The organism is Bacillus sp. SRB3LM, assembly GCF_015712745.1.
GTDB classification, from domain to species: domain Bacteria; phylum Bacillota; class Bacilli; order Bacillales; family Bacillaceae_G; genus Bacillus_A; species Bacillus_A thuringiensis_K.
In genome coordinates this window covers 1-57671 of the sequence record NZ_VWVQ01000078.1, presented here as the reverse complement: position 1 = coordinate 57671, position 57671 = coordinate 1, and the positions used below count along the sequence as shown (strand labels likewise).

Genomic DNA, 57671 nt, shown 5'->3' with positions numbered 1-57671 from the left:
CTGCCATCGTTTTAGATTTAGATGAAACTGTCGTGGATAATAGTCCGTATCAAGCCATGACAGTAAAAGAGAAGAAAGGATTTCCTTATAAATGGGAGGATTGGATTCAACAAGCGAAAGCAGAAGATCTTCCTGGTGCCGTTTCCTTTTTACAATATGCAAATAAAAAAGGTGTGGCGATCTACTACATTTCAAATCGCAAACAAAGTCAATTAGATGCTACCTTACAAAATTTACAGAATCTGAATATCCCGCAAGCTGATAAGGAGCATGTCTTATTGCAGGGAAAAGAAGAAAAAGGGAAGGAAGAACGCAGAAAGAAAGTTGCGACAGAACATGATATTATTCTATTCTTTGGAGATAATTTATCTGATTTTACAGGATTTGATGAGAAATCTGTACAAGATAGAAATCAATCAGTTGAAGCGATACACGAAGCATTTGGAGAAAAATTTATTGTGTTCCCGAATCCGATGTATGGGGATTGGGAATCCGCTTTATATCAATACGATTTCAAAAGGTCAGATACTGAAAAAGATAAGCTCCGTAAAGATGCATTGCATGTATTTGAAGATGCGAAATAATAAACGTATTGAGACAAATGGATATATGTTTGCTATTATATTCTATAAGCTGTGGTAAGCTGTCATTTGGAAGATTGGGCGCATTCGCTCAATCTTTTTTCCTATTTTTTATGATCCCATGATTAAATTGCAACATATGGCGAATACATACTACCTATCAAGGGGATTTCCTTGACGATAAAATGTTGATGCATCAACGATATAGGGCTTTTATCCCAATCTTTATGTTTTAAACAAACGTTTAATTCGACATCTTTCGTACAAATCCCACACGGATTCGCTACAATTCGTCAATATTTGTATGCATTTTTTGAGAAAGGAATTCTCTTATGTATAAATCTAATTTCGTTGCTTTCTTACTATTCGTAATCTCTTTTTCTTGTTACATCATCTATGTAACCAAAAACCCACTCTATTTGAAGTGAACCCGAATAGTGGTACATGAAAAAAACACCTCCTGAATTCGCATACTAAGTATGCAAATTCATTGGAGGTGTTTTTCGTTTGAAGACAAGAGTTCATTACCCAGAAGAAACAAAGTGGAAAGTGATTGAAATGAAGAAAGACGGCTACTCAAATCGTACAATTATGGAGAAACTCGGAATTAAAAATGTTTCCCAAATTAAGACATGGATGAAATGGTATCGTACAGATCAAACGTATCGTTTTCAACAACCTGTAGGAAAACAATATTCTTATGGAAAAGGACCAAAAGAGCTCAGTGAATTAGAACAGATACGTTTAGAAAATAAACATCTAAAAACAAAATTACTTGTATGGGGAAAGTATCTGGAAATCGAAAGGGGCTGAAACCAGAAACTGTAGTTGCTTTATGGGAAAATGTAAAAACAAAAATAACGGTAAAAGAATTGTGTAACGTATTAGAATTACCCCGTTCCACATTTTATCGTTGGTTACAACGAACGGAAGATTTGAAAGATGGTATAGAAGAGAAAGTAAAGGACGTTTGTCTTAGGCATAAATTCCGGTATGGATATCGAAGAGTGACCGCTACTCTTCGAAAAATGGGACTGTGTGTCAATCATAAAAAAGTATTACGAATCATGAGACAAAATCACATTCTTTCAAAAGTACGTCGAAAGAAAAAGAAATATATCAATGGTACGGAGCCAATGGTATCCCCTCATCGATTGGAGCGCCAATTCGATGCATCCAGACCAAATGAAAAGTGGTTTACGGATGTGACGTATCTCTTATTTGGAGAGCGTACCTTGTATTTATCAACGATTATGGATGCCTTTAATCGTGAAATTATTAGTTGTGTCATCAGCGAATCACAAACACTGACATTAGCGATGAAGACATTAAAACAAGCAATGAGAGGGCGAAAAGTAAAAGATGTCCTTCTTCACTCAGATCAAGGAAGTATTTATACAGCAAAAGAATTTCAAGCGTATGCCAAAGAAAACGGCATGATCACCAGCATGTCCCGGAGAGGAAATTGCCATGATAATGCCGTCATGGAAAGCTTCTTTGGTCATTTAAAAAGTGAAGCCTTCTATTCACAAGAGATAACAAAAGTATCCAACACAACTGTGCAAAAGATTGTGCTAGAATACATTCATTACTACAATTGTGTGCGAATTCAAGAAAAATTAAACCACCTATCCCCTAAAGAATTTAGGGAACAAGTGGTTTAGGTGTTTTGATTGGTGTCCCCTTTTCGGGGGTCACTTCAATTTGCATCCAGTCGTTTTATTATCTATTATGTTGATTACAATTGTAAGTGTCATTTTTTTTAGTGATTTCTATGATACAACTTATATGAAATATATACTTCTCATGGGATTGTTTCTGTATCTTATTCTTATATGTAGTACCATGCTAAACGTGATATAAGTGTGGGTACAACAACATAGTAACAAGTATATTTTATTTTAATTCCTTTCTATTAGCTCCCACAAGATAGATAAAAAATAAAAGCGATTCGGAAACTCATTTTTGTAAGCTTCCTTCTTTGTCTATTGTATGTTTTTCTTTTCATTCTCAAAATTTATAATAAGACAAAAAAGAAAAAACGCAATCTTTATGAAAGCGTCTCTTCTTTATATATAAACTTACAAACAACGGAAAGGAATTTACATCCACTTGTATCTTAGCACACATCCTCATCGACGAATATTGAGAAATTTCTACATGGTCATCTCCCTGTCAAGTAGACAGTAATAAAAAGAGTATTATGCCACGGCCTTTTCCCGATATTCTATCGGGGAAAGGCCGTGAAGTTTTTCTTGGAATCTTTCTGTATTATAAAACTGAATATATTCTTGAATTGCTCGGTAGGCCATTTCATATGTTTTTGGGCGCACTAAATACAACTTCTCTGTTTTTAAATGTGAGAAGAATGATTCGATACACGCATTATCAAAACAGTTTCCACGTCTAGAATGACTACCGACAAATCCTAATTTCTCTAACTGTTTTGCGTAGGATTTAGATGTATATTGAAACCCTTGATCTGAATGGAAAAGGGGCTTAGTAGTTAATGACTTCCCTTCTAATTGACGTAATGTAGTTAAAACCAAATCTAAATCATTTCTTGAAGATAGCTTCCAGGCAACAATTTCATTGTTGTATAGATCTAACACAGCTGACAAATAGGCAAATTGTTCTCCGATTCGTACATAAGTAATATCTGTTACGAATTTTTGGTTTTGCTTTTCAGCTTGAAACTCTCGATTCAAATGATTTTTAAATACCACAGATGTTTTTCTTCCATAAAACGGACGTTTTTTTCGAATGATAGATTGAATACCCAGCTCTCTCATAAGACGACGAACACGTTTATGATTCATTACCATTCCTTCTCGAGCCAAAGCACGAGTCATACGTTTATACCCATAGTAAGGGTGCTGACGATGAATAGATAAAATATGTTCTTTATGCCACCTATCCCTTTTCTGACGTAAACGCTGCACGTTATGATATTTCCGCCATTTATAGTAGCCAGCCTTAGAAACTTCCGCGATTTGAAGCAACCATCGGAGTGGATAGGCTTGGCGTAATGAATCGATAAGAGAAAATCGTTCTTTCTTTAGGACCATTCCTTCCCATGTAGATTTGGATTGCGCTTTTTTAAATACTCAACCTGTGCCTTCAAATAAGCATTTTCTTCTTCTAGACTATTAAAATTCTTTCGATTCCAGACACCACGTTGATCATCAAAGGACTCCCCCTGTTGCGCACGTTTTACCCACTCAATAATCTGGGCATCGCTCTTCACACCGAGTTGTTCACGAATTTCTCGCAATGATTTTCTCTCTTCTAATCGAAGACGAACTGCTTCTCGCTTTAGTTCTTCTGTATATTTTTGAAATGATTGTCCTTTTCTTGCCATAAAAAAATCCCCTCCAGATAAAACAGTATTGAGTCCATCATATCAGATGGACTCTTTTTTTACTGTCTACCTATAGGGGATAATACCAAATACCCTCTTTTTTATACGTCATAATTCACTACATAATGCTGCATTTCTGTATTGTAGTAGCCTTCGCTATATTCAATTACTTCGCCAACTTCATCGTAAGAATAACGCATACGTTTTAATAGCGCTGTCCCCTCTTTTTCACCTAACGCTTCTGCAACGAAACTAGACGCAAGTCCAACAGCGAATTCATCTCTGAAGTTTTCTAAATGAATGCCTCGGTCCTCGACTAAATCGTAAAGCGATTGTAAATCAAAATCCGATAAATCTGTACTTGCCATTTTCGCTGAGAAATAGTGCGTATAATGAATATACGGTGCATCATTTAACGCATATAAACGTTCAATACGAAAACTCTCTTTACCGAATAATTGAAATGGCACTGTTCCTTCTTCATTCTGAACGATTTCTGCTTTTAGCAATTTCTTCTGTACTTTATAGCCTTCTTCCACTAACACTTCAGTAAATTTCTTTCCCTTTGACAACTTTGTCGCAGAAGTGTTACGGATGACTTTCGTTCCTTTACCGCTTTTCTTTTCCAAATATCCTTCTTGAGCGAGTTCTTTAATCGCATTTCGCACTGTAATTTTGCTCACTTTGAACTCTTCTTCTAACTGTGGTTCGGAAGGAATATTTGTATGAATCGCATATACACCATGCAATATTCGATCACGAATAATATTTTTTATTTGTAAATATAATGGTCCTTTTTTTCTCGTTACGTTCACCGTTACACCCACTACCTTTCTACATCACCTACTGATGTCGTCATTGCCCGAAGTATATCCTTCTCTGATGACATTGGCGTATCACCGACGATTGTATGTGCAAGCATTCCAGCTGCTGAAGCAAATGAAACAGCTTTCTCTGGTGCAAACTCTTCTATCTCGCCATGAATAATCCCGCTCGTATAAGCATCTCCAGCACCTATTCTATCATATACAGAAAACGTAAGTGTTTTTGCAAAAGTGAACGCACCATCTTTACATATAAATCCGCGAAGCGAGTGTGTATTATCGCTATTAATAGAGCGATGTGTACCAGCGATTGTAGCGATATGATATGTTTCAGCTGCCTTTGGAATAAGATCAACAAGTTGCGCCTCTCGCTCCGTCTTTTCTGTTTTCATTCCAAGAACAAACATCGCATCTTTTTCGTTCATCATAACGATATCAGCAAGAGCCAGCATTTCTTCATAATGTGGTTTCGCCTGCTCATACCCGTCTTCTCCCCAAAGAGATGGACGATAGTTGCAATCAAAGACGACAGTTCCTCCGTTTTCTTTCACTGCTTTCGCCAAAGATTTCATATGATGGCGCACCGTATCATTCATCGCAAGTGTAATGCCGCAAAAATGAACGATATCAATTTCCTTTGCGATTTCTTCAAATTGATACATTTCTTCACATGCCGTATTGAAGCTACTTTCTAATCGATTTGAATATGTAACGCGGCTTGCACGTGTACCAAATCCATTTTCTAAAAAGTACATACCGACATATTTGCCGCCTCTTGAAACAAGCGAGGTTTGCACACCTAACTTTTGAATGTAAGATAATGCCGCATCCCCAACCGAATTTTCCGGTAAAGTTGAAATAAGAAGCCCTTCATGCCCTAGATGAGAAAGTGCTGCTGCCACGTTCACACCTGTACCAGAAAATGAGTAATTTAATGTGTTTGCTTGCGACAACAATTCATATCCTGGTACTTGCAGGCGCATCATTACTTCGCCGAACGCTGCAATTTTCTTACGCATATTGATCAACTAACTTCTTCACGACTGCTAATAATTCACGAACATCTTCTGTTTTCGTATTGCCAGTTTCTTTATCAATAATAGAAGAGTACACGTGCGGGATAACTTGCTCTACGTTTGCTTCAAGCGCAATACGTACAATTGTTTCAAAGTTTTCCTTATCAATTCCGCCTGTTGGCTCTAATGCAAATCCTTCTTCCGCACAAGCTTTCGCAACTGCGCGATATTCTTCTTCATGAGCTAAACCTTTCATTGGGAAGTATTTCAATGAATTTCCGCCCATATCACGTACAAGTGCGATCGCTGTTTTAATTGGAACGATTGCTTTTTCTTCCCCTGCTGCACTAATTGGACCAGTAGAAATATTTACGTACCCTACTTTTCCTGTTGGTGATACTAAACTATTAATCCAGCTATCTTTTCCGCCAAGATTTGCACGTGTCGCTCCAACTGAAGGGAACACTTGGTTAATATGACTACCAGGATAATGCTTCGCAATTTCAGCTACAACTGCTGCTTGGCGATTATCTCCAGCTCCGAGTCCAATTGATACAGCGTCATCAATTTCTTTTCCGTATGCTTTCATCGCTGTAACAGCTTCTTCTACTGTTGGATAATCTTTTGATAATACGCCTACTACTACATAACCTTCTGCTGCTTCAAAAATATCTTTCGCATTTTCTATATTGTTTGCTAATACATTTAATGCTACGCGGCCTTTATAAAAACGTTTTTGAATGTTTGTCATTTTAATTTCCCCCTACAATTTCTCTCAATTTTTCTTCAATCACATGTATGTCATCACCTTGAAGTGGACGTGGATCGATATCAAAGAATCCTTGTCTTACTCCGTAATCACGTGTGTAGATTGCAATTTCTCCTTCGCGTAATGCTGTCACAACGTCTTTTGCCGATTTATTTAACTCTTTTTCGTTAATATGAATACGTGCTCTAAAGATTGCTCTTCCCGCTTCATCTTGAACGATTGTTACATTTACACCGTTTAATTCTTTTAGCGGCATAAGTACTTGTAATAACTCTTTTTCTTGCTCACTCTTATCTTCTTTTACTCCGTACTCATCAAGTGCTTGAAGTAAACCAAAAGTTGTTTCTTTCCCAACTTTCATGCTTCTTCCAATGCAATGTAATTGCACTTTCAGCCACTCAATATATTTTCGTTTCCCGCCAACAATACCAGAAGTAGGCCCTTCAATTGCCTTTGAACCACTATAAATGGCAAGGTCTGCATACTTCACATATTTTTGAATATCTTCTTCAGCTGCCGCATCCACGATAAGTGGTACGTTATTTCTTTGCGCGACTTCCCATGCTTCTTCAACAGAAATCATATTTTTTTGCACGGCATGATGCGATTTCACATATAGAATCGCTGCTGTATTTTCACCAATTGCATCTTCAATATGCTCTGCTTTCCCTTCATTTGCGTAGCCAACTTCTACAAGTTTTCCTCCGCCTAAATAAATCATCGTTTCAACTGGAGCACCGTATTGAACGTTATGACCTTTTAACATGATCACTTCGTTTTTCGCGATTACCTCTTGATGAAGTCTTTCACTTTTACGGCGATTTCCTTCAGTAACGATACCAGCGATAGAAAGCGCAATTCCGCTCGATGCTGAATTCACAACGACCGCTGCCTCTGAATCTAGAATTCTTGCAATATGGTCTCCTGCTTTATCTACTAAATCAGCAATTTCCACATAATTTTGTCCCCCATGTTTCATCGCATCCATAACTGTATCTGTCGGAGCAGATACACCTAAAATACTCATTCTACCACTCGCATTAATCACTCTTTTTAATCCGTACTTAGCATTCAATGAATGACCCATTAATTACAACCCCTTTCGTATCAATTCTTCTTTCAGCAATGCGCTGATCCCCTTCTGAATCTATTAACGTAACCTTCTCATCTTTCACCGTAAATAAAGTTAAGTTTGCAATATCTCCTTCTTGAATGCGGCCAAACTCTGGTTTTTTCAGCCACTCTGCTGCATTTTTCGTAACCGCGTCAATTACTTCTTCTAGCGGATAACCTAAGTAAAGGAATTTCGAAAGAACGTGAGCCATACTATACACGGGACCGTGCACGCGATTCTTCCGGTAAATATCTGTACTAATTGTATTAAAAGCAATATCGTGACGCTTTGCGGCCTCTGCTACTTTAAATGAAAAACTAGCATTACCATGTCCAACATCTAAATGCACACCGCGATTCACTGCATCTAGTAATACAGGTAACGGTTTACCTTCTTCATCAAATAAATTATTTTCTTTCCCGTTTAAGTAATGTGTAATGACATCATCTTTTTCTAAAAGAGGTACAACTTCCTCAATGTGAGGAGGCGCTGAACCGATATGTACCATAATCGGTAATGATGTTTCGCGAGATAAAGAGCGCGCTATATGAAGCGGTTCAATTCCACTATCACAAACGACACTTTTACTCATTCTCGCTTTTAACCCAACGATTACATCTTTATAATTTTCTACTGCTTCTATTACTTTCTCTTTATCGATCCATTCCATATTGGATAATTCATCAATTCGTTTCAAACCGATGCGAGAAATATTTAAAAAGGCAAATAAATTCGTTTTTGCCTGCTCTCTACTTTTTACTAAATCTGCAATGCGATCAGCACCGCAACTACCCGCATCAACAATTGTCGTTACCCCTTGCTTAACGCCAATTTCATCAACCTCATCGCCATACGGATCAAACTCTGGAAAAGCGTGAACATGCAAATCAATCCAACCACTCGATACGTAAGTACCAGAGTAATCAAGAACCTTTCCACCCTCACCAACACCAGCTTTCGTCACCTGTGCGATTTTATTATTTTCAATTACAATGTCAATCTCTTCCCCGTTCACACGTTTCACATTACGTAGTACGAATCGTTCTGTCATTGTACTTCCACCCTTTTCTATAAGAAGCCATAAGAATGCGCTTACATTAAAGTTTCATTTTATGTCTCTTTCACACGTTTAGCGTAACATAAAAAAAGGAAGAAGTAAATATAACGTTATAATGTTTAAAAGTAAATCAAAAGATGCTCCTTCAAAATGCTAATAGTATAGGAATTTATATCAACGATTCGACAAGGAATATCGATTTACAGACAAGAAACGTCAATTCCTTTCTTATATAAGAAAAGGCTGTCCCAAATGGCACAGCCTTTTTCTCTATTCCTGAACCGTCACAATAACCCCATCCATATTGTTCCCGGAAATTGCATACTGCTTATTTGCTGGAACATTCACTTTCATATTCCCAGAAACTTTATAATAAGAAACAGTATATTTCTTACCTTCTACTTCAGTTGAAATCTCTTTTTCCTCTTTTAAGAACTCTAAATATTCCTCTAGTGTGAAATTCTTTTTTTGCATAATTGCGCTATGAGGTAGGCCGACATAACGGATATGCCATGGCTCATATTGAATTCCAGTAATGTTACTTTTATTTTTCGGATAACGTAATATAAAGCCATGCTTCCATACGTTCTCTTCAATCCATTTTCCTTCAGGCGCTTTCTCCATTTTCTTTTGAGTAGACCCAATGTCCAGTGATAATCCTAAATTATGTTCACTGTATCCTGCTGGAAGTGCATAATCAGATCCCATTTTTTCATATAACTGTTTTTGCTCTTGGAAATCTCTATAGCCACTACTAATCAAAAAATGGTTAACACTTTCTTTTCCAGCCGCATCGACAACGTTCAAAAACTTTTTCACAACATCCTTTGATAAACGAAGATTTCTATCAAATATTACATAGCCTCTCACTAATTCACTATTATGATTTACATTTATAATATCAGACCTAATACTATCTTTTTTTACTGGATAATCCCTGTTAACTAATAATAAATCGCCCTTATAAATTTGTTCCTTCGTAATCTCTTTCCTCTCGTTGTTTGCCGCCTTTACTAGCTCATCTTTTCCGACAATTTTAACATCGATTTCCTTTTGAAATAACGGTGATATATAAACGCCTACACATACTGTGCATGCTATAAAAAAAGAAATAAATACCCACTTTTTCATTTCTATTTCCTCCTTAACGTAACTTACGTATAGAATAGAAAAAACTATTAAAATAAAAAGTGGGGTAAAGTTTAAATTTTTATTAAATTGTTACATTCTCGTCTTTTGGCAATCGTACTTCAAATATCGTTCTAACTACATTGCTTTCAGCAGAAATCGTACCGTTATGCTGCTCGACAATATTTTTAGCAATGAATAATCCAAGTCCCGTCCCGCCACGGTTCTCTGACCTTGCTTTATCACCTGTATAAAACATATCAAAAAGATACGGTAAATCTTCTTCCGGAATGCTATCTCCGTAATTTATAATTTGTACGACAACTTCTCCATTATCAACATACCCATTCATATCAACAAATTGCCCATCATATCCGTAACGTACGGCATTTGTTAACAAGTTTTCAAATACTCTAGCTAGCAATTTTCCATCACCGTGCATCGGTAAATGAGGATCCACATTCAATCTTGCTTCTAAATGATGTTTTTCTAATAACGGATACAATTCCTCCTCTAGCTGTATAAGCAACTCACTTATATCAATCGGCTTTTTATCCAGCTTTAGCATGCCATAATTCATACGTGTAATTTCGAATAGCTCATCAATTAAACTTTCCAGTCTTTGCGATTTTGTATATGCAATTGTGGAGAAATGTTTAATTTGTTCTTTTGTTAAATTTTCATCTTTAAGAATTAAATCTAAATATCCTAACACGGATGTTAACGGTGTTCTTAAATCATGAGCTAAATTCACAACGAGCTGATCTTTACTACTTTCAGCAAAATCTCCTCTTTCCACCGCTTCTTTTAACTTTTCACTCGCAACATTTATTTCATGTGCGATATCTCCAAACTCATCGTTTGATGAAATACGCACTTCATTTGAAAAATCTCCGTTCGCCAAATGATGAATCCCGCTTGAAATCTCATCAAAGTATTTTAAGTATGGTTTAGTAAGGAAGAAGAAAAACATAATGGATAGCGGGATGAAAAGAATTAAAAAGAAATTAACATCCCCAATTTGTTTTATCATGAACCGCACTTGCGCTAACGGATCCTCATAACGAACGACTAATTTGTAATAAATCCGTAACCCTTGATAAATGATATACGTTACGCCACCAGCAAATATCATACTTAACGCAAATAGCATAACCATCTTCGAACGAAAACTTCTCATCTTTTTAGCCATTGAAAGTATAACCTACTCCCCACACTGTTTTTATTAACTTGTCCTTTCTTTTATCTTCTCCAAGTTTTTTCCTCAATGTACGAATATGTACCATAACTGTATTTCCGCCTTCATAATAATCATCCGCCCATACTTGCTGAAAAATATTTTCCACATTGTACACTTTCTTCGGATGGCTCGCTAATAAATATAAAATATCAAACTCTTTCGGTGTTAATTCAACTTGTTCTCCGTACACATTTACCGTTCTTCGCTCCGGATCAATAACGACTCCGCCTACCTCTAAAGCTGATTTATTCTCCGCTACTTTCGGCTGATTTAACGTAAGAAATCGGCGTAATTGTGCATTTACACGTGCAACTAATTCAATCGGTGTAAAAGGCTTCGTCATATAATCATCTGCGCCTAATACTAAACCTGTCACCTTATCAAAATCAGACGTTTTCGCACTTAAGAAAATGATTGGCATATGATGCTTCGCACGAATTTGGCGCGTCACTTCATACCCATCCATTTTCGGCATCATAATATCTAAAACCACTAAGTCGATTGGCTGCGTTTCAATAACATGAATTGCCTCTTCTCCATCAGCTACTTTCACGACGTGGTACCCTTCTTTTTCTAAATGTATCTCAATTAAATCAGCAATTTCTGCCTCATCATCCGCTATTAAAATTGAAATGCGCTTCATTTTACTCCCCCTTTACCCCGCTATTTGCGGGCAGTAAGACTCCCACCTCAAAATTCGGGTGAATCAAAGAAGTTAGGTGGAAGATCAACTGCCCATAAAAGCCCGATTGGTTCAACTAATAATCAGTGGGGATGCCCCCACTGATTAAAGTTTCACTTTATACGCTCGATTGTAAACTAGTCTATCCAATTTGTACAATAAGAAAAGGCTACTCACGGGAGTAACCTTAGTAAATAAAATTATATCGACCGTAACTCAAATTATATTAGCGATTATTGAAATATATCGACTTACCGACAATTAACGACGAAATTCGCCCGCTATTTTAAAGACTCAATTTACCGCTCCAAAGCAAGCCGCTGCTTCGTAATCTCCGCCAGCCTTCCGCGATCTACTTCATACTCAGCTTCAACACTTTGCGGCACCATCACTTTCCCGCTCTCAAGCATCACTTCCGGCGAAATAATATCCCTCTCCCAGTGCCTACTAGAAGCAGATATATCACCTGGAATCGTAAAGTTCGGCAGTGAAGCAAGGGCAACATTTTGCGCTCGTGAAATCCCCATCTCTACCATACCGCCGCACCAAACTGATATGTTATGCTCCATGCAATAATTATGGATTTGAACCGATTCTGTTAATCCGCCCACTCGCCCTGGTTTAATGTTCACAATTTGGCAGCTACCAAGGGTAATCGCAACGCGTGCATCTTCTAAACTATGAATACTTTCATCTAAACAAATGGGCGTTTCAATTTCCTTTTGCAACTGTGCATGATCGAGAAAATCGTAGTCCGCTAGTGGTTGTTCAATCATCATTAATTGAAATTCATCTAATCGTTTCAATTTCTCTGTACCCGCTAATGTATAGGCTGAATTTGCATCTGCCATTAGCGGGATATGCGGAAACTCTTTACGAATCTCTTTCAATAACTCGTAGTCATGCTCTGGTTTTATTTTCACTTTAAAACGCTCGTATCCTTCTTCTGCATACTTCTCGATTTGTTTTAACATAACCGGTATTGTATTGATACCAATCACAACACCAACTTCAATTTCAGTCCTAGTTCCGCCAAGCAACGTCGCTAATGACTTCTTTTGTCGCTTCGCATATAAATCCCAAACAGCCCCCTCTATTCCGGCCTTTGCCATTCGGTTTCTCTTTATATGTTGGAACAAACCAGGTACTTCATTCGGATGAGAAATCTCCGCCTTTAATAAATCCGGTAATAAAAAATCTTGAAGTACATGTAGCGCTGTCTTCACTGTTTCTTCCGTGTACCACGGTTCAGAAAACGCAACGACTTCGCCAAATCCAATGTATCCGTCCGTATCTTCTAATTCAATGACGATACTTTCACGCTTTTCATACGTCCCGTAGCTTGCAGCAAACGGGATTACGAGTGGCATTTCCGTTATATGTAGCGTCGCTTTTTTTATTTCCACCTACATCTCCTCCACTAATTGTCTTAACTCTCGTCTTAACAATTTTTTCGAAGCGTTTCGTGGTAATTCCTCTAAGAAACATGCTTTTTTCGGCACTTTATATTTCGCTAATTTCTCCTCGCAAAAATGAAGAATTTCTTCTTCTGTTACTTCTCCATTTTTTACAACAAAAGCAGCCGGTACTTGTCCCCATTTATCGTCAGTCATCCCGACCACACCTGCTTCCGCAACCATCGGATGAGAAAGCAACACTTCTTCAATTTGAGCCGGATATATATTCTCTCCGCCAGAAATAATTAAATCACTGCGTCGATCTAATACGTATAAAAATCCTTCTTCGTCTAAATAACCGAGGTCACCAGTATGAAGCCATCCGTTTTGAATTGTTTCGCGCGTCGCATCTTCGCGGTTAAAATAACCGCCTGTTACGTTTGGTCCTTTTACTACGATCTCACCTTCCGCAAATGGCGACACTACTACGCCATCTTTTTCAATACGGAGTTGGCACTGAAATAGTGGTTTTCCGGCTGATCCTACTTTCGTTAACATGTAATCAGCTGATAACGTACAAATTTGTGAAGACGTTTCTGTCATACCGTACGTTTGATATACAGGAATTCCTTTATCTACACACGTTTCTAATAGTGGTTTCGGCGCTGGTCCTCCACCAAGTAACATGCATCTTAAAGAAGATGGGTATGTCCCTTCTCCAAGTCTCTCTAATAAATCAGTCAACATTTTAGAAACGACAGAAATAATCGTAACGCCTCTCGTTTGAAGTGCTTTATGAATAAAATCAGCATCATATTTCGGAACGAGTAAAATGCGCATGCCATACATAATATTTTTCATTAAAAGAGATAGCCCGCCAACGTGGAACATCGGCATACAAGCTAACCAGCAATCGTCATCACGAAGGCCTAAGTTAAGCGCAGAGCCAACCGCGCTTGACCAGTGATTCCCGTACGTTAAAATAACGCCTTTCGGTTTCCCTGTCGTCCCAGACGTATAAATAATTGTCATCGCTTCTTCTAAAGAAAACTCTTCTTGTATAGAGGCTTCCTCTTTTGGTCCATTCATCACTTCGGCGAATGAATATACAGGAATATCTTTAGCCTCAAAATCTTGATCCGTCACTAAACAAATAACTTCAGCATCATCCATTTGCCAAAGTAGCTCTTCTCTTGAAAGACGCGTATTTAAAAGCACAGCTACTGCACCTACGTAAGATAGGGCGTGAATAACTGTAATCATCTCCATACCATTTTTCATCAGAACAGCCACCTTTTGCCCACGCTTCACTCCAACATGCGTGAGGTGTTCACAAACAGATACTACTTTTTCATGCAGCTGCATAAAAGTAACTTTCTCTTCCTCTATTTCAATTGCAGTGCGATCTGGTGTTAAAAATGCACGTTGCATTAACCAATTTGGCATCGTCTCCATCATTCATTCTCCTTTCATGAAAGAAAGAGACTTGATATGACATCAAGTCTCTTAGTTGTTTTGTTTCCGGTTAATCTCATCTAGTTACAGCGGCTAGAACAGTCGGTCGTTTCACGCCTTCCTACGAGGCAAAAAGCGCCTCCTCGTCAGGAGTTCCAACGCCCTCTTGTTCTAAGCAAGCTGCTTCCGCTTTTGGTTTCATCTAGCTACAGCAGCTAGAATGTTCGGTGGCTTCACTTCTTCCTAGGAGGCAAAAAGCGCCTCTACGTCAGAAGCTCCATCCCCCTCACATTCTGAACGAGCTACTTTCGCTTTTGGTTACATCTAGCTGCGCCTCCTAGCCCCTTCCGTCTAAGAACCTTCCGCACGAGAAAGTAAAAAACACTTTCTGTGCGAAAGAACCTTAACCAGCGGGGCTAAGCAGTCGGCTCCGCTTTTGGTTTGATCACGGGAAACGAGGGAATTGACCGAAGTCCGGACTGCGTTTTTCTTTGAATGCGTCGCGACCTTCTTTTGCTTCGTCAGTTGTGTAGTACAATAACGTTGCATCTCCAGCTAGTTGTTGAATACCAGCTAGACCGTCTGTGTCTGCGTTGAATGCAGCTTTTAGGAAGCGAAGTGCCATTGGGCTGTTTGCTAAAATTTCTTCTGCCCATTGTACTGTTTCTGCTTCAAGTTGTTCTAATGGTACTACTGTGTTTACTAAGCCCATATCAAGCGCTTCTTGTGCGTTATATTGGCGGCATAGGTACCAAATTTCGCGAGCTTTCTTGTGTCCTACCATACGAGCTAAGTAACCAGCTCCGTATCCACCGTCAAAGCTTCCTACTTTAGGACCTGTTTGTCCAAATACAGCATTGTCTGCAGCGATTGTTAAATCACATACGATATGAAGTACGTGTCCTCCACCGATTGCATAACCTGCTACCATTGCGATAACTGGTTTAGGAATTGCGCGAATTAGACGTTGTAAATCTAATACATTTAAACGAGGGATTTGGTCGTCACCTACATATCCACCATGACCGCGAACTTTTTGGTCGCCGCCAGAACAGAATGCACGTCCACCTTCACCTGTTAAAATGATAACGCCAACATTTGCATCATCACGAGCATGTGCAAAAGCGTCGATTAACTCCATTACCGTTTTAGGACGGAATGCGTTATGTACTTCAGGGCGGTTAATCGAAATCTTTGCGATACCATTGTATGTTGAATAAATAATATCTTCGTAATTGCCTTCTTTTACCCATTCAATAGCCATTACAACTACCTCCTTGTATATTTCTGATCTCCTCTATAAGTGTAACTTCATTCTTAACTGAAAAAAGCATCACTGCATAGTTTTTAGAAATCCCTTTACTATTGTATCAAACTTTTCCGGTTGTTCCACATGAATTGCATGGCCAGCACCATCAATTTTGACAAATTTCGCGTCAGAGACGCATTTTTCGATGTTTTTTAATATGCGAAAGAACTTTTCATCATGCTCCCCGTTCATTAAAAGAACAGGCATTTTTAAGTTTTGCAGCTCATTCCACCAAGAAGGCTGAGCCCCTGTTCCCATGCCGCGCAAGCTATTTGCGAGCCCTTTTGGATTGTTAGCAAGTCTTTCTTTTCGCACTGCTTCTTGTACGTTTTGTTCTAAACTTTTTTGCCTTTCAAATAGCGGAATATTTTCCCACATTGTTACAAAACTTTCGATGCCTTCTCGCTCAATTTTGTGAGCAAGTCGCTCATCTTTTTCACAGCGTTCTTCCCGCTCATCTTCCCTTTCAAGCCCAGCTGTACAATTTTCTAATAAAAGAGAATGTACATATTCTGGATATAGACATGCCATCGTAATTGCCAGTCTACCGCCCATTGAATAGCCGAGTATGTGCGCTTTTTCAATATGAAGATAATCTAGTAGTTCTTTCATTTGCAATGCTACATTTCGAATATCATAATGCGTCACATCTTCAGGGCTTTCTGTTTTTCCGTGCCCAACAATGTCTACTAAAATGACTTGAAATTGCTCGCTCCAAGAAGGAACGAAAGAACGCCACGTTTCCATGCTTCCCGTAAAACCATGAAGAAGTAGAAGTGGTTCCCCGCTTCCGACTACTTCATATTCATACGATACACCTTGCAGTGTTACGTTCATTTTGATTCACCTTGCAACGATGCAGTAATTACGTCCTGCGTTTTTGCCCATAATTTACGATGCAATGTTAAGTTTTCATCACGGTTCGTACAAATTTCTACAACGTGTAAACCTTCCGCCCTTGTTCCTTTTTGTACCTCTTCTCGGAATTGCTCCCAACCATTTACACGACTAAATGAACCGCCATACATTTTGACAACATGTTCATAATCAAGCCCAATCGGTGTTCCAAATAACGATTCGAAGTGTTCCTTTTTCTCATATTGTGGTAAGAATGAGAAAATACCGCCACCATCATTATTTACAACGACAATCGTTATATTTAATTCGTGTAATTTTGCTGCTAACAGTCCATTTAAATCGTGATAAAATGATAAATCACCAATCACTAATACAAGTGGGTCACAAATAACGCTCGCTCCTAGAGCTGTCGAAATGATTCCATCAATACCATTTACACCGCGGTTTGCCATCACATGGATGTTTTTATCCGATGTGAAGAAGAATGAGTCTGTATCACGAATTGGCATACTATTGCTCGCAAATAATGTTGCGTCTTCTGGTAATACGCGCACAATATCTGTAATAACCTTTCCTTCAAATGCAGTTTCATATGTTTCCATTTCACGAAGCGTTTCCTTCGTTTTTTCGTTTATATGTTGCCACATTCGGAACCAATCATTCTTTTTCATAACTGGCATTTTTTCTATTAATGCCTTGCAGAATTCAATGTCACTTGCTTGCACAACTTCTGTCGCAACAAGAGCTGGGTCTCTCCATTGTCCTGATTCATCGACAACGATATGAACTGCTTTCGTTTGTTTTTTTATGAACTGCGTTAACGATTTAGAAACAGGCATACCACCAAAGCGAATTAAAACATCCGGTTTCCATGTTTCTTTTAACTGTTCATTTCGTAAAAATGTATCATAACAGTCAATTACCATCGTTTTATCGTGGTGTCCGCTACGAATATTAGAAAGTGGGTCTGCTAATATAGGATAGCCAGTTTTTTCAGCTAATTCTACCGCAAACATTGCGATTTCTGCATGACTATCATCTCCACAAATAATAAGCCCCTTTTCCATATGTGAAAGGCGCCCTACAAGAGAATCTACATATTCACTCGGCATCACCGCGTTTCCTTGTTGAACTACTCCTGTATATTCACTACGTCCTTTATCCCATAAGCTTTCTAGTGAGAAATCAGGTATAAGTGGCTCGCGAACTGGAAAATTAAGATGAACAGGACCCTGCGGCGCTAAACAAGCATTTGCTATCGTGCGCTGCGTCGTCATACGAGCATAATGATACATCGTTTCACTTGCTTCTGGCAGTGCCATCTCTGTAAATTGTTTCACAAAAGTACCGTATAAATTAAATTGATTCATCGCTTGTGGTGCACCGACATCTCTTAATTCATGCGGCCTATCTGCCGTTAAGACGATAAGCGGCACTCGTGAATGGAAAGCTTCACATACAGCTGGATAGTAGTTCGCTGCTGCCGTTCCTGACGTACATAATAATGCAACCGGACGTTTTTTCGCTTTTGCGATACCGAGCGCAAAAAATCCTGCAGATCTTTCATCTACATGTAAATATGTGTTCATTCCTTCGTGTTGTTCCATTAGTAGAGCAATCGGCGTTGACCGTGAGCCTGGACTAATGACAACATCACATACATTTAGACGCGTCAGTTCATCCACGAACGCGCCTAAATAATATGATAATGCTTCTATATGATTGTTCATTTCATTAATTCCTCCAAAGCACCAAGCATCGGTCTAAACTTCAAACTTGTTTCTTCATATTCAAGTTGCGGTACTGAATCAATTACAATCCCGCAACCGGCAAATAAGGATGCCTTCTCGCCATTTAATAATCCGCAGCGAAGTGCAACCGCAAATTCACCATTTCCTTCATCATCTATCCAGCCAATCGGTGCACCATATAATCCTCTATCTAGCAATTCAACATCACGAATTAATTTCATCGCTTCTAAACGAGGTGTCCCGCCAAGAGCTGGTGTTGGATGTAATTCTTCTACCATCGTTAAAAGACTCGCATCGCCTTTTGCCTCTACAGGCGTATATAAATGAATTAAATTTTTCGTTGTTAATAAACCTGGACTTTCTGGAATATTAACGTATTCGCAGTGCTCATTTAATACCGACCTGATCATGTTCACAACATAACCGTGTTCAGCTAAATTCTTTTCATCATGAAGAAGCGCATCACTATTTCGCTTACTTTCTTCTATAGATTGACCATGACCAGTTGAACCAGCAAGACACATTGAAGTAAACTTCTCATCTTCTTTGCGAATTAATCTCTCTGGCGTCGCTCCTAAGAAGCATGCTCCTTTATAATCAAAAGAAAATACGTAACAATCCGGTTGCCCAATGCGAAGTGCTTCTAAAACAAGCGCAGAATCAATATGATGATCCATCTCTACTTTTAGCTCCCTCGCTAATACAACCTTCTGCACGTTCCCCTGCTTCATCTCATCTTGCACTTTCTCAATAGCCTTCATCCAGCCTTTCGGATCCACTTCTACTTTAGAAGTAACTGTTAATTTCGATCCTTGTAGTGCACATTTACTCTTCTCAAAAATTTTCTCTTCTAAAGAAACAATTTCGTTATAAAGAGTTTCTGCACAATCTGTTGCTGAAACGAATGTATTCATTGTTAACCATGCTTTTTCATTTTTTACAGTTAATAAAAATGCTGGTAGTGAAAATGTCGTATCATCAAATTCTTTCCATAAATCTGTTTTCTCTTTTTCTTGGTCAAATGAAAACCCGCCAAATAAAAGAGGACCTGTTCCAAATTCGTATTTTTCCCTTTGTACAAATGCTTTCTCTTTTACTTTATCCCACTCGTCACGAGCAGTTTGAAAGCGTTTGTGAGAAGCAGTTGCTATAGTGAAAACAGAACCAATTCCAGCAAATATTACATGCTGAGCTGGGTCTGCAAAATAACATCTATTTTCGAATGCAATCCTTTTTCCTGCTGCATAAAACAGAAGCGGATCCATCCAGTCTATTTGTTTTACGAAGCTCACCAATATTTTTTCATCAGTTGCACGCTTAATGGCCGCACTTAGAACTTCTTGCAAGCCTATTTGTTTCGTTTGAATCACAATTGTCTCCCCCCTATGGGCGAAAAATAGTCATAATTACGCTTGATTTTAAGATACACCTCAAACGAAAGGCCTGTCAACGTTTAGCATTTCTGAGAAATTCACCTTCTCTTCCTAGAAAATAAACGTTGACACTAAATGATGCTTTTTCTACACTTAGTTGTGTACAATATGTGACCAAAGGAGGATTCAACATGGAAATGAACGTCAAAACGAATTCCTCTCCTACGGCGCCAAAGCCAAGTAAGCAAACAGGCTGGCGCATTTGGTGGAGTTTACTACGTCCCCATACATTAACAGCAGCTTTCGTTCCTGTTTTCATCGGAACAGCCTATGCAATGCAGGTCGGAGGTATAAATCAAATACATCTCCCTCTTTTCCTTATAATGCTTCTTGCTTGTCTTCTCATTCAGGCAGCAACAAACATGTTTAATGAATACTTTGATTATAAAAGAGGGCTCGATCACGAAGGTTCAGTCGGTATCGGCGGCGCTATCGTTCGCGATGGCATTCAGCCAAAAACAGTGCTTAACTTAGCATTTGGATTTTTCGGCATCGCAATACTATTAGGTGTTTATATTTGTATGAATTCTAGCTGGTGGCTTGCTGCAATCGGTCTTGTTTGTATGGCCGTTGCTTACCTTTATACAGGCGGCCCACTTCCCATTGCGTATACACCATTTGGAGAGTTAACAGCCGGATTGTTTATGGGTGTCATTATTATCGGGATTTCATTCTTTATTCAAACTGGGGCTGTAACATCGGAAGTCATTTTACTATCTATTCCAAGCTCCATTTTAATTGGTGCCATTTTACTAGCGAATAACATCCGTGACTTAGATGGCGATAAAGAAAACGGTCGTAAAACGTTAGCCATTCTCGTTGGACGTGAAAGAGCCGTTGGTGTACTCGCTTCTATGTTCATCGTTTCCTATATTTGGACAATTGCTTTAATTATCGTGGGCATCGTATCACCATGGATGCTTATCGTATTTTTAAGTGCACCGAAAGCATTTAAAGCGACGAAAGGCTTTATCGGCAAAAGCATTCCAATGGAAATGGTACCTGCGATGATAGCAACAGCAAAAACAAACACAATCTTCGGTCTCCTCATGGGAATCGGATTATTACTTGGATATTTCCTTTAAAAGGAGCTGCTAATGCGGCTCCTTTTTCATATACCAATTTCAGCTCATAATTCCTCCTCGCAACGCTCATACTATGTAAAGAAACTGAATTGTAGGAAGGTGGACGACTATGTTAACTCCACAACAAATAAATCAATTTAAATCCGTTTTAGAAAAGCAAAAACAAGAACTAGAGCAAACGATACAAACACATGAAAATGAAGATCGTGCATCTGAACGTGATTCCGTTGGGGAATTATCTAGCTACGATAATCATCCAGCTGATATGGCAACAGAGCTATATGAACGTGAAAAAGACTTCGGGCTTATTGAACTTTGGCATAAACAACTAGCGGATACGAAACATGCCCTGCAAAAAATAGAAGCAGGTACGTACGGCATTTGCGAAGTGTCTGGCGAAGAAATTCCATTTGAAAGATTGGAAGCAATGCCGACTGCTACAACATGCATCCAGCACGCGACAAATAAGTTAAATATGAATACACGACCAGTTGAAGAAGAAGTGTTATCCCCTTCTTTTCACAAGCATGATGAGGATCATTCTGTTGAGTACGATGCGGAAGATGCGTGGCAAGATGTCGCAAATTACGGAACGTCTGAAACACCGTCCGATTTAGAAAGACAAGATTCAAAAAACTATAATGGCATGTACGTGAATAGTGAAGAAAACGTAGGCTACGTGGAGGATTTTGAAAACTTTATCGGTACGGATATGTACGGGAAAAACCCACAAGTTTTCGCTACAGAAGAGCATGAAGAATATGAACAAATGCTTGATGATTTTGAAGAACGTACCTTCAAAGGTGAATTATCTTCAAATGAGTCGAGCTCCAAAGAATAAAAAAAAGCATTCCGAAAATCGGAATGCTTTTTATCGCTAGCTAATTAGTTTTTTGTAACGTTAGCAGCTTGTGGTCCACGGTTACCTTCAACGATTTCGAAAGAAACTTCTTGACCTTCTTCTAAAGTTTTGAATCCGTCACCTTGGATAGCTGAGAAGTGAACGAATACATCGTCTCCACCTTCAACTTCGATGAAACCGAAACCTTTTTCGCTGTTAAACCATTTAACTTTACCTGTTTGCATGTCATGTACCTCCTAAATAAAAATGAAACTATGAATCCACATGAAAAGGTGGATATAAAGGACATGAATGTATAACAAGCTTACAGCCTTTAATTCAACGTGCTTTATTTCCGTACCACATTATGTAGCTCAATAGTGATTTCACTATATCACGCTATATCCAAAACGTCAAATGAGAACACTTTCATTCCACCATTTTTTTATAATTTTAATATAATGTTGAATTTCCATATTCATATTTTATCCCGCCATTTGCGGACAGCTCAATTGGTGGGAGCTGATAATCAGTTTCGATACTCCCACTTTATTTAAAAATTAACAAAACTAAAGTATTCTAATCCTGTTAAATTCTGTACAATATAAGTATCTATTACATACGAGGTGAAAAAAAATGAGAGCACACGAAATCGAGTATAAGTTATACGGCGATGATATGCAGTTTGTTGAAATTGAGTTAGATCCAGAAGAAAGCGTGATCGCAGAAGCTGGCGCAATGATGATGATGGAAGATTACATAGAAATGGAAACAATCTTCGGTGATGGTTCTGGCCCATCTGGAGGTTTATTCGGAAAATTAATGGGCGCTGGTAAGCGTCTCGTTACAGGTGAAAGCATGTTTATGACTGTATTTACAAATACAGGTCACGGCAAGCGCCACGTATCATTTGCTGCCCCTTATCCAGGTAAAATTATTCCTGTAGATTTAACAGAATATCAAGGAAAAGTAGTTTGTCAAAAAGATGCATTTCTTTGTGCAGCAAAAGGCGTTTCTATCGGAATCGAGTTTACGAAAAAAATCGGAACTGGTTTCTTCGGCGGTGAAGGTTTCATCATGCAAAAACTCGAAGGTGATGGACTTGCTTTCATGCATGCAGGCGGAACTGTATATAAGCGTGAACTAAAACCTGGTGAAAAACTTCGCATCGATACAGGCTGTCTCGTTGCCATGACAAAAGACGTTAACTACGACGTCGAGTTCGTTGGAAAAGTAAAAACAGCTCTATTTGGCGGTGAGGGTTTATTCTTCGCAACGTTAGAAGGACCTGGAACAGTTTGGATTCAGTCCTTAACACTTAGCCGCTTAGCAGCACGCCTGACAAGCCCAGCAGCGCAAGGCAGCGGTGAAGGTAGTGTATTAGGTGGACTTGGTCGTTTATTAGATGGGAAAGAGTAAACTGTGCCCTTATGTGGGCATGGCAATCAACTAATAAAATAATAAAATTAAAACACCCTTGCTTGCAGTAATTGAAGTGAAAGGGTGTTTTAATTTACGTCTACAAACGAGAAAAAGCAGTTAAAATAAAGTAATAAGGTTTACTTCAGGAAAATAAGGTATATTATATTTGTTGAATAGATTCTCTTTAGAGACAAGAAAAGTAGGTGAACAAAGTGGGAAAATATCAATTGGATTCCAAAAGTCAGGTAGCTGTGGCAAAGTTTCATGAAAAACAGAAGCCTGCCAAATTTGATAAAAAGCAGCAACTTGAAAGATTGCGTACGGAGTATTTGAAAAAGAAGCAAAAACAAACAGATAAATAATATGTTTTATTTTCCGAATTTTTTCTGTATGTAACGCAAACAAACACAAGAAAATAGGTAAGTTATTCATCATTCAAATATATACAGGCTATTTTTTCAAACCTCTTACTTATGCAACTAACGCATGCGTCAGTTCATTAAGAATAACTAAAAAAGTCGATTCCTTGAGATGAAAAAGAGTAAACAGTGCCCTTATCAGGCACTGTTTTATTTTGACATTATAATTTCCTCCACTGATTTAGGTAAGCGATACAAGCTATTCCCCACCTCCAAAAGAATGAATCAAGTTCCTCACCGCATATATTAAACTATACCTTTTCTTAAGGAGGGCTACCTTAATGCGTACTCCTTTATCCTTTGATAAAGAAACTGCCATACTGTTAGCTTCTTGTTGTGAGTTAACGTATGAACAATATAAACAAAATGGTATTTTCGAAATACCAGATGGTTTTCAATATGTACAAGGTTTTCAAGGAAAGGCCATTCAAACAACAGAATGGTTCGGATTTATATTAGAATCTGAGGATACAATTATCGTTGCCTTCAGAGGCACTCAAACAGATCCAGATTGGATTATTGATTCTCTCGTCAATCAAAAACCTTATCCTTATGCTTTAAATGGCGGAAATGTCCATAACGGTTTTCTCTCTATTTATGAGTCTTGTCGTGATTCTATTATGGATATGCTCGTATCATTGCCAGCACATAAAAAACTGCTAGCTACTGGGCATAGTCTAGGTGGCGCGCTTGCCACATTACACATATTAGATGCACGTATAAATACTGCCTTCGCACAGTATGGACTTTATACATTCGCTTCTCCAAAAGTAGGAGATATCGCTTTTCGAAATTATTATAAACTACAAGTAGCTAGTAGCTTTCGTTTCGTCAACTTATTCGATGTCGTTCCACTTCTCCCTCCCCGAAATATAAATTTTAATGATCATGATTGGGAGTATGCACACGTCCATCACAACATGACATTTACAAAAAACACAAAATCCATTACAAATAATCATTCCATTACAACATACAAAACATGTCTGACTTCTCATTTTTAACCAGTAAACAATTGGAAATAAAATATTCGTATACTATAATAATGTATGAAGTTATTTTTGGATGAGGGGACCTTACATGTTAAAATTTATCTTAGCATTTTTTCTTATTGTAATTTTTACGGTTACAGGTTTCTTTACATTTTCATACTTTGCGACAGGAGAGTATGATGGGGCAGGTATCATATATACCACTGTTCCATTTCTTTCTTAAGCAAAATAAATAAAACGAGCTTAATTTTATTAAGCCCGTTTTATTTATTAATATCCATTTTTGTTGGTAAATCGATAATATATCTCCCAATATAGCAACCTCTTTAAAACTGTTTAACTGCATTACCGATATCCCAAATTTCATTACTATACTGCAAAATCGTTCGATCGCTCGCAAAATGACCAGACTGTGCAATATTTAAAATCGACATTTCTAGCCACTTCGTTCGGTTCTCATAAGCTCTACCGACAGCTTCTTGCCTTTCCGCATATGGACCAAAATCTCGCAGAACGAAATATTCATCATTTTGAATAACGAGAGAATCGTAAATCGCCTCAAATTCAGCACCCGATTGTGCAAAGAAACCATTCGTTAATTGATCAACTACTTTTTTAATGTGCCTATTGTGGTGATAATAATCACTTGCACGATATCCACCATTTTGATAGTAATGAAGAACCTCTTCCGCTGTTAAACCGAAAATGAAACAGTTATCATCACCGACCCGGTCTTTTATTTCAATGTTAGCACCGTCTAGCGTTCCGAGTGTAATCGCGCCATTCATCATAAATTTCATATTACCTGTTCCCGATGCTTCTTTACTCGCCGTTGAAATTTGTTCACTTACATCCGCCGCTGGGAATATATCTTCCGCTAAAGAAACTCGATAGTTTTCTAGAAAGATAACTTTCATATATTGACTGACATACGGGTCATTATTTACTTTTCTTGCGAGTTCATTTATTAATTTAATAATTTTTTTCGCGTAATAATAGCCAGGTGATGCTTTCGCTCCAAAAATAAAAGTACGCGGATAAAATGTAAAACTAGCATCCTCTTTCAAACGGTTATACAAATATAAAATATGAAGAACATTTAATAATTGTCGCTTGTAAGCATGTAGTCTTTTTACTTGTACATCAAAAATAGAATTAGGATCAATTGTAATCCCCATTTTATTATGAATGCGCGCCGCTAAAATCTCTTTACGCTCTTGTTTTACCTCTGCAAATTTCTCTTGGAAACTCGCATCGTATTGAACTAATTGTAGCTCTTGAAGCTTAATCGGTTCTTTCTTCCACTCTGTTCCAATCGCCTCTGAAATAAGATTTGTTAACTGTGGATTTGCTTTCATAAGCCAGCGCCTATGAGCAATTCCATTCGTCTTATTATTAAACTTATCTGGATAAAATTCATAAAACAATCGCATTTCCCGCTGCTTTAATATTTCCGTATGAATTTTCGCTACACCATTTACGCTATGGCTACCGACAATCGCTAAATGAGCCATTTTCACAAGGTCATGTGCAATAATCGCCATTGCTTCAATACGATCCCACTCATACGGATACTGTTCCCAAAGTTCATGACAGAAACGTTCATTAATCTCTTCAATAATCATATAAATTCTCGGTAATAACGGTTTAAAAATGTGAATTGGCCACTTTTCGAGCGCTTCTGATAACGTTGTATGATTCGTATAAGAAATCGTCTGCGTCGTTATGTGCCAAGCTTCTTCCCATGCTAACTTTTCTTCGTCTAGTAAAATACGCATCAGTTCCGGAATTGCTAAAACTGGATGTGTATCGTTAATGTGGATCGCAATTTTTTCATGTAGTTGACGAAGATCACCATATCTTTCTCTATGCATTCGAACGATATTTTGCAAACTTGCTGATACGAGGAAATACTGTTGTTTTAAACGAAGTATTTTTCCCTCATCATGCGTATCATCTGGATATAAAAACTCCGATACAGCCTCTGTTTCGCGCTTATATTTCAAAATATCTTTGCAGTTTTGCGGGAAAGGAACTGGTTCAGCATTCCAAAGTCTAAGTGTATTTACAGTACTCGTCTCATAGCCAACTACCGGCACATCATATGGCACGGCCATAATGACTTCTGCATTTGTATGCCTAAACTCTAAACGCCCGTCAATTTCTAGCGGTTCAACACTGCCGAAATAACTTACTTCTACAGCTTGATCATGCCTTCTTACTTCCCATACGTTTTCATGAAGAAGCCACTGTTCTGGAAATTCAACTTGATAACCATCAACAATTTTCTGATCAAACAAACCATGTTTATAACGAATTCCACAGCCGTGTCCTGGCAAGTTTAAAGAGGCAAGTGAATCGAGAAAACAGGCTGCTAAGCGTCCAAGCCCACCATTACCAAGGCCTGCATCTGCTTCCACTTCTTCTAACTCTTGTAACGAAATCCCTAGTTCAGATAACCCCTGCTCGCATACATCTCGAATACCTAAATTCAAGATGTTACTTCCAAGCAAACGTCCAAGCAAAAACTCAATAGACAAGTAATACATTTGCTTTTGCTCTCCGGATCGATAACTCTCGTTCGTTGCAATCCATTGACTATTCATATACTCACGTACCATATGGCCGAGCGTATTATATTGATCACGAGTTGTAGAATCTTTAAAACTTTTACCATACATCGTCTCTAACTTTTCTAGAAAAGTTGATTTAAAACTTTCAACATGAGTAAACATTTTTTCACCACCTACATGTTATTCCATGAGACTTTTATACAATTCCTTATAAGCAAGAGCCGATTGCTCCCAGCTATAATCTTCAGTCATCGCTTGTTTTACAAGCTGCTCCCACACTGGTTTATCGTGATAGAATTCAATCGCACGCTGAATCGTATGCAGCATGTCATGTGCATTAAAGTTCATGAAACTGAAACCATTTCCTTCGCCTGTTTCTTCATCATAAGAATGTACCGTATCGTTTAATCCACCTGTTTCTCTTACAATTGGAATCGTACCGTACGCTAATGCGATAAGTTGTCCAAGTCCACACGGTTCAAACAGTGATGGCATTAAAAACAAATCGCTTCCCGCATACACTTGGTGAGCTAATTCTTCATTAAATCCGATATAAACTTTTACCTTCTCCGGATACTCATATGCCATCCACTCAAAGAATTGCTCATATTCCGAATCACCTGAACCTAAAATAATACATTGTACATCTTCTTCCATTATTTCGTGGAATACAGTACGTACTAAATCAAGACCTTTTTGCTTCGTTAATCTCGTTACCATTGAAATAATTGGTGTATCCTCTTTTTCTGGCAAACCAAAATAACGCTGCAAAGCGCGTTTATTTTCACTCTTTTCATATAATGAATCTGCATCATACTGCGCCTTAATATACGAATCCGTTTCTGAATTATATACGCTGGTATCAATGCCATTTACAATGCCGCTAAGCTTATCATTATATTTTCGCAGTAATCCATCTAACTTCTCACCAAAAAATTCATATTGAATTTCTTCCTTATACGTCGGGCTCACCGCTGTAATTTGATCCGAAGCGATAATACCGCCTTTCATAAAGTTCACATTCCCATAAAACTCTAGCTGCTCACTATGAAAATATTCATCACCAAGCTCTAACAAGTCGTACATCACTTCAGGAGGAAATACTCCTTGGAACTGCAAGTTGTGAATTGTATATACCGTTTTAATACGCTCATATAACGGGTTATCTTGATACTTTTCACGAAGTAAGAAATTAACCATAGCCGTATGCCAATCGTGGCTATGAAGAACATCCACTTCAAAATCAAGGTGCGGAATACACTCTAACACCGCTTTTGAGAAATAAGAAAAACGCTCTCCGTCATCATAATGACCATACAGAGAATCTCTCTTAAAATAATATTCATTATCTATTAAGTAATACGTAATTCCGTCTTGCTCACCTTTTAAAATTCCACAATATTGATTTCTCCACCCGAGCGGGACATTAATTACTTTATGTAACGTACATCCATCCCTTAACTTTGGCGGAATAAGACTATAATTCGGGAGTATAATGCGAACGTCCACCCCTAATTTTTTTAGCTCTTTTGGGAGCGCACCTGCTACATCAGCTAAGCCTCCCGATTTAACAAATGGTACACATTCTGATACTGCAAATAAAATATTCACTTGTTGTCCCACTGCACGAAAAGCTTATACTACTTCCCTTGCAGCTTCCTCCCTTCGAGTTTTCATTTGAATTAAAACTTTAATCAGTGGAGGAAGACCCCCACTGATTCTTTTAAGAATAACTATTAATCGTACTGTTTTGAACGCTTCCTTTTTCTACAACGTATGGCTCATCAGCGTTTCCTTTTAGTACAACACCGTCACCAATTTTCACGTCTTTATCAATAATAACACCGTCTATTATACAGTTATCTCCAATTTGGCTCTTTTGCATAATAATACTGTTACGAACAATGGAACCTTTTCCAATTTTAACAGAACGGGAGATAACACTATTTTCTACTTCGCCTTCAATAATACTGCCGTTTGCAATCATTGTATTTTTCACGGCTGCACCTTTTAAGTAACGAGTTGGTGGTTCATCTTTTACTTTCGTAAAGATCGGTGCTTCTTTCTTAAATACTTGCTTCCAAATAGCAGGTTGCAAAATTTCTAAGCTATGTTTATAGTAACTTTCAATCGAATCAATAATCGCTACATATCCTGTATGCTCATAAGTAGCAATATGCAGTGATTTTCCGCGCTTTTCTCTCACCACATCGAATAAGCTATATTGCTCCAAATCTTTATATGACTCAAATAAATCTAACAATAATTTTTTCTTTAACACGTATGTTTGAAGCGAAACCCCTTCATGGCAAACTTCCGTAATATCAGCTGCCGTATGTATATGTCGCTCTAACACCGCCTGGAAATTCAATGCTGTTACGAGATGGCTATTCGTAATAACGACGTATTCTTCCCTAGCTCTTAGAAAATAATCAATATGTCTTCTAAAATGTGCAAAAGATCCAAATTCATCTTGGTCACATTGGCAATTTGGCGGGAATAAAAACAGTCCGTCTCTTTTTCTATCTAAATCCCACTGCTTTCCTGAACCAACATGGTCCATTAACGAGCGGTTTTTATGACTTGTAAAAACTGCCACACTATGAATATTAGAATTCACCATATTTGAAAGCATGAAATCAATGAGTCGATAACGGCCCCCAAACGGTAACGCCGCTAGTGAACGATGCCCTGTTACTTTCTTTAAGGAAGGAAAACTTCCCGTTGCATTAATAATTCCTAACATTTTTTCTCCCATTCATTTCATCCCCCTTTTCTATTTCCCTTCAGCAATGAGTACTACATCGTCAACATTTTTTTCCGGACGAATAATTGTTCCATCTTCAATAACCATTTCCGATCCAACAATTGCTCTTTCAATCACAACATTTTTTCCAATCTTTGCTCCTGGCATAACGACAGAATCAATAACCATACTACCTTCTTCTACCGTCACCCCTTGGAATAATACAGAATGCTTCACGTCCCCTTCAATGACGCATCCTTCGTTAATAAGTGATTCTTCTACTTTTGCCTGCTCTGCAATATATTGAGGTGGCTCATTTGGATTTACAGAATAAATACGCCAATTACGATCGTTTAAATTCAGTGATGTTTCATCGCGCAGTAAATCCATATTCGCTTCCCATAAGCTCTTAACCGTTCCAACATCTTTCCAATATCCTTCAAACGGATACGCCATCAACTTCTTCCCTTCATCTAATAAAAGCGGAAGTACATCTTTTCCGAAATCATTACTAGATTCAGGATTTCTTGCATCCATCTCTAAATACTCTTTCAAAATTGACCAATTAAAAATATAGATTCCCATTGATGCAAGATTACTTCTTGGAAATTGCGGTTTCTCTTCAAACTCAACAATCTCCATTTCTTCATTTGTATTCATAATGCCAAAGCGACTCGCTTCATCCCAAGGTACTTCAATAACAGAAATGGAAACATCCGCTTCCTTCTCAATATGATAATCTAGCATTTTACTGTAATCCATTTTATAAATATGGTCGCCCGATAAAATAAGAACGTACTCTGGTTCGTACTGACTTAAATAGTTTAAGTTTTGATAAATGGCACTTGCCGTACCTGTGTACCACTTCACACCTGAAGACTCCGCATAAGGAGGTAACACTGTGACTCCACCGCTTACTCGGTCTAAATCCCACGCATTGCCGATTCCGATATAATTATGAAGTTCAAGTGGTTGATATTGCGTTAAAATCCCAACCGTTTCAATACCAGAATTCGCACAGTTACTTAGCGTAAAATCGATAATGCGATATTTACCACCAAATGGAACAGCTGGCTTGGCTAAATTTTTTGTTAATGCACTTAATCGACTACCTTTTCCCCCTGCTAGTAACATTGCTACGCACTTTTGTTTTTGAGCCATCTTGTTTTTTGCTCCCCTTTCTCGTCTTCACTGGTCGTAATATGGATACGCCAAATGGTGGAATTGTAATTTCTACATGTGCTGCTTGATTATGATACGGTTCTTGAATTGCTTTCAGACGTTTCTTATTTACTTGCCCTGACCCGCCATATTGCTCAGCATCACTATTTAAAATCTCGTTATAATACTCGAAATCTGGTACACCTACTTTATAGTTTTCATATGTAGCTTTCGTAAAATTACATACGATAACTAACGCATCTTCTTGTTTATCTCCTTGGCGGATAAACGAGAAAATACTTTGCTCGTTATTATTAGCATCAATCCACTGAAAACCTTCAGGCGAATGATCAAGCTGCCAAAGTGGTTTTGAGCGCTTATACAATGCTATGAGCTCTTTAAAGTAATCATGCATATAACGATGCATTTCAAAATCATGTAAATTCCAATCTAAATCTTCAAGGTCTTTCCACTCATCAAACTGCCCGAATTCTCCTCCCATGAAAAGTAATTTCTTTCCTGGGTGAGTAAAGAAATATCCATATAATAAACGAAGCTGAGCAAACTTATCCCAGTAATCACCTGGCATTTTATTTAATAACGACTTTTTCCCATGAACAACTTCATCATGAGAAAGGGGTAATATGAAGTTTTCAGAGTAAGCATATAGTAAAGAGAACGTCATTTTCTCATGAATATATTTTCTGTACTCTGGCGCACACTCCATATATTTCAGCACGTCATTCATCCAGCCCATATTCCATTTGTAATTGAATCCAAGCCCACCTTCATACGTTGGTGCTGTTACAAGTGGCCAAGCTGTTGAATCCTCTGCCGTCATAAGAAAATCTTCATCCTCTGCAAACACTGCTTCATTTAACTCCCGTAAAAATGACACAGCGTACTCATTACTTTGCTCTTGTCCTTCTTTATTCCAGTACAACATGTTCGCAACTGCATCTACTCTGAAACCATCAATATGGAAATATCTCATCCAAAATAACGCATTTGAAATTAAGAAATTACGTACCTCTCTCTTTCCTAAATCAAAATTGACAGTTCCCCATACTAGATTTTCTTGTACATCTTTATCTTTATATTCATAGGTCGGTGTGCCATCAAACAAATATAAACCGTGAGCATCTTTACAAAAATGCCCCGGTACCCAATCTAAAATGACACCGATTCCATATTTATGACATTCGTCGACAAAATACATTAAATCATGCGGTGTACCAAATCTACTCGTCGCTGCATAATATCCCGTTCCTTGATATCCCCAAGAACGATCATATGGATGCTCAACAAGCGGCATAATTTCAATATGTGTAAATTGATGTTCCACCACATACGGAATGAGTTCTTCTGCCATTTCCCTGTAAGAATATAGTGTTCCATCTTCTTTCTTTTTCCAAGAACCAAAATGTAATTCATAAACTGTCATCGCTTCTTTATAAATCGGTTTTTTCTTTTTCTTACGATTCCAGTTTTTATCATTCCATTCATATCCTTTTATATCAAAAACTACAGATGCCGTATTCGGTCTTACTTCTGCATATATAGCATACGGATCTGCCTTTAAAATGACGTCACCAGCCAACGTTTCAATCGCATATTTATATATTTCTCCTTCTTCAATATGCGGTATAAATAAGGACCAAATGCCTTCTTCTGTCACTTGTAGCATCTTATGTTGCTCATAATCCCACTTATTAAAATCTCCAACAACACTCATTGCTTTCGCATGAGGAGCCCACACTGTAAATCGTACCCCTTGAATCTCATCTTCCGTCACAACATGTGCGCCAAAGATGTTATAACTTTCATAGTACTTTTCTGTATGAAACTCATCTCGTTTCACTTCTTCACAATTTATTACACTCAATATGCTCACCTCACTTAGATGACAGAATTTTTTATACTTTAACTATTTCTGTGAAAAACTGCAATATCCTTGTTAATTTATAAAAAACATTCGTTTTTTTCTTAAAAATGTTAGTTTTTCTTCACATTTCCGTGTAAAATATCGAATTTTGACGAATATTCATTGAAAACGCTTTATTATTCTTCTATATTTTTACCAATTATTTTTTCTCAATCTTTATTTTATTATGTTTATCCTATTTTTCATGCTATTTTCCACTCAAAATCAAAATAAAATAATCTGTCATAAAAAATGTTTCTCAATATTTTTTGTCACAATGTTATTGAAATGCGAAATTTAATCCTGCTTTTGAAAAGCTACTTCCGACAAAGGGGTAACCGCAAAAGTAAATGAACCGAAACTAGAGACAGGTTTTGTTACAGTTGGCAGAGCTATTGATGACAAAAACTTTGCTGGATTAGATGGTGATTTCCCGTTCATTGATGTAACTTTCAAAGTAGAAAATGATGAATTTTATGAAGCAAACGCTCAATTAGAGTCACCAATTTTTGTTTACTGGAAACAAGGTGAATCAGAACCAAATAGAATGCGTGTACTTCAAGATCAAACATTCTCAGTCATGTCCTTAAATTCACTAGTAGAAGGAAATATTAAACCTGGTGCATTCTTAAATGAACGTGGCTATTTAGATGAAAAGTTCGATTATACAAAGCTTGGCGTAAAAGTATATGCGACTGATTCTTATCGTCATAAGTTTGAAGGCTCACTAGATAAATACGGATACTTCAAACTAAATGGACTTCCAGTTAATAAACGCGACTATAACTTATATGTAGAGGTGCCAGGACATTTAACAAGCCGCCTAACAACGAAACTTGGTACTGAAAAAGACGGTAAGCTGCTTGGCCAATATTATTATGCAAGACCTGACGAAAACCTTGCCGGCGATGTAAATGCTGATAAAGTAATCGATATTAAAGATGCTGAAATTATCGCTAGCAACTATGGTAAAAAAGGACTAACTGTAAAAGACGGAGACCTTAATAAAGATGGGATTGTCGATGAAAAAGATATTCGCTTCGTTGAAAAGAACTTCTTGAAAAAAGAGCTAGATGCATCTAAATCACAAACAGCTGCTGAAAAATCAAAAAGCGGTACACTGACAGATATTTTAAAGAAATTAGGATTAATGCCTAAAAAATAATAAAGTGAAACTTTAATCAGTCGAGGTTTTACTGCCCGGCAAATAGCGGAATAATAAAGAGCACTCTACGTAAAATAGAGTGCTCTTTTTCTATAAACGACCCTTATCCAGCAAAAGGGGTATATTGGGGATATACAAGGGAAACCGGAAAAGGAATTTATATTAAATTATATAAGTTCAGAGGTAAGAAGCAGTTTCCCACCTCTGAATTATTTAGTAATTATTATAGTACTGGTGCCATTGTTTCTTTTAATACTTTTACAGAATGAGCGAACTTCGCTTTTTCCTCTTCATTTAGCTCAAGTTCTACGATTTCACGTACACCTTCACGGTTAATTACAGCTGGAACACCTACGTAAGCATCTTTCTCGCCGTATTGACCTTCAAGGTATGCAGATACAGTTAATACGCTGTTCTCGTTGTTTAAGATTGCTTTAGTTACACGAAGTAGTGACATACCGATTCCGTAGTAAGTTGCACCTTTACGCTCGATGATATGGTAAGCTGCATCACGTACATTTTCAAAGATTTTATCTAAGTCTTCTTGTTTGTACTGTTCGTTATTAGCTAAAATTGTTTCTAGTTTTTGTACACCGATAGTAGCATGGCTCCATACTGGAAGTTCAGTGTCACCGTGTTCACCAACGATGTAAGCATGAACGTTACGTGGATCTACATTTAAGTAGTCACCTAACATGTAACGGAAACGAGCAGAGTCTAAAGTAGTACCAGAACCAATTACGCGCTCTTTTGGTAGACCAGATTCTTTCCAAGTTACGTAAGTTAAAATATCAACTGGGTTAGTTGCGATTAAGAAGATTCCATCGAATCCGCTATCCATAATACCGCGAACGATTTGTTTAAAGATCTTTGTATTTTTCTCAACTAGGTCTAAACGAGTTTCACCTGGCTTTTGTGGTAATCCAGCAGTGATAACTACTAAATCTGCATCTTTACAATCTGCATAGCTACCGCTCCAAACTTTTGTTGGTGATGGAGAGAATGGTACCGCATGGCTTAAGTCCATTGCTTCCCCTTCTGCTTTTGCTTCATTAACATCTACTAATACGAATTCTTCAGCTACACCTTGGTTGATCATTGAGTAAGCATAACTACAACCTACAGCTCCTGTTCCTACTAATACTACACGATTGATACCTTTTTTCATGGTAATTTCCCCTCTCTATTGTTCACATCTATTTTTTATGATTGTTTAAGTAATTAATTAAAATACTAATTTAATGTTGTTTAACTTCTTTACATTCATATTGTAACACGTATTATTGTGAATTACTTCACAAATTATGACCTATTTGTGAACTTTTTCACATATGATGTAAAGTTATTGGAATAGGTGTGGAATCCATTTCAATGGAGGCGTTTTCTTTAGATTGTGAAAGGGATTTTCTTGTGGTTTTTGTCGGTAAGTGAAATTATATCGGCGATTTTTAGAATATATGGACCGTAACTCCAAATATATCAGCGATTATTAAAATTTATCGACCGTAACTCAAATTATATCAGCGATTTTTGCAATATATCGGCTTACCGACAAAACTCGACAATAATGACAACATAAAAAAGCTGTCTTCAGTAGGTCACACCTATTGAGAGAAAGCAGCTTCTTCTATATATTATTTATTTTCCACAGTAGCTCCCGGATGTATTTTCATCGGTTTCTCCAAGTGTAGGAGGCTACAGCCATACAGCTGGGGTAAAAGTTCAACTTGAGGTATCATTTGTTAGATAGATAGTTCCTTCATATTCATACAGGCCCAAATAAACAACATGATTGTATTTACGGCTCTATATACCCAACTGCAACAGCCCATACTTCATATTTCTTCTATTGCCTAAAAAAGCAGAGTATCCAAAGTCCACTTTTACACAACAAAAAAGAGATAGCAGATTATGCTATCTCTTTTAGTATGACCCGTACGGGATTCGAACCCGTGTTACCGCCGTGAAAGGGCGGTGTCTTAACCACTTGACCAACGGGCCAGTTCTGGCAGAGAAGAAGGGATTCGAACCCTCGCACCGCGTTCGCGATCTACTCCCTTAGCAGGGGAGCCCCTTGAGCCACTTGGGTACTTCTCTATAAATATGGCTCCGCAGGTAGGACTCGAACCTACGACCGATCGGTTAACAGCCGATAGCTCTACCACTGAGCTACTGCGGAACAATTATGGTGGGCCTAAATGGACTCGAACCATCGACCTCACGCTTATCAGGCGTGCGCTCTAACCAGCTGAGCTATAGGCCCATAATTGAAAAGCGGGTGAAGAGAATCGAACTCTCGACCAGAGCTTGGAAGGCTCTTGTTTTACCACTAAACTACACCCGCATTAAATTGTAAATGGTGAGCCATGAAGGACTCGAACCTTCGACCCTCTGATTAAAAGTCAGATGCTCTACCAACTGAGCTAATGGCTCATTTTGAAAGTGGTGCCGACTAGAGGACTTGAACCCCCAACCTACTGATTACAAGTCAGTTGCTCTACCAATTGAGCTAAGTCGGCTTGCGACTTCAAAATGGTGGCTCGGGACGGAATCGAACCGCCGACACGAGGATTTTCAGTCCTCTGCTCTACCGACTGAGCTACCGAGCCTTTATGTAAAAATGGCGGTCCCGACCGGGGTCGAACCGGCGATCTCCTGCGTGACAGGCAGGCATGTTAACCACTACACCACGGGACCATTTGGTTGCGGGGACAGGATTTGAACCTGCGACCTTCGGGTTATGAGCCCGACGAGCTACCGTGCTGCTCCACCCCGCGACAATACTATTCATATAAAATTATATGGTGGAGGATGACGGGATCGAACCGCCGACCCCCTGCTTGTAAGGCAGGTGCTCTCCCAGCTGAGCTAATCCTCCGAAGTGGTGACCCGTACGGGATTCGAACCCGTGTTACCGCCGTGAAAGGGCGGTGTCTTAACCACTTGACCAACGGGCCAATATGTATGGCAGAGAAGAAGGGATTCGAACCCTCGCACCGCGTTAGCGATCTACTCCCTTAGCAGGGGAGCCCCTTGAGCCACTTGGGTACTTCTCTGTATGGCTCCGCAGGTAGGACTCGAACCTACGACCGATCGGTTAACAGCCGATAGCTCTACCACTGAGCTACTGCGGAATAATGAAGACAATTTGTATCTTATAAAAATTCTCTCTGTAAGTCAAGAAGTTTTTAACAACATCTTGTTCAAACTTGACATGTTTATAATATACTGGATTGCGTTTTTACTGTCAAGATGTTTTCGATATCGGTTTGAGTTTCCCTTTACACTTTCCACAGACATATCTTTTTGTATTTATTTGACGCCTTCTTACATATTGAAGTGAACACTCCATACATTCATACTTGTAAACCTTTTTTTCCTTCTCTTCATTAATCATTCGTTTACAAAAACGTGGTGCATCAACTTTCTTTAACAACTCACGAAAATCTCTATCCCTGTGCTTATACCCTCTTCCTGCAATATGTAAGTGATAATGACAAAGCTCATGTTTAATAATCCCGACTAACTCTTCTTCACCATACACTTCGTAATATCGATAATTCAGTTCGATATTATGACTCTTCAACAAATAACGCCCACCAGTTGTACGTAATCTATTATTAAACACTGCTTTATGTAAGAACGGCATCTCAAAGTATTGTAGTGACACTTCTTCCACTAGTCCCTGAATTTCTTGCTCATCCACTCTCATTCCTCCTAAACAAAAAAATATTTTTACACTTTTCTCCCTTCTTATACATATATTAAATAGTACATATACCCATCCTCATGTAAGAAGCGTGGTTTCTAAAAACAAAACATGAATAGAAATCCACTCACCAACCTCTCATCAATAGCATTTTAGATTTTTGAGAGCAGGATTAAACAAGGAGGGATTCCTATGCCTACGTGGCTAAAAAAACAAATGCAACGTGCATATTTCGAAAAAAACCGGTATCAAATTAAATTATTAAATGAATGCTGGTTTTATTATAGCAAAATACATCAAAGCTCATAATCCATTACACTTTTTATTCCATAAAAAAAGAGCAGTTTCATCTGCTCTCTTCTCTTACTATTCAATCGGCAACATAGATAGTGCAACGCGTCCTTTTTTTGTATCAATATCATCTACCCATACTTTTACAATTTGCCCTACTGATACAACATCTAACGGATGCTTTACAAACTGTTTGCTAAGTTTAGAAATATGTACTAAACCATCTTGCTTTACGCCAACATCAACAAAAGCACCAAAATCAACAACGTTACGAACTGTTCCTTCTAGTTCCATACCACGTTTTAAATCTTCTAATTTCAAAATCCCTTTTTTCAGAAGTGGTTTAGGCAACTCATCCCTCATATCTCTTTCTGGACTAATAAGCGCATCTATAATATCAACTAACGTCGGCTCCCCAACTCCTGTTTCTTGAGATAACTTAGAAATCTCTACTTCTTCCAATCTCTTTTGTAATTGCGGTTGTCCTACGTCATCTATCGATAACCCTAGACTATTCAATAACAATTCAACATTTTTATATTGCTCTGGATGAATACCTGTTCGATCTAATGGATTCGCTCCTTCTAGTATACGTAAGAAACCTATACATTGTTCATACGTCTTTGCACCTAAACGCGGGATTTTCTTTAATTCCGTGCGCTTCGTGAATTTCCCATCTTCTTCTCTCTTTGCCACAATATTTTTCGCAACAGTTTTCGATAAACCTGAAACATATTGTAACAATGCAACCGAAGCCGTATTTACATTAACCCCAACTTGGTTAACAGCTGTTTCTACTACAAATGTTAATGACTCATTCAGTCTCTTTTGAGATACATCATGTTGGTATTGTCCAACCCCAACTGATTTAGGATCAATTTTCACAAGTTCAGCAAGTGGATCTTGCAGACGTCTTCCAATAGAAACGGCACTTCTCTCTTCAACTTGTAAATTTGGGAATTCCTCACGGGCTAAATCAGAAGCCGAATACACACTCGCACCCGCTTCATTTACAATAATATAAAAGACATCTCGGTTCACACTTTGTAATACATCTACTATAAACTCTTCTGTTTCTCTAGATGCTGTCCCATTACCAATTGCAATCATTTCAACTTGATATTTATCTATAATAGAAAGAACTTGCGTTTTTGCATCATCATATTTACGAACAGGTGGATGCGGATAAATAACATCAATATGTAGTACTTTCCCCGTATCATCTACTACAGACAATTTACAACCAGTTCTATATGCCGGATCTACCGCTAGCACGACTTTCCCTTTCATCGGAGGTTGTAATAATAAGTTACGTAAGTTCTCAGAGAAAATATGTATCGCTTGTTCTTCAGCTGTTTCTGTTAATTCTTTACGAATTTCTCTTTCGATTGAAGATTGAATTAATCGTTTATAACCATCTTCAATCGCTAATTGTACATAATGTGCACTTTTCGAATCGTTATCACGAATTACTTTCTTATTTAAGAAAGTTACTATCTCATCTACTGGCGGAACAACAGCAACTCTCAATATATCTTCTTTCTCGCCACGATTCATTGCTAATACACGATGTGGTACTACTTTTTGCAATGGTTCTTCATAACTGTAATACATTTCATATATATTCTTTTCATCTTTTTCTTCATCTTTCACGGACGAAGACATAACACCTTTTCTAAAAGTAACATTTCGAATCCAACTACGATACGCAGCTTCATCTGAAACCATTTCTGCAATAATGTCTTGTGCACCTTGTAAAGCTTCTTCTGCAGATTGCACTTCTTTCTCTACATTAATAAATTCCACTGCCTTTTTAGCCGGATCTTCTTTCTTATATAACAATAACCATTCAGCTAATGGTTCTAATCCTTTTTCTTTAGCAATTGTCGCTTTCGTTCTTCTTTTCTCTTTATATGGACGATATAGATCTTCTACTTCTTGCAACTTTGTAGCTTTAACAATTTGCTGTCGTAGCTCTTCTGTCAGTTTCCCCTTCTCATCAATAAGACGAAGAACTTCTTCCTTCCTATCTTCAAGTTGCATCATATATTGCCATCTCTCTAAAATCGTACGAATTTGCACCTCATCTAAAGAGCCTGTCCATTCTTTTCGGTAACGAGCAATAAATGGAACTGTGTTACCTTCTTCTGTTAATTGAATAACATGACGAACTTGCTTTTCGGTAAAGCCTAATTCTTTCACTAACATTTTCATTAACGCTTGTCGATTATCTACCATTTCCATATACAACCGTAACCTCCTCTATAATAAAAAAAGTTGCCCTTCAAAGAGAGCAACTTAAACTGCCGATTTAAAAATCTATTAGTCCTAAACTAATTTGTAACGCTTCATCTACACGACTCATCATCACTTCATCCAAATGAGTGATTTTGTCCGTTAAGCGTTGCTTATCGATTGTTCGAATCTGCTCAAGTAAAATAACAGAATCTCTCTCAAAACCATACTTTTTCGCATCAATTTCCACATGAGTGGGTAATTTCGCTTTTTGAATCTGTGCAGTAATAGCCGCTACAATCACCGTTGGACTAAAACGATTTCCGATGTCATTTTGAATGACAAGAACCGGACGAACGCCTCCTTGCTCAGAACCAACAACTGGGGAAAGGTCTGCAAAATACACGTCGCCGCGTTTTACAATCAAAATATTACCCCCCGCTAACTAAGCGTTCTACTGTATGAGCTGCTTCATACTCTGCTAAGAAAGCTTCAGATGCAATACCAAGATTAATTTTTCCCATTTCAATGTACCCACGTCGCATTGATTCATGTTGGTAGCGTTTCTTCGTCTTATGTTGACGCAATAACAATTGTGTTGCCTGGCAAATTAGTTCATGGCGATTCTTATTCTCTTGTTTTCCAATTCCGTCCAATTCCGTTACCATTTGCTTTGGCAACCGAACCACGATTTCAGTAGTTACACTTGATTCGGACACAAAAATACACCTCCACCGTCAACTACACACCCAAATATATATATGACACCTATTGTAATAATACCATTGTATGGAGCCTGTTGCAAAGACTTCCTTATTCCTTGCTTATGTTTTCCAATTCACAAACAAAACATTCATCTTCTTAAATTTTTTATCTCATAACTAACTAAAAACAATAGAACTCCTCTTCAAAACTTACGTGCAACTTATATAAAAAATGATTATAAGTAAAAAGCTTCTCATCAAAAAGAGCTTATTATCCAGCAATGAACAGTCACTCCAATGACAAGAAGCAATCATACTACCTTCTATATATTGTTCAAGTAATTAATTATCTCTACAACCTTACCATTCCGTATAAATATTCTTGGCACACGGAAACTAATCGTTGCAATAATTTCATAATTAATAGTCCCTGAGTATTCCGCAACCTCTGTAGCGCTAATATACTCATCTCCTTGCCTTCCAATAAGCGTAACTTTCGTACCAAGTGGCACTTCACAAGGAAGATGAATCATGAACTGATCCATTGTTACTCTCCCTACAATCGGTACCCTTTTACCATTTATAAGCACTTCAAATCCTTGTAACCTTCTAAGCCACCCATCTGCATAGCCAATCGCTACAGTCGCAATCCATTCTTCAGTTTTCGTTCGGTAGGTGACGTTATAACTAATTCCATCACCTTTAATTACCTGTTTAATATGAGCGACTTTCGTATGAAGTGATAGCGCCGGTTCTAATTCAAATGGTAAAAAAGGACGTATTTCTACAGAAGGAGATAATCCATACATTGCAATCCCAATTCGCACTGCATTAAATGTAATCCCTTGAAAACGTAACGTCGCAGCACTATTAGCTGTATGAACAAGCTTAGGATCCACTCCGAATTCTTTCAACCAACTTAACTGCTCTAAGAACGTGTTATATTGCTTATCAAAATACGAAGTCTCAACCTCATCTGACGTTGCAAAATGCGTGTATACTCCTTCTAACTCTAAAAACGGTGCACCCTCTAAACTCTTTAAAAATTCTTTTAGCTCTTTTCTTTCACGTATTCCAATTCTCCCCATACCACTATCAAAGTTAATATGGAATTTCATTACAGATGAACCATCCCAAAGTTCAATTGCTTCGTCCACCCATTCTTTTTGAAAAACAGTTAGCGCTACATCATTTTCAGCAGCTACATTTACATCACGTGGCGGCGAGGGACCTAACACTAAAATCGGCTCAGTAATACCAGCCCTCCGAAGCACTAAAGCTTCATCTAAAAAAGCAACAGCTAACCTTGTTGCACCTGCTTCTAATGCCGTTTTAGCCACCGGTACATAATCGTGCCCATATGCGTTTGCTTTAACTACAGCAAAAATCTCTACATTACTTGGGATGAACTCTTTAATATGTGTAACGTTGTTATAAATGGCATCTAAATCCACTTCCACCCAAGTGTCACGGTAAAATGGTGCTTCTTCCATAAATACACTTCCTTATACACGATATGCGAAGCTTATTCTTTTATATGCTTCTTTTATGAAATCCACCTTCAAACTAAGAAAAGACGTGGTGCACATATATCACCACGTCTAAGAAGTTTACTTCACCTGCTTCGCTGTAACTGAACGAGCAACCATTAACAGCTCCTTCGGCTCTAAACCTTTAGACACGAGCATATATTCTACTCCGTTATGCGACCACGTTACAGAGTCTTTCGTCAATGCACCAATCGTAAATCCAAGATCAACTGGTTCTCCACTTACACTTACCGCTGATGAAGCCTCTGCAACTTTTGCCTTTTCTTGTATTAAAGTAAAGGATTTCTTATTTCCAGTGTATGTGAGTATCGCACGCTTGCCACTGTCTGTCTTCAACTCTTTTTCATCTTGCAGAGTCATACCTTGTGGTGTATCAAGTGGATACAAAATAGCAAACGGTTTTTCTTCTTTCGCTGTAGTTTGAACATCTACCTGCGCTCTAGACATATTTTGTTTCGTATCAAATGCACCTTTATCAAATTTCGCATCAAATTTCACTTTAGAGAAATCTACTTTCACAAGAACATTTTGATCATTATCCATTAACTTCACTGAAACTGGAGTCAAATCGCTCTTATTCAATGTAATCTCTTGTCTAGGCAACATATTTTGATGTTGATAATTTGTTTTTGTTTTAAAAATATAATACTTATCTGTTTTCTCAAAAGTAAGGTTTTTCTTGTCCTGCAAAATATCTCTTACAAGTGATTCATATAAATAAGCCTGGCTACTATTTTGCGGCCAATCACTTTGAAAACGGAAGCTCTTATTAAGTGCTGGCGTTAATACAAATACACCTTCTTCATTTCTCAAAATAATTTGGCTTTGATCTTTTTTTGCATTTTTTAAATTCACACGATAAAAAGACGGTTCCTTATGCCAAATCTCTACGTTATACTCTTGAGGCTCATTGCCTGTTTTAATAGATAATTTTGCCTCAGCTTGATAACTTTTCATCCCTTTTACTTTTGATTCTAAATCTCTCACGACATCATCTTGCTTCTTTTCCATACAACCCGCCAACACAAAAACGGTCAACAAACCGACAAGAACTAAAAACAGACGCCTTTTCATCAATTCAGCCCCTTTGCCCCTATAAATGAATGGAAGATGTACCTTCCTTATCGCTACCTCAAATATATGAGACAAAGATATAAAATATGCAGACTAGCGTGACGAGCTTTCTAAAACAACTTGAGCAACAGCAAATTCCTTACTATGACTAATTGATAAATGAACAATATACTCTGTACTTGTAATCAGAATTGGCTTACCTCTTTCATCATTTTTCACTTCAATATCTAAAAAACTCACTTCTTTTCCGATACCAGTACCTACAGCTTTTGAATACGCCTCTTTCGCTGCAAACCTTCCAGCTACAAACTCTGTAAGGCGACTTCCTTTCAGCCCCATAGCAACATTACGTTCATTTTCCGTTAAAATACGTTCCATAAATTTAAGCTTTCCATCTAGCATTTTTTCAATACGATTTAATTCAATAATATCGATACCAATCCCTATAATCATTTCGAAATCCCCTTCTTCTATTTAACTTTCTTCTTTCATATTGATAAGAATAACAGAGAATCTTTCTGATGCAAAAGGGGTGAAAGTAACCGTATGCTAATAAGATCCACCCATATTTCTTTACAACCGACTATTCTTACCTTACTTCTTATTCATCTAGTCATGATGATATTAGGCGACTTTTTTCTCTTCCCACTGGCAGCCTCTAATGAATATATCGCTAAAGGAGAATGGTGGCGTGTCATAACTTCTCTTCTTGTACACGTAGACTTACAACATTTTCTTTCTAATATTATTTTTTTGTTTGCTCTTGGTTCTTCTATCGAAAAGCAACTCGGATACTTTTCTTTTTTTATTCTATTTTTTCTCTCTGGAATTTCAGGAAATATTTCTTCTTATATTATTATGCCACTTGAATATATTCACGCAGGTGCATCAGGTGGTATTTTCGGACTATTAGGTGCACAGTTATTTTTATTGTACAATCGATACCGCTCTTCAAAACCAAAAGAAATTGCTATTTTTTCAATTATGATACTTCTATTACTTCTATTTACTTTCTTTAATCCTTCTGCCAATCCGATCAGTCATTTAACAGGTTTAATAACCGGTGGCATTTTAACCCCTTTTTTAACAAAAAAAAACGATGGTGCAAAGCTTATTTAATATAAAAGCTTGCACCATCGATAATTTCTACATCTACTTGTTCACTTAAATCTCTCATTAATTGAAATAAAGACTCATCCTTCATCTTCGCCTCAATCATACAATCAATTTGCGGAACACTTCCCTTTATCCTTCTTAAAAAAGATAAAAATGCCTCTACATTAATATAATCTGCATGAGCTCTTGGATCTTTTCCCTCTCTAGGGCTAGAGATATGCATTTTAACCGGCAACAAAGACGTTTCCCACGTATGAACGACACGTGCCCAATCTTCATACCAATCTTCTTGCTCATTATTCATCATATGGTGATGCAAGTCAAATACGACGGGAATATCTAATTTTTCTCCTAAATATAATGTTTCCTCTAACGTAAAGGTTGTATCATCATTTTCTAATATAATCATTTCTTGAATACCCCTTGGGACATTCGACCAATTCTCTATAAAGCGCTCTAATGCAAGTTCTTTATCTTTATATCCTCCTCCAACGTGCAGTACACATCGTTGCTTATGTTCAATCCCCATACCTTTTAATAATTTTTTGTGCATCTGCAATGTTTTTACAGATTGTTTAAAAACACTCTCCTCAGGTGAATTTAGTACAACAAAATGATCTGGATGGAAATCAATTCTCATATTCATATGAACTGCATATTCACCTAGTTTTTTTAAATTTTCTTTTAAAGGACGAATATAGTTCCACTCTATCAATTCCTCATGATTCGCTAAAGGAATGAGCTTTGAACTGAGCCGAAAGAAAGATATGTCATGCCCTTTATTATGCTTTAATAAACGTAAACAATTTTCTAAATTGGAATTAGCAATTCTTTCAAGTTTACGAATTGCAGCAGCACGATCATCTAATTTCTGAAACTGTGCATACGTCATCGTTTGAGATGGAGATGCATTCTTCAAATGTACACTCATCGCAACGTAACCAAGCCTTACAAGCATATAACAGCCCCTTTTCTATCATAACTATTATGTAGTATGCACAATTATAGAAATAAAAAAAAGAGAATGCCCGCAAAGGGCATTCTCTTTTTTTATTAAGCTTGTGGACGGCTATGATGTTTTCTTTCGCCGCGTCCATTTGAAGAACCAGGGCGACCTTGCCCTTCACCTCTACGACCACGACTACCACCATCACGATTGCGATCACGGTTTCCGTCACGATTACGTCCATCACGGTTACGGTCACGATTACGTCCATCGCCACCGCCTCGTGCATCACGACTACGATTACGGTTACCATCACGGTATCCGCCTCCGTTACCGCCGCGTTTTTTAGAACCGCCGCCTCTTGAAACAACAGGTGGTTCTGATGTTAAAGCGATCGGAGTTGTATCCGGCTCTTTAGTCATCATTTTTAAAGCAGCAGCTACTACTGTTACAGAGTCATTTTCTTCTAACATTTCTTCTGCAATACGCTTGTAGTATGCTAAGTTTTCATTTTCAATTGTGCTTTGAAGCTTTTCAGCGATTAAACGTTGTTGACCTTCTAATGCCTCGTCAAGTGTCGGTGCATCCATGCGGTCCATTTTACGTTTTGTTGTACGCTCGATATTTTTTAATTGTCCTGATTCACGTGGTGTTACAAATAGCATTGCAATACCTTTTTTACCTGCACGACCAGTACGACCGATACGGTGAACGTATGATTCTGGATCTTGTGGAATATCGAAGTTATATACGTGCGTTACGCCTGAAATATCAAGACCACGTGCAGCAACGTCTGTTGCAACAAGAACTTCAATAGAACCTTCTTTAAATTTACGTAATACAGACATACGTTTCGCCTGAGTTAAATCACCGTGAATACCTTCTGCAGCATAACCACGTAAGTTTAATGCTTCTGATAATTCATCAACACGGCGCTTTGTACGACCGAATACGATTGCAAGCTCTGGAGATTGAATATCTAATAAGCGTGTTAACACGTCAAACTTTTTCTTTTCTTGCACTTCTAAATAGAACTGCTGAATGTTTGGCATTGTTACTTCTTTTGCTTTTACTTTAATGTGTTGAGGCTCAGTCATGAAACGCTCAGCAATACGGCGGATTGGATCCGGCATTGTCGCTGAGAATAGTAATGTTTGATGTGTTTCTGGCACATCTGTTAAAATTGCTTCAATGTCTTCAATGAAGCCCATGTTTAACATTTCATCCGCTTCGTCAAGAACAACTGTCTCTACGTTTTGCAGACGAAGTGTTTTACGGTTAATATGATCTAAAATACGACCCGGCGTACCAACAATAATGTGTGGGTGTTTTTTTAGAGCACGAATTTGGCGGTTAATATCTTGACCACCATAAATTGGTAAAATACGAACACGTTTATGCTTACCAATTTTGTATAATTCTTCTCCAACTTGAATTGCTAATTCACGCGTTGGCGCGATAACAATACCTTGAACCGATTCTTTATGTGTATCCACTTTATCTAATAGTGGTAATCCGAATGCTGCTGTTTTCCCTGTACCTGTTTGCGCTTGCCCAATAATATCTTTACCTTGCAATGCATGTGGAATTGTTTCAGCTTGAATTGGTGTAGCCTCTTCAAAGCCCATACTTTCAACAGATTGCAGTAAAGAATCACTTAATCCTAATTCTCGAAATGTTGTCAATGTTACTTCTCCTTTTCTATCCTATACTTATCATTTAAAAAAAGGCGTTTTCCGAATTTGCGGAAAAGCCCTTTTCCTGAATGCTCACGTATATAAACGGGCGTATATTCTTCACGAAAATACTTCTAAACGTTATTACACTTTATCAATTATAAGTTTTGTATGTGTAAAAAGCAAACCCAACTGTTACCTTATTTTCATATTCAGAGTTTTTTTCTTCACTTTTATTTTTTTATATTTACTGTAAGCGCTTATTATAAGTTTCTTCTATTTTCGTAACTATCATCCCTATTTATATACACCAATTATTTCAACATCGTAATTACTTCTTCTAATTTCATACCGCGAGATGCTTTTATTAATACAACATCTTTCACATCGACTACTGCTTGTAAATCTTTTACTAACTCTTCTTTATTATCATACGCCTTTACACGTTCATTAGGGAAATTAATTTTCGCTCCTTCAGCAATTTGAGCCCCTAATCTACCGTATGTGAATACATACGAGATTTTTGCTGGATCGATTAATTTTCCTACCTCATAATGGAACTGTACTTCTTGATCTCCAAGTTCTAACATATCACCGAGCACAACGATTTTTTTAGCAAAACCATCTAAACCATTCATTAAATGGAATGCTGCTTCCATAGCCGTCGGACTTGCATTATAAGCATCGTTGATAATTGTTAAACCACTATTTGTTTTCACAATTTCCATACGCATGCCCGTCATTTGAAGTGTTACTAAACCTTCTTTCATCTCTTCCCACGTTACACCAAAATGTTTCGCAATTGCCATTGAAGCAAGTGTATTATACACATTATGTTTTCCTAACACAGGTAAGTAGAATGAAATATTTTCATCTCTATTCATTTTGAAATGTGTCCCAGTTGCTTGTAATGTTACAGTCGTTGGATAATAATCGTTTGCTCTTGCATCACCAAACGTAACCGTTTCTGCTGCTAAATTCATTTCAGGAACACGATTCGTTAATAAAGGCTCATCTCCGTTATATACGAACACGCCACCTTCTTGTAACCCTGTAACAATTTCTAATTTCGCTTCAGCAATTGCCTCACGAGATCCTAAATCCATTAAATGTGCCTCACCGATATTCGTAATGATAGCTGCATTAGGACGAGCTAACTTAGATAAGAATTCAATTTCGCCTCGGCTTGACATACCCATCTCTAATACTGCTACTTCTGTATTTTCTTCTAAGTTTAAAATGGTAAGAGGTAATCCGATATGGTTATTGAAGTTCCCTTCTGTTTTTTGCACTTTGAATTTAGTCGCAAGAAGACTTGTTACAATATCTTTCGTAGATGTTTTACCGTTACTACCCGTTACACCTACAACTTTAACATCCAATTGATCACGATAGTTTTTCGCTAACATTTGCAATGCCGATAGCGTGTCTTCCACAAAAATAACCGGAAGATTCTCAGGTGGATTCGCTACATCTTTCATCCATAATGTAGCCACAGCTCCATTTTCAACAGCTTTATCTACAAAACCATGTCCATCAAAGCGCTCCCCTTGAATCGGAACATACAAGTTTCCTTTTTCAATTTTTCTTGTATCAATAGACACGCCTTGAATAGTAATTCCCTCATATTGCTCTGCTAATCCAGTACCATTTACCATCTGTTCCACTTGCTTTAACATTCGCTTTATCATATAGAAACGCTCCTTACATAGAGGAAGCACTATTCCTATGAATAGTGCTTCCTCCTTTTTTGTTAGATTGTATATTTAATTTTTTGTTTTTCTTCGTGACGTTCAATCGCTAAACGAATTAGCTCTTCGATTAATTCTGGATACGGTAACCCAGTATGTTGCCATAATAGAGGGAACATACTGAACGGTGTAAATCCTGGCATTGTGTTTACTTCGTTAATATACACTTCTCCATCTTTCGTTAAGAAGAAATCAGCTCGCGTTAAACCTGCACCGTCTAATGATTGGAATGCAATAATCGCATCACGCTTAATTACATTAGATTCTTCTTCTGTCATTTCAGCTGGAATAATTAGCGCTGTATCACCATCGATATATTTCGACTTATAATCATAGAAGTCCTTTTTCGGAACGATTTCACCTACAACTGAACATTTCGGCTCATCATTACCTAGTACCCCAACTTCTACTTCACGACCTACAATATTTTCTTCTACAATAATTTTGCGATCAAATTGGAATGCCTCTACAAATGCATCCTCAAGTTCTTCACGATTTTTACACTTATTAATACCAACACTTGAACCAAGGTTCGCTGGTTTTACGAAGCAAGGATATCCTAACTTATCTTCTACTTTAGAATAAGCTTCCTCACGATTTTTTTCCCATGCACTACGAATGAAGGATGCATATTTTGCTTGTTTTAAACCAGCCTCTGCAAAGATGTTTTTCATAACAACTTTATCCATACCAGCAGATGATGCTAGAACACCATTTCCTACATAAGGGATATTCATTAATTCTAATAGTCCTTGAACCGTTCCATCTTCACCGTTTGGTCCATGTAGTAATGGGAAAATAACGTCAATAGCGTTCTCCTCAGAAGCTGCAGATGGGATAATTTCTGTACTTAATGATAACGGAGAAATCGCATTTTCTGCACCGCTCATTTTTAAAGCTTCAACATCTGTTACTTCGCCTTCAATACGCTCACCACGTACCCATTGACCTTGTTCTGTAATATAAATTGGATGAATCTCGAATTTATCTTGATTTAACGCTTTAATAGCAGCAAGAGCCGTCTGTAGCGAAACTTGATGCTCAGCTGATTTTCCACCATATAATAAACCTAATTTAATTTTCGTCAATGAAATCACCCTAACCAATTGTTTTCATTTTTCTATTTTAGCACTTTTTATAAAAATAGGTAGTTCCTATTTGAAATAAAATGTAACTTCCATAAATAATTAAATAACATCACTTATTGGTTTTTCATTTCATTTTCTATATAGGTACACAAAATAAAATGGCAATCTAATCTAGTTATGTACCTAAAATATGTAGAAATCCCCTTTTTTGTGTATGTCACCTATTCACTAAGACGATTGTTTGGTTAGTGTGTCTTTTTGCCTTTGCTCAACAAGGCGATCTAAAGAAACATATACAATACCTGCAACTACACATCCTACAGCTAAAATTGTAAATAGAAAGTGACCAAGTAATCGATCTAATAAAAAACCTCCCAAAAGTGGGCCAAATGCGCTTCCTGTAATCCACTGCAAACTTGCAGCTCCCATATAAGTCCCTCTCAAATGCTCAGGGGCCAAATTTGCTACAAATGTCATCTGTACAGGCGACATAATCATTTCACCTAACGTATATATAGCATAAACGAACAGTAGTGTTATTAAAATAATTGTAGCATTTGTATTAAATTCTCCAAACCACTTCGGTAACCACCCTATAAAAAATAATCCAATCCCGAATAAACATGCACCATATAACATCGTCTTCCCGACTGGTTTATCCGTAGCCCATTTTGAAATTTGAAACTGGAATAAAACAACTAATAGTCCGTTTAACGCCATTAAATATGGATATGGATTATTCGTTCCAAAAATACGCTTCATTTCATTATCAAAATGTAGTGGCAACATGCCTTCGGTTTGAGAAAACCCCATCGAAATGATAATACCTGCTAATAAGTAAATCATTAATGCCTTATCTTGCATTACAATTTTCCAAACTGCTCCAGATTCCTTTTCTTTATGTTCTTCCCTATCTGTCCTTTTTGGCATCGTCTCTTGAATAAGAAGTAATACAAGTAACGCATAAAATAGCATTGTAGAAGAGGCAATAATAAACACAAGGTTCTTTGACAACACAACTACTGATGCTCCCATTATCGGACCAATCGCAGCACCTATATTGTGTCCCATTCGTAATAAACCATATGCCTCTGTTCTTTTTTCTGGTACCGTTACATCTGCGACCATAGCTGATGCAGCTGGATGAAATAAAGAATTACTCAACCCTAAAAAAATAGATAAAATTGCATATGGAATAAATCCTTCTATAAATAGAAAACCGAGCATTAATAACGCATTACTTGCCATAGAAAATATCATAATAGGCTTTCTTCCATATATGTCAGCAATTCTCCCTCCTATAAGTGACCCAAAACTTGCAGCAATTGGAGAAAGCGCCATAATAACCCCAACTTCCAACAACGAATCTACCTTATCTTTTAAATATAATGCAAAAAAAGGCATTAACATCATCATTGCAATTCCATTTAACGTCTCTCCAATAAATCGAATCCATACGTTACGGTCCATCTCCCTTAACTCACGCCACGTATTTTTCATCATTTCACCCCTTTAGTTAGCCAACAATTATCTTATAATAAGTTCGGAAAAATGTAAATTTTCAAACAAAAAATCCATTCTAACAGAATTAGAATGGATTTTTCCGCTTATAAATTCGCAACATCTTCTTCTTTTTTACTATTATTTAAAGCACTATGTTTTCGGCTATATAAGAAGTAAACCGCTATACCAATAACCATCCATATCCCAAAACTAATCCACGCTGTCCCCGATAATTGAAGCATTAAGTATAAACAGAAAATCACTGTTAATGCTGGTAAAAATGGTACAAGCGGAGCCTTAAATGCCCTTGGTAAGTCTGGATGAGTTCTTCTCATTACGATTACCGCAACAGCTACGAGTGCAAATGCTGACAATGTCCCCATATTTACAAGATGCGCTAAAACATTTAAATCTATTAATCCTGAAATCAGTGCCGCAATAATTCCCGTTGTCCATGTATTTAAAAATGGCGTTTTAAATTTCGGATGAACTTTAGCTAGACGCTTCGGCAGTAAACCATCTCGGCTCATCGCATAAGAAACACGAACTTGCCCATACATCATAACTAGCATTACTGTTGTAATTCCTGTAATTGCTCCTACTGAAATTACCCCCGCTAAACCATCTTGTCCAATAAATTGAAGTGCGAAAGCAACTGGATCTGATATATTTAGCTGCCCGTATGGAACAATTCCTGTCAAAATAAGCGAAACAACGATATAAAGAACTGTACAAATTAATAACGATGCAATAATACCAATTGGTAAATCACGTTGCGGACGTTTCACTTCTTCTGCCGCTGTTGAAACTGCATCAAATCCTATAAATGCGAAAAATACTGTAGCCGCTCCAGCCATTACACCATCTAAACCAAATGGCATAAAAGGCGTCCAGTTTTCAGGTTTCACATAATTAAAACCAGCAAAGATAAAAATAAGAACAACTGCTATTTTAATAAATACCATAATGTTATTTACTCGTGCACTTTCACGAACACCCCTAGATAAAAGAACTGTCATCACTAAAATAATTAGAACTGCAGGTAGATCAATTATTCCACCCTTACCTGTACCAGGAGCCGAGGAGAGAATAGTCGGGATATGAATTCCAAACCCCTTTAATAAAGATTGAAAATATGCAGACCAACCGTTCGCTACAGCAGATGTAGCAAGTAAATATTCCAGCATTAAATCCCAGCCAATTAAAAATGCGAATACTTCCCCCATCGTCGCGTATGTATACGTATACACACTGCCCGAGACAGGAACTGAAGAAGCAAATTCAGCATAACAAAATGCAGCAAAGGCACAAGCTAGAGCGGCAATCGCAAATGATAATATAATAGCTGGCCCAGAATGTTTCGCTGCCACAACACCCGTTAGAACAAAAATACCAGTTCCAACAATTGCTCCGATTCCAAGCATAGTTAAATCTAGCGCGCCCAATGTTCTTGCTAACGTTTTTTGCTTACTTTCTTGCATTAACTTTGCAATTGGCTTCTTTTGAAAAATTCGCTTCATCTTTCACTCCTCCAAGTTTTAAATTTTCTGAAAATTTTTAATTCGCTTTTTTATTTTACTCATTACGCTTTTCCTAGTCAATACTTTTGTCGAAACAAGTAGAAATTCTTCTAAATATGCACGATCCTTATCATTCTTTCTATATATCTTTCGACAACTCTTTTTGGTATTATTACACATGTCGATTCCACAAAAAAGGCATGCTCCCTTATTGAGAGCATGCTTTTTTTACTTATTTCACAGTATATGAACCTTGTTCAATCCAGCTATACATATACTTTTCATCTTCTGTTTCATGTGCTTGTTTGACAATACGAAGCGGACGGAATGTGTCTATCATAACAGCTAATTCAAGCGTCTCTTTCTTCCCTATACTTGCCTCCGTTTTCCCAGGATGCGGCCCATGGGGAATCCCGCTCGGATGAAGTGTAATAGAACCTTCTTCCACACCTTTGCGACTCATAAAGTTTCCTTCTACATAGTAAAGAACTTCATCACTATTAACATTACTATGATAATATGGTGCCGGAATTGACTCTGGATGATAATCGTATAAACGTGGTACGAAAGAGCAAATAACAAAATTATGTCCTTCAAATGTTTGATGTACTGGCGGCGGCTGATGAATGCGCCCTGTAATTGGTTCAAAATCCTCTACATTAAATACCCACGGATATAAATAGCCATCCCATCCAACAACATCTAACGGGTGGTGTCCTAAAACATGTTTATGCATATAGCCTCTTGATTTTGTCATTACGACAAACTCGCCTTTTTCATCATATGTCTCTAATTTTTCTGGACCACGAAGATCTCTTTCACAAAACGGACTATGCTCTAACAATTGTCCGTATTCATTTCGATAACGACGCGGCGTTGTAATTTGGCTATTCGCCTCTACAACAAGAAACTTAGTCTCTCCTTCATCTGGAATAACACGATAAATCGTTCCAATTGGAATCGTTACATAGTCGCCTTTTCTATAGTGAATCGTTCCAAACATCGTTTCAATTTTTCCTGTTCCATAATGAACAAATAACATTTCGTCGCCATCACCATTACGATAGAAATAATCCATTTTTTCTGTTGGACTCACTACTCCAATTAACAAATCTTCATTTCCAAGTATGAAATTCCGTCCACTTATTGCATCACCACTTTTTTTACTTTCTTTCGTTCGAAAGTGGCGATGAGAAAGAGCAACATCCTCTTCATACTGCAACTGACAAGAATGCGATAATGCAGAATGACCTACTTCTGTTGGCATATAATGATGATATAAAATAGACTGCGTACCAGAAAAACCTTTTGTTCCCATTACCTGTTCACGATAAAGCGATCCATCTTTTTTACGAAATTGTACATGTCGTTTATGAGGTAGTTCTCCCATGTGACGATAAAACATGCCCATCACCCGCTTCCTTTTCTTTTTTGATCGTATTACGTAGTGTACCTAAACCAGTAATCGACAGTTCTACAACATCTCCATCTTGTAGCCACTCTTCTGTACCCAGTTCTAAAATACATCCTGTTCCTACTGTCCCAGAACCAATCACATCTCCTGGATATAACGTAACGTCCTCTGAAGCACGTTCAATCATTTCAGCAAATGTATAGTAAATATCTTGGAAGTTTCCCTTTGATAATAGTTTTCCATTTACATGAGCAGTCATTTCTAAATTATATCGATCACCATTACGATAAACGTCTAATTCCTCTTTCGTAACGAGATGTGCTCCTAAAGAAGTTGCAAAGTCTTTTCCTTTCGCTGGACCGAGACCTACTTTCATTTCTGTTGCTTGTAAGTCTCTCGCACTCCAGTCGTTCATAATACAATAACCAAAAATATATTCCTCTGCTTGCTCACGAGAAATATTTCGCCCTTCTTTTCCTATTACGCAAGCAATCTCCAACTCATAATCAAGCTTTTTAGACTTTTTCGGACCAATTACAAAATCACCGGAACCAATTACAGCACGATGATTAGTAAAATAAAAAACCGGAATATCATACCATTCAGGCACAACATCTAATCCTCTTCGTCCGCGAGCTGTTTTTACATGTTGTTCAAATGCGTAAAAATCTCGAATACTACTCGGATTAGGAAGAGCAGCTGTCAATTGTACTTCTTCTAAAGCATATATACCCTTATTTGGATTCTTAATATTCCGTACTACTTCTACATACTCATCTGCTTTCTCTAAAAAAGCCATCATAGAAGAAGGGATTTCTCCTTCACTAGCAAGATTCATATCTATTACTTTGTCACCTTCAAGCCATCCAGCTCGTAGTTCTTTTGAAGGAAGACGAAATGTAACAAATTTCATCCTGATTCCTCCTTATAAAAATGAAATTTCCACCAGCAAAGGGACTTTTGCTGGTGGATACAAATCTTATAAGTTCCCGCGACGCTCTTGTTCTCTTTCAATTGATTCGAATAACGCTTTAAAGTTTCCTTCACCAAATCCACGAGAACCTTTACGTTGAATGATTTCAATAAATAAAGTCGGGCGATCTACAATTGGTTTCGTAAAGATTTGTAGTAAGTAACCTTCATCATCACGATCTACTAAGATCTTTAATTCTTTTAACTTATCAATTTCTTCATCAATTTTTCCAACTCGTGCAGTTAACTCATCATAATAAGTATCAGGTGTATCTAAAAACTCCACCCCATTTGCACGAAGCGCTTCAACTGTTTTAACAATATCACTTGTTAATAAAGCAAGATGTTGTACACCAGCTCCATTATAGAATTCTAGATACTCTTGAATTTGTGACTTTCTCTTTCCGTCTGCTGGTTCGTTAATAGGAAACTTAATACGACTTCCATTCGTCATAACTTTCGACATTAACGCCGAATACTCTGTACTAATATCGTCATCATCAAAATGAATCATTTGTTTAAAGCCCATAACATTCTCGTAATAACTAACCCACTCTTCCATTTTTTCAACATTACCAACTACATGATCAACAGCAATTAAACCAGACTCTTCAAATGGAATATTAAATTCTACCTTTTGGAATCCTGGCATAAATGCCCCTTTATAATTTTTACGCTCTACAAGCGTATGAATTGTATCACCATACGTACCAATAACTGCTTTTTTCAATGTACCTTCCTCATCTGTTAATTCCTGTGGTGGAGCAATTGCGACGGCACCACGTTTCACTGCTTCTGAGTATGCTTTATCAACATCATCAACAAGTAGTGCCACATCCTTCACGCCATCACCATGAGTCTTTACAAACTCTGCAATACGATTTTCACTACTTAAAGCTCCAGACACAACGAAACGCATATTTTTTTGCACAAGAACATAAGATACCTTTTCACGGTTTCCAGTTTCTAATCCAGAGTAAGCTACAATTTTGAATCCGAACGCTCTCGCAAGATAATAACTCGATTGCTTTGCATTCCCTACGTAAAATTCCAAATGATCTACATCACGTACTGGAAAAAAGTCCTCCATTTGTGCAGCTAGCGTATCCATAGATTTTTGTTTCATAATATCTTCATCCCCCTGTAAATAGATTAAATGGTCCATACTTAAAACCAACCGAAAACGCTTCCAACATTAATTAATAGAAATTAGTTAGCAAGCTAACAAATTCTGACCTTTAAAATTTTCTATCTTTTCTGTCAAATTCCTCTTTTTTTCTTACATATAAAATTCGACTTTTTTCTCTTTGAAATACAGCTTGATTTTATTCAATGGATTTTTGATTATTCGTTGAATCAAGTTTCAACCGCAGCGTTTAATTAGCATTGAATGCTGGATAATGAGGTAACTTTAATACTTGAGGGTATATAAGAAGAATATAAAAAAGACTCCAACATATTAACTACTTACCAATACGTTAGAATCTTTATTTTTTTTGAATGATTGTATTTATATATCTCATACTAATACATTTGCAAGGAATAGAATAAATGATGTTACTATTACCGCTCCACCTAAGGATCCTAATAAATCTGTTTTTGTTACTTGAAACACTTGTTCACTGTTCATATCCCTCATTCTCCTTCCTTTTTTGTTTGATTTAAAACTTCTATTATACTAATACGCTTGATAGAAATACGATTAACGCTGTTAATACTACTGCCCCACTTGCTGATCCTACGAAGTCACCTTTTGTTACTTGTAATACTTGCTCTTTCATATCTTTCATTCTCCTCTCTTTTTCTTTTATTACAAAAC

At 37.6% G+C, this 57671-nt stretch carries 50 protein-coding genes, 14 tRNA genes and 2 pseudogenes (1 of these 66 running past the window's edge); 12 read left to right on the top strand and 54 right to left on the bottom strand.

Features of this window, described 5'->3' with window-relative positions:
- On the top strand, positions 1-584 hold the 3' portion of the coding sequence (locus F3I02_RS23945) for a 5'-nucleotidase, lipoprotein e(P4) family (RefSeq protein ID WP_196477520.1). Its footprint begins 232 nt before the window's first position; only the last 584 of its 816 coding nucleotides appear in the window; its start codon lies off the left edge, out of view; the stop codon is at positions 582-584.
- Between the two features lie 504 nt (positions 585-1088).
- A protein-coding gene (locus F3I02_RS23940; protein WP_196477871.1) for an IS3 family transposase occupies positions 1089-2245 on the top strand; the annotation gives its coding sequence in 2 pieces (ribosomal slippage) (positions 1089-1341 and positions 1341-2245; 1158 coding nt in all).
- A 537-nt stretch (positions 2246-2782) separates the two neighbouring features.
- Here F3I02_RS23940 and F3I02_RS23935 read toward each other — a convergent pair.
- From F3I02_RS23935 to F3I02_RS23865, 15 genes are all read right to left on the bottom strand, one after another.
- A protein-coding gene (locus tag F3I02_RS23935; RefSeq protein WP_196477519.1) for an IS3-like element ISBth8 family transposase occupies positions 2783-3942 on the bottom strand; the annotation gives its coding sequence in 2 pieces (ribosomal slippage) (positions 2783-3684 and positions 3684-3942; 1161 coding nt in all).
- 101 nt (positions 3943-4043) lie between these two features.
- Complete coding sequence (locus F3I02_RS23930; RefSeq protein ID WP_196478493.1) at positions 4044-4769, bottom strand: GntR family transcriptional regulator; 726 nt, start codon at positions 4767-4769, stop codon at positions 4044-4046.
- Complete coding sequence (locus tag F3I02_RS23925; protein WP_001227506.1) at positions 4769-5785, bottom strand: sugar kinase; 1017 nt, start codon at positions 5783-5785, stop codon at positions 4769-4771. Before F3I02_RS23925 ends, F3I02_RS23930 begins: the two co-directional genes overlap by 1 nt.
- Entirely contained in the window at positions 5778-6533 is a 756-nt protein-coding gene (gene dagF, locus F3I02_RS23920; RefSeq protein ID WP_000181913.1) for a 2-dehydro-3-deoxy-phosphogluconate aldolase, read from the bottom strand. The genes F3I02_RS23925 and dagF overlap by 8 nt, the downstream gene beginning before the upstream one ends.
- 1 nt (position 6534) lies before the next feature.
- Positions 6535-7638: a DgaE family pyridoxal phosphate-dependent ammonia lyase gene (locus tag F3I02_RS23915; protein ID WP_000510103.1), complete on the bottom strand. Its 1104-nt coding sequence runs from the start codon at positions 7636-7638 to the stop codon at positions 6535-6537.
- Positions 7616-8716 carry an amidohydrolase/deacetylase family metallohydrolase gene (locus F3I02_RS23910; RefSeq protein WP_000139978.1) on the bottom strand — a complete coding sequence of 367 codons (1101 nt, stop codon included), beginning with the start codon at positions 8714-8716 and terminating at the stop codon, positions 7616-7618. The genes F3I02_RS23915 and F3I02_RS23910 overlap by 23 nt, the downstream gene beginning before the upstream one ends.
- 276 nt (positions 8717-8992) lie before the next feature.
- Positions 8993-9853: a D-Ala-D-Ala carboxypeptidase VanY gene (locus tag F3I02_RS23905; protein ID WP_000759398.1), complete on the bottom strand. Its 861-nt coding sequence runs from the start codon at positions 9851-9853 to the stop codon at positions 8993-8995.
- An 82-nt stretch (positions 9854-9935) separates the two neighbouring features.
- Positions 9936-11042, bottom strand: coding sequence for a HAMP domain-containing sensor histidine kinase (locus F3I02_RS23900; protein WP_196478492.1), 1107 nt, complete (start codon positions 11040-11042; stop codon positions 9936-9938).
- Positions 11035-11733: a response regulator transcription factor gene (locus F3I02_RS23895; RefSeq protein ID WP_196478491.1), complete on the bottom strand. Its 699-nt coding sequence runs from the start codon at positions 11731-11733 to the stop codon at positions 11035-11037. Before F3I02_RS23895 ends, F3I02_RS23900 begins: the two co-directional genes overlap by 8 nt.
- A gap of 338 nt (positions 11734-12071) precedes the next feature.
- Positions 12072-13178, bottom strand: coding sequence for an o-succinylbenzoate synthase (gene menC, locus F3I02_RS23890; protein ID WP_074594208.1), 1107 nt, complete (start codon positions 13176-13178; stop codon positions 12072-12074).
- Positions 13179-14624, bottom strand: coding sequence for an o-succinylbenzoate--CoA ligase (locus tag F3I02_RS23885; protein WP_000449586.1), 1446 nt, complete (start codon positions 14622-14624; stop codon positions 13179-13181). It abuts the gene before it with no gap.
- A gap of 445 nt (positions 14625-15069) precedes the next feature.
- Entirely contained in the window at positions 15070-15888 is an 819-nt protein-coding gene (gene menB, locus F3I02_RS23880; protein WP_000963875.1) for a 1,4-dihydroxy-2-naphthoyl-CoA synthase, read from the bottom strand.
- 69 nt (positions 15889-15957) lie between these two features.
- Positions 15958-16770 (bottom strand): 2-succinyl-6-hydroxy-2,4-cyclohexadiene-1-carboxylate synthase, encoded by an 813-nt coding sequence (menH, locus tag F3I02_RS23875; RefSeq protein WP_001103374.1) that lies wholly within the window; start codon positions 16768-16770, stop codon positions 15958-15960.
- Positions 16767-18521 carry a 2-succinyl-5-enolpyruvyl-6-hydroxy-3-cyclohexene-1-carboxylic-acid synthase gene (gene menD, locus F3I02_RS23870; protein ID WP_001059227.1) on the bottom strand — a complete coding sequence of 585 codons (1755 nt, stop codon included), beginning with the start codon at positions 18519-18521 and terminating at the stop codon, positions 16767-16769. Before menD ends, menH begins: the two co-directional genes overlap by 4 nt.
- Positions 18518-19912, bottom strand: coding sequence for an isochorismate synthase (locus F3I02_RS23865; RefSeq protein WP_000616717.1), 1395 nt, complete (start codon positions 19910-19912; stop codon positions 18518-18520). Before F3I02_RS23865 ends, menD begins: the two co-directional genes overlap by 4 nt.
- Before the next feature lie 194 nt (positions 19913-20106).
- On the opposite strand from F3I02_RS23865, the gene F3I02_RS23860 reads away from it, so the two are divergent.
- Entirely contained in the window at positions 20107-21060 is a 954-nt protein-coding gene (locus tag F3I02_RS23860) for a 1,4-dihydroxy-2-naphthoate polyprenyltransferase (protein WP_000425763.1), read from the top strand.
- Between the two features lie 109 nt (positions 21061-21169).
- Positions 21170-21901, top strand: a complete 732-nt coding sequence (locus tag F3I02_RS23855) for a yteA family sporulation protein (protein ID WP_000957367.1) — start codon at positions 21170-21172, stop codon at positions 21899-21901.
- Between the two features lie 44 nt (positions 21902-21945).
- On the opposite strand, the gene cspD is transcribed toward F3I02_RS23855, so the two are convergent.
- The gene (cspD, locus tag F3I02_RS23850; RefSeq protein ID WP_001193054.1) at positions 21946-22146 is read right to left on the bottom strand and encodes a cold-shock protein CspD; all 201 of its coding nucleotides are present in this window, start codon (positions 22144-22146) and stop codon (positions 21946-21948) included.
- Positions 22147-22537: 391 nt separating this feature from the next.
- Here cspD and F3I02_RS23845 point away from each other — a divergent pair, with 391 nt between their 5' ends.
- The 4 genes from F3I02_RS23845 (at position 22538) to F3I02_RS34480 (ending at position 24957) form a co-directional block, all read left to right on the top strand.
- Entirely contained in the window at positions 22538-23320 is a 783-nt protein-coding gene (locus F3I02_RS23845; protein WP_001201258.1) for a TIGR00266 family protein, read from the top strand.
- Between the two features lie 215 nt (positions 23321-23535).
- Entirely contained in the window at positions 23536-23685 is a 150-nt protein-coding gene (locus F3I02_RS23840) for a hypothetical protein (RefSeq protein ID WP_000521643.1), read from the top strand.
- A 338-nt stretch (positions 23686-24023) separates the two neighbouring features.
- Entirely contained in the window at positions 24024-24746 is a 723-nt protein-coding gene (locus tag F3I02_RS23835) for a lipase family protein (RefSeq protein WP_001260134.1), read from the top strand.
- Positions 24747-24822: 76 nt separating this feature from the next.
- The gene (locus tag F3I02_RS34480) at positions 24823-24957 is read left to right on the top strand and encodes a hypothetical protein (protein ID WP_000911085.1); all 135 of its coding nucleotides are present in this window, start codon (positions 24823-24825) and stop codon (positions 24955-24957) included.
- A gap of 103 nt (positions 24958-25060) precedes the next feature.
- Here the strand turns inward: F3I02_RS34480 and glgP are convergent, their stop codons facing one another.
- From glgP to glgB, 5 genes are all read right to left on the bottom strand, one after another.
- Positions 25061-27469, bottom strand: coding sequence for a glycogen phosphorylase (glgP, locus tag F3I02_RS23830; RefSeq protein WP_046946134.1), 2409 nt, complete (start codon positions 27467-27469; stop codon positions 25061-25063).
- Between the two features lie 18 nt (positions 27470-27487).
- Positions 27488-28918: a glycogen synthase GlgA gene (gene glgA, locus F3I02_RS23825; RefSeq protein WP_196478490.1), complete on the bottom strand. Its 1431-nt coding sequence runs from the start codon at positions 28916-28918 to the stop codon at positions 27488-27490.
- Positions 28919-29030: 112 nt separating this feature from the next.
- A complete protein-coding gene (gene glgD, locus F3I02_RS23820; protein WP_000504137.1) occupies positions 29031-30065 on the bottom strand; it encodes a glucose-1-phosphate adenylyltransferase subunit GlgD in 1035 nt (344 codons plus the stop codon).
- An 18-nt stretch (positions 30066-30083) separates the two neighbouring features.
- Positions 30084-31214 (bottom strand): glucose-1-phosphate adenylyltransferase, encoded by a 1131-nt coding sequence (gene glgC, locus F3I02_RS23815; RefSeq protein ID WP_000057616.1) that lies wholly within the window; start codon positions 31212-31214, stop codon positions 30084-30086.
- Entirely contained in the window at positions 31162-33099 is a 1938-nt protein-coding gene (gene glgB / locus F3I02_RS23810; protein WP_074594204.1) for a 1,4-alpha-glucan branching protein GlgB, read from the bottom strand. The genes glgC and glgB overlap by 53 nt, the downstream gene beginning before the upstream one ends.
- A 326-nt stretch (positions 33100-33425) precedes the next feature.
- Between glgB and F3I02_RS23800 the strand changes: the two are divergent.
- Positions 33426-34303, top strand: a pseudogene (locus F3I02_RS23800) (S8 family serine peptidase); the annotation flags it as partial.
- A 223-nt stretch (positions 34304-34526) separates the two neighbouring features.
- Here F3I02_RS23800 and F3I02_RS23795 read toward each other — a convergent pair.
- Positions 34527-35471 (bottom strand): L-lactate dehydrogenase, encoded by a 945-nt coding sequence (locus tag F3I02_RS23795; RefSeq protein ID WP_000715350.1) that lies wholly within the window; start codon positions 35469-35471, stop codon positions 34527-34529.
- A gap of 486 nt (positions 35472-35957) precedes the next feature.
- On the opposite strand from F3I02_RS23795, the pseudogene F3I02_RS23790 reads away from it, so the two are divergent.
- Positions 35958-36135: pseudogene (locus F3I02_RS23790) on the top strand (IS4 family transposase); the annotation flags it as partial.
- A gap of 97 nt (positions 36136-36232) precedes the next feature.
- Here F3I02_RS23790 and F3I02_RS23785 read toward each other — a convergent pair.
- The 15 genes from F3I02_RS23785 to F3I02_RS23715 form a co-directional block, all read right to left on the bottom strand.
- Positions 36233-36304, bottom strand: a tRNA-Glu gene (locus F3I02_RS23785).
- A gap of 5 nt (positions 36305-36309) precedes the next feature.
- Positions 36310-36400, bottom strand: a tRNA-Ser gene (locus F3I02_RS23780).
- A gap of 7 nt (positions 36401-36407) precedes the next feature.
- Positions 36408-36482 (bottom strand) — tRNA-Asn (locus F3I02_RS23775).
- A 7-nt stretch (positions 36483-36489) separates the two neighbouring features.
- Positions 36490-36566 (bottom strand) — tRNA-Ile (locus tag F3I02_RS23770).
- A gap of 10 nt (positions 36567-36576) precedes the next feature.
- Positions 36577-36647: transfer RNA gene (locus tag F3I02_RS23765), tRNA-Gly, on the bottom strand.
- Positions 36648-36660: 13 nt separating this feature from the next.
- Positions 36661-36736: transfer RNA gene (locus tag F3I02_RS23760), tRNA-Lys, on the bottom strand.
- Positions 36737-36746: 10 nt separating this feature from the next.
- Positions 36747-36822, bottom strand: a tRNA-Thr gene (locus F3I02_RS23755).
- A gap of 14 nt (positions 36823-36836) precedes the next feature.
- A tRNA-Phe gene (locus F3I02_RS23750) sits at positions 36837-36912 on the bottom strand.
- 12 nt (positions 36913-36924) lie between these two features.
- A tRNA-Asp gene (locus tag F3I02_RS23745) sits at positions 36925-37000 on the bottom strand.
- Positions 37001-37003: 3 nt separating this feature from the next.
- A tRNA-Met gene (locus F3I02_RS23740) sits at positions 37004-37080 on the bottom strand.
- Between the two features lie 25 nt (positions 37081-37105).
- Positions 37106-37181: transfer RNA gene (locus F3I02_RS23735), tRNA-Val, on the bottom strand.
- Between the two features lie 4 nt (positions 37182-37185).
- A tRNA-Glu gene (locus F3I02_RS23730) sits at positions 37186-37260 on the bottom strand.
- A gap of 8 nt (positions 37261-37268) precedes the next feature.
- A tRNA-Ser gene (locus tag F3I02_RS23725) sits at positions 37269-37359 on the bottom strand.
- A 3-nt stretch (positions 37360-37362) separates the two neighbouring features.
- Positions 37363-37437 (bottom strand) — tRNA-Asn (locus F3I02_RS23720).
- A 113-nt stretch (positions 37438-37550) separates the two neighbouring features.
- Complete coding sequence (locus F3I02_RS23715; protein ID WP_000344229.1) at positions 37551-38009, bottom strand: SprT family protein; 459 nt, start codon at positions 38007-38009, stop codon at positions 37551-37553.
- A gap of 195 nt (positions 38010-38204) precedes the next feature.
- Between F3I02_RS23715 and cmpA the strand changes: the two genes are divergently transcribed.
- Entirely contained in the window at positions 38205-38321 is a 117-nt protein-coding gene (gene cmpA, locus F3I02_RS23710) for a cortex morphogenetic protein CmpA (protein ID WP_001143642.1), read from the top strand.
- A gap of 57 nt (positions 38322-38378) precedes the next feature.
- On the opposite strand, the gene F3I02_RS23705 is transcribed toward cmpA, so the two are convergent.
- The 6 genes from F3I02_RS23705 to acpS all read right to left on the bottom strand — a co-directional run bounded on the left by F3I02_RS23705 (position 38379) and on the right by acpS (position 44319).
- Positions 38379-40547 carry a Tex family protein gene (locus F3I02_RS23705; protein WP_000426239.1) on the bottom strand — a complete coding sequence of 723 codons (2169 nt, stop codon included), beginning with the start codon at positions 40545-40547 and terminating at the stop codon, positions 38379-38381.
- Between the two features lie 67 nt (positions 40548-40614).
- Positions 40615-40965, bottom strand: a complete 351-nt coding sequence (gene ndoA, locus F3I02_RS23700) for a type II toxin-antitoxin system endoribonuclease NdoA (RefSeq protein WP_000635965.1) — start codon at positions 40963-40965, stop codon at positions 40615-40617.
- A gap of 4 nt (positions 40966-40969) precedes the next feature.
- Positions 40970-41257, bottom strand: coding sequence for an antitoxin EndoAI (locus F3I02_RS23695; protein WP_000004570.1), 288 nt, complete (start codon positions 41255-41257; stop codon positions 40970-40972).
- A 308-nt stretch (positions 41258-41565) separates the two neighbouring features.
- Positions 41566-42735 (bottom strand): alanine racemase, encoded by a 1170-nt coding sequence (gene alr / locus F3I02_RS23690; RefSeq protein WP_000390613.1) that lies wholly within the window; start codon positions 42733-42735, stop codon positions 41566-41568.
- A gap of 117 nt (positions 42736-42852) precedes the next feature.
- Positions 42853-43803, bottom strand: a complete 951-nt coding sequence (locus F3I02_RS23685; protein WP_002163824.1) for a LolA family protein — start codon at positions 43801-43803, stop codon at positions 42853-42855.
- A gap of 156 nt (positions 43804-43959) precedes the next feature.
- On the bottom strand, positions 43960-44319 hold the full coding sequence (gene acpS / locus F3I02_RS23680; protein WP_196478489.1) for a holo-ACP synthase: 360 nt from the start codon (positions 44317-44319) through the stop codon (positions 43960-43962).
- Between the two features lie 93 nt (positions 44320-44412).
- Between acpS and F3I02_RS23675 the strand changes: the two genes are divergently transcribed.
- Entirely contained in the window at positions 44413-44985 is a 573-nt protein-coding gene (locus tag F3I02_RS23675; RefSeq protein ID WP_196478488.1) for a rhomboid family intramembrane serine protease, read from the top strand.
- On the opposite strand, the gene uvsE is transcribed toward F3I02_RS23675, so the two are convergent.
- The 11 genes from uvsE to F3I02_RS23620 form a co-directional block, all read right to left on the bottom strand.
- Entirely contained in the window at positions 44978-45940 is a 963-nt protein-coding gene (uvsE, locus tag F3I02_RS23670) for a UV DNA damage repair endonuclease UvsE (RefSeq protein WP_000961160.1), read from the bottom strand. The genes F3I02_RS23675 and uvsE overlap by 8 nt on opposite strands.
- Positions 45941-46035: 95 nt before the next feature.
- Positions 46036-47613 carry a degradosome RNA helicase CshA gene (cshA, locus tag F3I02_RS23665; RefSeq protein ID WP_000206584.1) on the bottom strand — a complete coding sequence of 526 codons (1578 nt, stop codon included), beginning with the start codon at positions 47611-47613 and terminating at the stop codon, positions 46036-46038.
- A 305-nt stretch (positions 47614-47918) separates the two neighbouring features.
- Positions 47919-49295 carry a UDP-N-acetylmuramoyl-tripeptide--D-alanyl-D-alanine ligase gene (murF, locus tag F3I02_RS23660; RefSeq protein ID WP_000595965.1) on the bottom strand — a complete coding sequence of 459 codons (1377 nt, stop codon included), beginning with the start codon at positions 49293-49295 and terminating at the stop codon, positions 47919-47921.
- A 62-nt stretch (positions 49296-49357) separates the two neighbouring features.
- Positions 49358-50443 carry a D-alanine--D-alanine ligase gene (locus F3I02_RS23655; RefSeq protein ID WP_000161427.1) on the bottom strand — a complete coding sequence of 362 codons (1086 nt, stop codon included), beginning with the start codon at positions 50441-50443 and terminating at the stop codon, positions 49358-49360.
- Positions 50444-50671: 228 nt separating this feature from the next.
- A complete protein-coding gene (locus F3I02_RS23650) occupies positions 50672-51943 on the bottom strand; it encodes an MDR family MFS transporter (protein ID WP_000799727.1) in 1272 nt (423 codons plus the stop codon).
- A gap of 107 nt (positions 51944-52050) precedes the next feature.
- Entirely contained in the window at positions 52051-53466 is a 1416-nt protein-coding gene (bcaP, locus tag F3I02_RS23645; protein WP_000821075.1) for a branched-chain amino acid transporter BcaP, read from the bottom strand.
- 232 nt (positions 53467-53698) lie between these two features.
- The gene (locus F3I02_RS23640; RefSeq protein ID WP_013141710.1) at positions 53699-54871 is read right to left on the bottom strand and encodes a homogentisate 1,2-dioxygenase; all 1173 of its coding nucleotides are present in this window, start codon (positions 54869-54871) and stop codon (positions 53699-53701) included.
- Positions 54837-55793 carry a fumarylacetoacetate hydrolase family protein gene (locus F3I02_RS23635; protein ID WP_000673997.1) on the bottom strand — a complete coding sequence of 319 codons (957 nt, stop codon included), beginning with the start codon at positions 55791-55793 and terminating at the stop codon, positions 54837-54839. Before F3I02_RS23635 ends, F3I02_RS23640 begins: the two co-directional genes overlap by 35 nt.
- A 66-nt stretch (positions 55794-55859) precedes the next feature.
- Entirely contained in the window at positions 55860-56978 is a 1119-nt protein-coding gene (gene hppD / locus F3I02_RS23630) for a 4-hydroxyphenylpyruvate dioxygenase (RefSeq protein ID WP_000810923.1), read from the bottom strand.
- Positions 56979-57371: 393 nt separating this feature from the next.
- Positions 57372-57482 carry a DUF3948 family protein gene (locus F3I02_RS23625; RefSeq protein ID WP_001083693.1) on the bottom strand — a complete coding sequence of 37 codons (111 nt, stop codon included), beginning with the start codon at positions 57480-57482 and terminating at the stop codon, positions 57372-57374.
- Between the two features lie 43 nt (positions 57483-57525).
- Positions 57526-57642, bottom strand: coding sequence for a DUF3948 family protein (locus F3I02_RS23620; protein ID WP_000654250.1), 117 nt, complete (start codon positions 57640-57642; stop codon positions 57526-57528).
- Between the last annotated feature and the right edge of the window lie 29 nt (positions 57643-57671).

Excerpts from the sequence above, each read along its gene's own strand:
- alr (WP_000390613.1), bottom strand. The coding sequence starts at position 42,735 with ATGGAAGAAGCACCATTTTACCGTGACACTTGGGTGGAAGTGGATTTA.
- F3I02_RS23895 (WP_196478491.1), bottom strand. The coding sequence starts at position 11,733 with ATGAAGCGCATTTCAATTTTAATAGCGGATGATGAGGCAGAAATTGCT.
- F3I02_RS23675 (WP_196478488.1), top strand. The coding sequence starts at position 44,413 with ATGCTAATAAGATCCACCCATATTTCTTTACAACCGACTATTCTTACC.
- F3I02_RS23905 (WP_000759398.1), bottom strand. The coding sequence starts at position 9,853 with ATGAAAAAGTGGGTATTTATTTCTTTTTTTATAGCATGCACAGTATGT.
- menB (WP_000963875.1), bottom strand. The coding sequence starts at position 15,888 with ATGGCTATTGAATGGGTAAAAGAAGGCAATTACGAAGATATTATTTAT.
- F3I02_RS23845 (WP_001201258.1), top strand. The coding sequence starts at position 22,538 with ATGAGAGCACACGAAATCGAGTATAAGTTATACGGCGATGATATGCAG.
- F3I02_RS23910 (WP_000139978.1), bottom strand. The coding sequence starts at position 8,716 with ATGACAGAACGATTCGTACTACGTAATGTGAAACGTGTGAACGGGGAA.
- hppD (WP_000810923.1), bottom strand. The coding sequence starts at position 56,978 with ATGAAACAAAAATCTATGGATACGCTAGCTGCACAAATGGAGGACTTT.
- menD (WP_001059227.1), bottom strand. The coding sequence starts at position 18,521 with ATGAACAATCATATAGAAGCATTATCATATTATTTAGGCGCGTTCGTG.
- F3I02_RS23860 (WP_000425763.1), top strand. The coding sequence starts at position 20,107 with ATGGAAATGAACGTCAAAACGAATTCCTCTCCTACGGCGCCAAAGCCA.
- dagF (WP_000181913.1), bottom strand. The coding sequence starts at position 6,533 with ATGACAAACATTCAAAAACGTTTTTATAAAGGCCGCGTAGCATTAAAT.
- F3I02_RS23635 (WP_000673997.1), bottom strand. The coding sequence starts at position 55,793 with ATGAAATTTGTTACATTTCGTCTTCCTTCAAAAGAACTACGAGCTGGA.
- F3I02_RS23650 (WP_000799727.1), bottom strand. The coding sequence starts at position 51,943 with ATGAAAAATACGTGGCGTGAGTTAAGGGAGATGGACCGTAACGTATGG.
- glgD (WP_000504137.1), bottom strand. The coding sequence starts at position 30,065 with ATGGGAGAAAAAATGTTAGGAATTATTAATGCAACGGGAAGTTTTCCT.
- murF (WP_000595965.1), bottom strand. The coding sequence starts at position 49,295 with ATGATAAAGCGAATGTTAAAGCAAGTGGAACAGATGGTAAATGGTACT.
- cspD (WP_001193054.1), bottom strand. The coding sequence starts at position 22,146 with ATGCAAACAGGTAAAGTTAAATGGTTTAACAGCGAAAAAGGTTTCGGT.
- bcaP (WP_000821075.1), bottom strand. The coding sequence starts at position 53,466 with ATGAAGCGAATTTTTCAAAAGAAGCCAATTGCAAAGTTAATGCAAGAA.
- F3I02_RS23915 (WP_000510103.1), bottom strand. The coding sequence starts at position 7,638 with ATGGGTCATTCATTGAATGCTAAGTACGGATTAAAAAGAGTGATTAAT.
- F3I02_RS23640 (WP_013141710.1), bottom strand. The coding sequence starts at position 54,871 with ATGTTTTATCGTCACATGGGAGAACTACCTCATAAACGACATGTACAA.
- F3I02_RS23835 (WP_001260134.1), top strand. The coding sequence starts at position 24,024 with ATGCGTACTCCTTTATCCTTTGATAAAGAAACTGCCATACTGTTAGCT.
- F3I02_RS23705 (WP_000426239.1), bottom strand. The coding sequence starts at position 40,547 with ATGGAAATGGTAGATAATCGACAAGCGTTAATGAAAATGTTAGTGAAA.
- F3I02_RS23855 (WP_000957367.1), top strand. The coding sequence starts at position 21,170 with ATGTTAACTCCACAACAAATAAATCAATTTAAATCCGTTTTAGAAAAG.
- uvsE (WP_000961160.1), bottom strand. The coding sequence starts at position 45,940 with ATGCTTGTAAGGCTTGGTTACGTTGCGATGAGTGTACATTTGAAGAAT.
- F3I02_RS23900 (WP_196478492.1), bottom strand. The coding sequence starts at position 11,042 with ATGGCTAAAAAGATGAGAAGTTTTCGTTCGAAGATGGTTATGCTATTT.
- cmpA (WP_001143642.1), top strand. The coding sequence starts at position 38,205 with ATGCCTACGTGGCTAAAAAAACAAATGCAACGTGCATATTTCGAAAAA.
- F3I02_RS23620 (WP_000654250.1), bottom strand. The coding sequence starts at position 57,642 with ATGAAAGATATGAAAGAGCAAGTATTACAAGTAACAAAAGGTGACTTC.
- F3I02_RS23925 (WP_001227506.1), bottom strand. The coding sequence starts at position 5,785 with ATGCGTAAGAAAATTGCAGCGTTCGGCGAAGTAATGATGCGCCTGCAA.
- glgP (WP_046946134.1), bottom strand. The coding sequence starts at position 27,469 with ATGTTTACTCATGTTGAAAGTTTTAAATCAACTTTTCTAGAAAAGTTA.
- F3I02_RS23795 (WP_000715350.1), bottom strand. The coding sequence starts at position 35,471 with ATGAAAAAAGGTATCAATCGTGTAGTATTAGTAGGAACAGGAGCTGTA.
- F3I02_RS34480 (WP_000911085.1), top strand. The coding sequence starts at position 24,823 with ATGTTAAAATTTATCTTAGCATTTTTTCTTATTGTAATTTTTACGGTT.
- F3I02_RS23885 (WP_000449586.1), bottom strand. The coding sequence starts at position 14,624 with ATGGAGACGATGCCAAATTGGTTAATGCAACGTGCATTTTTAACACCA.
- menH (WP_001103374.1), bottom strand. The coding sequence starts at position 16,770 with ATGAACGTAACACTGCAAGGTGTATCGTATGAATATGAAGTAGTCGGA.
- acpS (WP_196478489.1), bottom strand. The coding sequence starts at position 44,319 with ATGATTATAGGGATTGGTATCGATATTATTGAATTAAATCGTATTGAA.
- F3I02_RS23685 (WP_002163824.1), bottom strand. The coding sequence starts at position 43,803 with ATGGAAAAGAAGCAAGATGATGTCGTGAGAGATTTAGAATCAAAAGTA.
- glgC (WP_000057616.1), bottom strand. The coding sequence starts at position 31,214 with ATGGCTCAAAAACAAAAGTGCGTAGCAATGTTACTAGCAGGGGGAAAA.
- F3I02_RS23625 (WP_001083693.1), bottom strand. The coding sequence starts at position 57,482 with ATGAACAGTGAACAAGTGTTTCAAGTAACAAAAACAGATTTATTAGGA.